Consider the following 57671-nt stretch of genomic DNA (forward strand, 5'->3'; position numbering starts at 1 on the left):
AACCACTTTGTTGAAAGATTATACGATGGAAGAAAAGGGCGCCTACCTGGCAGCGCTTGCTTCCGTTGCTTCCGCAGATGGACACGCCTCTGAAGAAGAACTGGAATTTTTGAGGGTGCTGAGTGAGGCAGCCGATATACCGGAAAACGTGGAGGAAGAGGTGATCTCAATTGCTAAAAATCCTTCACAGATCAGCGTGCAGCGGGTGCTCGATGTGCTCAAAAAGAGTGAACTGCGCTTCTCTTTCATCACTGATATCATCAGCTTTGCCAAAGCTGATGGCGAATATACCCAGGAGGAGCAGAAGCGGATACAGGAGATGGCCGATTACCTGGGCGTAGACCAAAAGCAGTACAGTGTGCTGGAGCAATTTGTGAACAAGGCCGATGAGGCCCAGCAGCACGGGGAGGATCCGAGTTCTCAGGCGTTTATGAACAAGAACGGTTTTGGAGACATGTTTAAGAATGTTGGCATCTCCCCACAAATGGTACAAGGTATACTAGGCATAGCAGCGCCGCTTGTACTGGCCCGTATGATGGGCGGCGGCAGACGCCGCGGCGGTATGATGGGTGGCATGGGCGGCGGTCTGCTGGGAGGACTGCTTGGTGGTATGATGATGGGACGTGGCGGGCTGATGGGGGGCGGTCGACGCTCGAACAGCGGCTTAGGTTCCATGGCCTCTGTGTTGGGTGGCCTTAATGGGCGCAACCGCTACGGCAGCATGGGGTCCGGCGGACTGGGCAGCTTGTTGGGTGGATTGCTCGGTGGCAACAAACGGGGCGGCGGCACGAACTGGTAGGTATAGCGGTGTATTTTCATCATCTACAAAACAGTTGTATTTGATAGGAAGGGAGCTGGTGGTAATTTTTGCCATCAGCTCCTTTCTATTTGGGCATGTCTCAATCTGCTATGATATATTTTGTAGCTTTAGGAAGCAAATCTGAACCGCATCAGTTACTATGATAAAAAGTAAATTCCTATACCTGGCATTGGCCCTGAGCATGGGTTTTTCTGCCTGTCAGCAGCCACCGGAGCAACCTACTGCAACTGCTCAAACACAAACCACCGAAGCGAAGGTATACTACCCGGGCAAAGGAGAGAACTGGGAAACAAAAAAGCCGGAAGAAGTAGGTATGGACGCTACGTTGTTGCAACAGGCTGTAGAGTGGGCCAAACAGCAAGAGACTACCCAAATGCCCAAGGATTTTTCTACCCAGGAAGAGATCTTCGGCAAGATGCTCGGCCCTGTACCTAACGACAGAGCCAGCACCAACGGCATCATCCTTAAGAACGGTTACATTGTGGCGGAATGGGGCGAGACGGAGCGGGTAGACCCAACTTACAGTGTAGCCAAAAGCGTGCTGTCTACTATACTGGGTATAACCATAGACCGTGGCCTGATCAAAGACATAAAAGACCCGGTAGCGAACTACGTGCAGGATGGCGGCTATGACTCGGAGCAGAACCGCAAGGTAACCTGGGAGCACCACGTGCGGCAGACCAGCGAATGGGAAGGCGAACTCTGGGGTAAGAAACACGACTTTGTGGGCAAGGAAGAATACGGCCGTGGTGAACGTAAACCACGTGAGCTGCAGGAGCCAGGTACCTACTACGAGTACAACGACGTGCGCATCAATCGCTTTGCTTTGTCGATGCTCCGCCTCTGGAAAAAGCCGCTGCCGGAAGTGTTCAAAGACGAAGTGATGGATCCGATTGATGCTTCTAATACCTGGAAGTACGTGCCTTACCATAATTCCTATGTAGAGATAGACGGCAAGCGCATGCCCTCGGTGAGCGGCGGTACCCGCTGGGGCGGCCTCTGGATCAGCGCCCGCGACGAAGCCCGATTCGGCTACCTGTTCCTGCGCAACGGCCGCTGGAAGGACAAGCAGATCGTGTCGGAGGAGTGGGTGAAAGAAGCTACTACTCAACGCGGACCGGTAGGTCCTGACTACGGCTACCTGTGGTGGCTCAATACCGAAGGCAAAGCCTGGCCCAGTGCGCCTACCACCAGCTATGCTGCTTTAGGTGCCGGACAGAATACGATTTGGGTAGATCCGGAGCATGATATCGTGATCGTGTGGCGATGGCACCACGGCAACCCGGATGAGTTGATTAAAAGGGTGCTGGCAGCGGTGAAGGAATAAAACAAAACGAGCCGACTCACATGAGTCGGCTCGTTCTTTATCAGGTTATACCTTTAGGTCTTAGTGACGGCAAGTGCAGTGCTCGCCGGCTATACCTTCGGTGCGGGTATCAGTACCTTCGTGCCAATCGAAAGAAGCTGCATACTTGTTGTTTTCCCACCAGAATTTGCCCGGCTTGCGGTCGTAGTTGCCTACCTCGTTTAGCGTAGCGGCATCAAACAGTCGGCCATTAACCATAGTGTAGCGCACGTGCTCGGAGTTCTGGATATTCTCGAGTGGGTTCTGGTCCAGCACGATCAGGTCGGCCAGTTTACCTGTCTCCAGTGAGCCGAGTTCTTTGCCCATACCCAGGTACTCGGCACCGTTCATCGTGGCGGCACGCAGGGCTTCCATGTTGGTCATACCGCCTTGCTGCAGCATCCAAAGCTCCCAGTGTGCGCCGAGGCCTTGCAGCTGTCCGTGTGCACCGAGGTTCACTTTTACGCCGGCATCCGTCAGGGCCTTGCAGGCTTCAGAAGTCTTGAAATAACCGTTGCGGTACTCTTCGTCCGGTACCTGCATCACAAAGCGTGAGCGACCATCGATTACCGAACGAGGTGTGAATTTCAGGAGTCTTTCCTTCTCCCATACCTTGGTGTTCTGGTACCAGTAGTACTCGCCGCTGGTCGCGCCGTAGTTTACGATCAGGGTAGGGGTATAGCCGGTGTTTGAGGCTTTCCATACCTCTACCACATCTTTGTAGAGTGGTGCGATCGGGATGTTATGCTCTATACCGGAGTGACCGTCGAGGATCATGCTCATGTTGTGGAAGAAGGTTGAGCCACCTTCCGGCACCACGGTCATGTCTAGTTCGCGAGCCGCCTGAATGATCTGCTGGCGCTGCTCACGGCGTGGCTGGTTGTAGCTCTTCACCGAGAAACCACCGGCAGCTTGAATGCGTTTCAAATGCGATCGGGCGTCGTCGAGGCTGTTCACCACAGCTTTAAAGTTGCCATCAGCACCGTACAGAATCGTTCCAGTTGAGTAGATGCGCGGACCCACCATATGCCCTGCTTTCACGGCTTCGGACTGGCTGAATACCATCTCGGTAGTAGAAGATGGGTCGTGCGTCGTCGTTACACCGTAAGCCAGGTTAGCCAGGTACGACCACTGTTGTTTCGGGCTCATGCCGTTACGGAAGGTGCCCAGGTGTGCGTGTACGTCCACTATACCTGGCATAATCGTCTTACCACTGGCGTCAATCACTTTCGCGTCTTTCGGCACAGCTATACCTTTGCCCACCGACACAATGCGGTTGCCGTCCACGACGATCGTACCGCCTTCAATTACCTCATCGCCTTTCATCGTGATGATACGGGCGTTGGTAAAGGCTACTTTGCCCTGCGGCTTATCTGTTTTAAACTCCAAACCGATCTTTATACCTGTGGTATCGATGGCGGGCAGTTTCTCAGGAGCACCCTCCAGGAAAGCAAAGCGGTCTTTCAGGTCGTTCGAGAAATACTCGTCACCCAGCACCCAGTTCACTTTCTTGCTGTCGCCTGACCAGTGCACGCTCGTGCCGGCGTCTTTGGTGAAGCGAGCTACAGGTACAGCTTTGGTTTCAGCGCTCAGGTCCATACCGGCACCGTTGGCCGAGAACGGCACCACGTAGCCGTTGAACAGCTCCACAAACGCCAGCCACTTGTTATCGGGACTAGGGTAGAACTGGTCGGTGTAGGTAGAGGTATAGTGCGTGCGCTCCTCTTTGCCGTTCAGGTCCACGCTCTTGAAGGTATACTTACCGCCACCGCCAGCTGTGAAGAAAATACGGTCAGACGAAGCGTTGAACAGTGGATTGAAGCCGCTCTTCTGTACGAAGGTCGGGTTCTTGCCTTCTGCCGTCATGTAATAGATGCCACGCTCGTTGCCGTGGGCATAGCCCATGTGGTTGTTGCCACCGTCTTTGCTGTACACGATCAGCTTGCCGTTTGGCGAGAAAGAAGCGTTGGTATAGAAGCCTTTCTCAGATGTGAGTTTAGACGGCTTCGCGTTTTTCTTGCGGATGTCCACTTTCACCAATGCGCCGAGGTTTTCATCGTCCCAGGTAGAGAACACGAGCGTTTTGCCATCAGGCGAGAAAGCCGGGTAGAACTCAAAGTCCTTGCCGTTGGTGATGCGCTCCGGCTTGCCGTTTGGCAGTTCTTTTTTGTAGATATGACCCGCAGCATTGAACACCAGTAGCTTGCCATCAGGCGAAGTCACGGCATGGCGGATGGCCTTAGCCGCGAACTGGTCTGGCGATACACCTTCCTTGCTGAAATCGTGACGCACGGCTTCGGCGATGTGGTGCGTGGCAGTGGCTTCAAAAGGTATGTTGCTTACTTTCTGGCTGGCTACGTCGATCTTGTTGATTTTGCCATTGGCCCAGAACACCAGGCTTTTATTGTCAGGCGTCCAGGCGAAGTTCGGGTATACCCCGAAAATGGCCCATGCTTCCTGCTGGTCGTTGCTCAGCTGGTCATAGATCGGCCACTGCTCACCTGTTTTCAGGTCGTGGATGAAGAGCACGGACTTGGTGCGCACGCGGCGCACGAAAGCAATATGTTTTCCATCTCTAGAGATCACCGGGCGAACAGAGCCACCGTTTCCTGTGATCACGTTCTCGATCTCTCCTGTGTTACGGTCCACGCGGCGGATCACATAAATCTGGCTGTTCGGGTCTTTGTTGTACTCAAAGGTAGAGCCACCGCTCATGTCTTCTGAGAAGTACACGTACTTGCCGTCCGGCGAGGCCATCGGCTCACCTGCGTCTTGCTGGTCGTTTTTGCGCTTGGTCAGCTGCACGCCGCTGCCACCCGACTTATGATACATCCACATCTCGCCAGCACCCAATGAGCGGGAGGCCGTAAAGTGCTTGCGGGCGATCAGATATTCCCCATCAGGCGTCCAAACAGCGTTGTTGAGCAAACGGAAGTTCTCTTTGGTGATCTGCTTGGCGTCGGAGCCATCGCGCTTCATTACCCAGATGTTGTCGCCGCCACCTGCATCAGAAGTAAAGGAGATGAACTTGCCATCAGGGCTAAAACGCGGCTGCACCTCGTAGGCGCGGCCACTGCGGAGCAACTTCGCTTTGCCGCCCGAAATCGGCATGATATAGATATCGCCGAGCATGTCGAAGACGATCTCCTTGCCGTCCGGACTCACGTCCAGGCTCATCCAGGTGCCTTCGTCGGTTGTTACGGTAATTTCTTTTTGCGGTCCGCGGGCTTCCTCCACGTTCCACTTGTTGTCTTTTTTGTCCTGCGCCGTGGCTGTGCCCAAAGGTAAGGCAAGTGCCGCCGCCAGGAACATACTCAGATAGGTATGCTTCTTCATGACAGGGTGTATTCGATTAGATTAATTTAGATTCTCAAATTTAACGATTTGAGGGGAGAAATCAGAAAAGGTTTAATTTAGGTGGGCGGGGTAGAGATTTGGACGTGTATTGGATAATGTTCTTGGAAGAACAGGTTGCTCCTCAATACCGTCAACTTAAGTAAACGCTCTTTCGAAATTATCAATCCGAAACTGATTTGACAGCAACTAATAGAATATTAGGATAGTCATCTTACCCTTGTCGTCGATATGCACTTGAAAATGGACTTGCGAATTTACGGCCTTCCCCATAAAACGGGCTGGCTCCCATTGTCCGGTAGAGGCTTTAAGCGCTTGCAAAAGGTCGTGTTGTAAAAAGCTAAACTCTTTCAGTGGTGCCCATACGATAGCCTGCACATCATATACTTGATAATATGTAGGTTTCACTCGCCGATTAGGTATAGATAGTTCCGTGATGTTTCCCATTGAATCTATACTTGCTATAAAATTCTCATAATTGAATTGACCGGTCAGTCCATATTTCTTACTTTCAATGTGGAGTAATAGATTCGCTAACTGAATATTAGGAGAAGGGCCTACATAATCGATTGCGGAGGGATTCGTAAATACAGTTCTATCGAAAAGGATGTTTCTGTAATCAATCGTATACCCCAATTGCAAGATGTTAGCCTCCTGCACAGGTATAGCTTCCAGCGAATCTAAGGGCTTCGAGTTAGAACCGTAGTAGCTGAAAGTTAGGATACCCTTTCGCTCGTAAGTATAGAGCAGCCACCTTTGACCCAGCGTAACATCAAAATCGCAGGAGCTATACCTACCAGTAATTTCTCCAGCTGTCGGTAAAGTAAATGTGAGTGTTTCAGGTAAGGAAATTCCCTTCTTGAAGTGCTTTTCTACACTGAACTTAACAGTGTATGTTAGGGAGTCTTTAGCGAATACCTTAGATATAGCCTGCCCGAAAAGAACATGTTTCGCTTTTAGGAATTCTAAAGCAATCGGTGGAGGATCTGCGTCGCAGGCAAATGCTGCAAATGGCCCTAAAGAAAAGATGAACAGTAGAAGCCTTATCATGCTGTTGTGTTAAATCAAGGTATGGGTGATTTTGTTACTCTACCACAAACTCTCTAGCCAAATCAAAACTCAATGGCTTGTTGCGGCTGTGGATCTGTTCCAGGAAGCTGTCGAGTTCGTCTTTGTATTCGAGGTGATAGTCTTCGTGCAGGTTCTTGCGTATCAGCTGCATGGTGCGCTGCAGGAGGCGTGCCGTAGCGGTATAGAAGGCTTTATAGTAGCTATCGAACTGGCCGGTGAAGTTGTCGAAGATCAGGCGTAACAGGTATAAGTGCAGGTCGATCTCCAACTTGGCGTCTTTGGTCACCCGCTTGAAACGGGCAATCTCCTTGGCTGATTTGCGGAGCGATTTGGTAAGGGCGCGGCCCAGGTAACGACCGGTAGTGCCGATCATCAATTCATGGATTGTCTCAACAGTCTGGTCGTAGAGTTCTTCGGGTGTAAGCTCGCCCAACTCAATGGATAGCATGTCGTACAGCTCCGCGTCGCGGCGAGCGGCTTTGAGAATGATGGTTTCCTTTTCTTTGTCGCTCAGCTGCTTGACAGCTTTTTTGAAACCAGTAGAGACGGTAGGCATAAGGTATAGGCTAAGGTATAAAGCGGCAAACGCTCGCTGAAGCTGTTGGTTGCGTACGTGCCGGCTATACCTGTAAAGCTAGGAAAAATTGGTGTGCAGTTCAATGTATGAAGGCTTGGGAATAAGTCAAGGCTATACCTGTTAGAGGGGGTAGGTGTTGCTTTATTGCCCTCGCTCGCGTCCCGCGAGTGTGAGGTATTTGGTGGCGTCCCGCCACCTGTGCCGGCAGGTACAAAAACAAGCGGCCAGAGTCCGCCGGATAGCTCACACTCGCGGGACGCGAGCGAGGGCAGTGGATTACAATAGAATCCTGTCAATCCTTGGGGGTAGGGGGCCCTCTTTAAATCCTTTAATCCTGATTCTGACAGAATAATATCCGCCTTCCCCGGAATTAACCCCGGTTCCGGATTGTTTTAACCTATACCTTTTTTGGAAGAGCCGGAGCCGGTCGTGGACTGCTGTTTTATAGTGCTTTCCGCTTCCGTAGCTCCGTAAAAATTCGTAATTTTGCACTATGAATATTGAGACAGAAATTTTACATCAGGACGAGGTAGCCTTGCTCGAAGAGAGCACCGACCTGCATAACCTGATTGTGTATAACGACGACGTGAACACATTTGACCACGTAATCGCAACCCTTATCAAGGTATGCGGCCACTCGGCGGAACAGGCGGAGCAATGCACGCTGCTGATCCACTACAAAGGCAAGTGTACTGTGAAGGTAGGGTCTTACGAAGAGCTGGCTGGTATGTGCACCGCCTTGCACGACAAAGACCTGTCGGCCAACATCGAGTAGCGGGAGGTTGAATGGAATTTCCGTCTAAACTGATTGAAAACGCCGTTGAGGAGCTGGCAAAGCTCCCGGGCGTAGGGCGCAAGACTGCCTTGCGATTGGCGCTGCATATGCTCAAAGAGGAGTCTGAGGAGACTTTTTTGTTGGCTGAGGCGCTCGTAAAAATGCGTACCGAGGTAAAACACTGCAAGCAGTGCCACAACATCTCTGACACAGAGGTATGCGGCATCTGTCTCAACCCGCTGCGTGATCGCAGTCTGTTGTGCGTGGTAAGCGACATCCGGGACGTGATTGCGATCGAGAACACGTCGCAGTTCAAAGGCCTGTACCATGTGCTGGGCGGTGTGATTTCACCTATCGAAGGCGTAGGCCCGTCGGACCTGCACATCGATTCGCTGCTGGAGCGTCTGCCGAACTCTGAAGTAAAAGAGATCCTTCTGGCTATCAGCCCGACCATGGAAGGCGACACGACCGCTTTTTACCTGACCCGCAAACTCCGCGACCACAACGTGCGCATCACTACGATTGCTCGTGGTGTGCCGGTAGGAGGCGAGTTAGAGTATACTGATGAAATTACCCTGGGACGCAGCATCGTAGAGCGCACGTCTTACGGCAAGAACTAAAACTCGCGGCTTGTAATAGCTGAGAAGGACATGCAAAAGCATGTCCTTTATTGTTTAGGGAGATAGGTATAGGTAGTTAGTTGTAACTGGGCCAGAGGCCCCACGATAGCAAGTCACGAGCGTAGACGCTCGCGCCATATTCCCTCTCCACTTCACTGGTTTTCTCTTGCATTATATTAACTTTGGAGCTTAATTCAGAATAAGCATGCAGAACACAGCATCACACATACTTTCAGACAGAATCATGGCGCTTTCGGAGTCGCAGACCATCGCGATGGCCAAAAAAGGCCGTGAACTCGCCGCACAGGGACATGATATTATCAACCTGAGCTTCGGGGAGCCAGACTTCCAGACGCCACAGTACATCAAGGACGCCGCGAAAGAAGCGATTGATGAAGGCTTTACCTTCTATACCCCGGTACCGGGCTTTCCGGCACTGCGTCAGGCCATTGCCGATAAGTTCAAGCGTGACAACAACCTGGACTATGGTCCGGAGAACATTGTGGTGTCAACGGGTGCCAAGCAGTCCATTGCCAATGCCGTGATGTGCCTGGTGAATCCGGGGGACGAGGTGATCATTTTTTCCCCGTACTGGGTGTCCTATGAAGAGATCGTGAAGTTGGCGGAAGGTACACCGGTGCCGCTGCAGGGTCGTCTGGAGAATGACTTTAAAGTAACGCCGGAGCAACTCGAGAATGCCATCACGTCCAATACCAAGGTGGTCATGTACTCTTCGCCTTGCAACCCGACCGGTTCGGTGTTCGACGAGGAGGAGCTGCTGGCGATTGCCAAAGTGCTGGAGAAACATCCGCAGGTATACATCATTGCCGACGAGATCTACGAGTACATCAACTTCGGGGGCAAGCACGCCAGCATGGCTAGCTTCGACTTCATCAAAGACCGAGTGATCACCGTGAACGGCTTCTCGAAAGGCTATGCCATGACCGGCTGGCGTGTGGGCTACATTGCGGCGCACAAAGACATTGCGACGGCCTGCGAAAAAATGCAGAGCCAGATCACCTCCGGTACCTGCTCCATCGCCCAGAAAGCGGCCCATGCGGCGTTGTTGGGTGGAAACGAATCTGCCCTGGAAATGCGCGATGCCTACCGCCGCCGCCGTGACCTGGTGCTGGAGATCATGCAGGATATACCGGGCTTCAAAACCAACGTGCCGACCGGCGCTTTCTATATTTTCCCGGATGTGAGCTACTACTTCGGAAAGAGCTGCAATGGCAACATCATCAGCAGTGCCCTCGACCTGAGTCTATACCTGCTGACAGACGCGCATGTGGCGCTGGTGAGTGGCGAGGCCTTCGGTGCACCGCAGTGTATCCGTTTCTCTTACGCCACATCCGACGATAAACTAATCGAGGCGCTCCGCCGCATCAAGGAGAGTCTCGCCAAATTGCAGTAATGAATCAGCATACCAATTTAGAAGATATTTTCAGCGCCTTCGACCGGCTGACCGTGCTTATCGTGGGCGATGTGATGATCGACTCCTACCTGTGGGGCAAGTCGACGCGCATTTCGCCGGAGGCACCCGTGCCGATCGTGAACGTGGTAAAGCGCGAAAAGCGACTCGGCGGTGCCGCCAACGTGGCCCTGAACGTGCAGGCCATGGGTGCAACGCCACTGCTTTGCTCCGTGATCGGCGACGACCCGGACGGAGGTGACTTTTTGCGCCTGATGGAAGAGCGAGACCTGTCTACAGAAGGTATCGTGCAGAGCCCGGAGCGGGTAACCACTATCAAGCACCGTATCATTGCCGGTGGTCAGCAACTGCTACGCGTGGACGCTGAGATTGAGCATAACCTGGCCGACTACGAAGAACGCCACCTGGAGGAGCACTACCTGAAGCTACTTGATCAGGCTGATGTGGTCGTGTTTGAAGACTATGACAAAGGCGTGTTTTCAGAGCGGAATATTGCCCGTTTCATCCAACTGGCTAACGAGCGTGGCATACCGAGTGTGGTGGACCCAAAGAAGAAAAACTTCCTGAGCTACAAAGGCTGCACACTTTTCAAACCAAACCTGAAAGAGCTCAAAGAAGGCCTGAAAGTAGACTTCCCCGACGAAAACCTGCATGCTTTTGAAGAGGCGGTTGCACAACTACAGGAACGGCTGACCACGAAGCAAGTGCTCGTAACACTTTCGGAACGGGGTGTATTTGTAGCCAACGGTGAGGAGAAAACCTATATACCTGCGCACCGCCGTTCTATTTCGGATGTGTCGGGGGCCGGCGATACGGTGATCAGTATTGCGGCGCTGTGTATGGCGCTGCGCACTTCGCTGCCATTTATGGCCGGCCTGAGCAACCTGGGCGGCGGACTGGTATGCGAACAGGTAGGGGTAGTGCCTGTCGACAGAAACCGCTTGTTCGAAGAAGCAAAAGAGAACAGGCTGTACGAAACCCATGAACACCGAACAGCTTAACAGGCTACTATACGGCAGCAAACTGCGGGCATACATGCTGATGCGCCGCACTACCTATACGCTCACCATCGTAGCGATAGGCTTGCTGCTGTATGCCCACGGTGTAGTTACCGATCCGGATACCGTTCAACTGATTTTTTACGCCATCGACGCCATACTAGGCGTCTTTGTCGTGATATACCTGCTGCGTATCCTCTATGGTTTTGAGCGGGTCAAGTTTCTGCGGCGAACATGGTTTGAGGGTGCCCTGATGGCCATCATTCTGGTCAACCATGTGGGTACTTACCTGTTCGATTTTCCTGTTATCTACAATATTTTTGAAGGTATAGGCATGCCACTCTCGGTGGAGATCTACCGTGTGCTGGTCTCGCTTTACATGCTCTTGCTACTGGTGATTGAGTTACTCGAAACAAGAGTACACCTCAAAACCCTGCAGGTGAAGCCGGCTGTGACCTTCCTGATGAGCTTTCTGACGCTCATTTCATTGGGCACAGCTATGTTCATGCTGCCTAAAATGACCAATGACCCGGACGGTATGCGCTTTGTTGACGCGCTCTTTATGGCGACGAGCGCTTCCTGTATCACCGGCCTGACGGTAGTGGATCCGGGTACTTACTTCACATTTTCGGGGCAGGTTATTCTGCTATTGCTGGTGCAGCTGGGTGGTTTGGGTGTGATGACATTTGCTACCTTCTTTGCCACGCTCATGCGCCAGGGGATAGGTATAAAACAGCACGTGGCCATGTTTGAGATCATGGAAAGTGAGTCTATCTCTTTCACAAAGGGCTTGCTCCGCAAACTGATCATCATGACGCTGTCCATCGAGGCCATCGGAGCTGTGATTGTTTTTGCAACGTGGAGTAATGAAGTTGAATTTGTAGGCCTTGGCAGTAAGATATTCTTCTCCATATTTCATGCCGTGTCTGGTTTTTGTAATGCTGGCTTTTCTTTGTTTCCGGAGGGCCTGTACAGTAATCCGCTGCAGGGCGCCTATGTACTTCATCTAACCATCGCTGCTCTGGTTATATTAGGCGGTATAGGTTTTCCCACTATCATTGATGTACTATCGCCAAGAGCCATGCGTGCCCGTATGGATATGCCATGGCGTAACTGGAAAATGATGACACGTGTAACCGTGTATTCTTCGGCCGCCCTGCTGGCCTTCGGTACAATCACTTTTTTCCTGCTGGAGTACTTCAATACACTCTCGCACCTGAACTTTGCGGAGGCGCTTATCACGTCTTTTTTTCAATCGGCAACCACCCGTTCTTCCGGATTTAACACCGTGGATACCTCCGCCATTTCCGTGCCGGCTTTGCTGATCATGATGATGCTGATGTTTATCGGTGCCTCGCCGGGCTCGATGGGGGGTGGTATAAAAACGACTACTTTTACAGTGATCATCCTGTCGGTTTGGACGACCATCGTGGGCAAGCGAAATATTGAAATCGGAAAACGCACCATTCCGCACTCGGTGTCTTACAAGGCTTTTGCTGTGTTTACCTTTGCGGTTGGCTTCAATATTTTGTTCCTGATCATTCTGTCTATATCTGATGCCCAGTTCGACATACTGCGACTGGCATTCGAGCAGGTGTCTGCCTTTGCCACCGTGGGGCTGAGTACAGGTATAACGGCCGGTCTTTCGGATGTAGGAAAAACAGTGATCATCCTGTCAATGTACATCGGGAGAGTGGGAACGCTTACGCTGGCGCTAGCTATCAGCACACGGGCTACTTCTACCGCGTACAAGTACCCGGATACACATTTGGCGATTGGTTAAGCTTGTGTTAGCTTTGAGACTTCAACTTCACTAAATGCGCACAGAAGAGCTAAACAGGTTGCTTTATGGGAGTAAGCTCAGAGCTTACGCCCTGATGCGGCGAACCACCTACCTGCTTACCCTTATTTCGGTTGGCCTGCTAATTTATGCGCATGGCATTGCACAGAAACCAGCGACGATACAGCTGCTCTTTAATGCGATTGATGCCATCCTGTCAATATTCGTAATCATATACCTGCTGCGCATCCTCTATACCTTCGAGCGGAAGAAGTTCCTGAGGCGCACCTGGTTCGAAGGCCTGCTGATGGCAATCATCCTGATTAACGAGGTGAGCACCTACGGACTGCAGGAATCAGCGATCTATACCTTCTTCGAAAGCATCGACATACCACTTTCCGTAGAGGTATACCGGGTGGTCGTGTCGCTGTTTATGCTGCTGCTGCTGATTATTGAGCTGCTGGAGACACGCGTGCACCTCAAAACGCTTCAGTTTAAGCCCACGATCTCTTTCCTGTTCAGTTTCCTGTTCCTGATCCTGATAGGTGCAGGGCTGCTCATGATGCCCAACATGATTACCACACCGGGCAGTATGCGCTTCATCGACGCCCTCTTCATGGCAGCCAGTGCTTCCTGTGTGACAGGTCTAGCGGTAGTGGATCCGGGAACTTATTTCACTTTTTCGGGGCAGGTAGTGCTGCTTATGCTTGTGCAGTTGGGTGGTTTGGGCATTCTGACATTTGCCACCTTCTTTGCTACGCTGATGCGGCAGGGCGTAGGTATAAAACAGCACGTAGCCATGTATGAGATCATGGAAAGCGAATCGCTGTTCTCCACTAAAAACCTGTTGCGCAAACTGGTCGTGATGACCTTTTCTATAGAAGCCATTGGAGCTGTGATCATCTTTCTGACGTGGGGACAGGAAGTACAGTTCGAGAGCTTAGGCAGTAAGATTTTCTTCTCGGTGTTTCATGCGGTGTCGGCTTTCTGTAATGCCGGTTTATCGCTTTTCCCGGAGGGCTTGTATACCGAGGCAGTAAGGTTTTCTTATGTGATGCACCTGACTGTGGCACTCCTGATCATTTTTGGAGGCATCGGTTTTCCGACCATTCTCGACGTGCTGTCTCCACAATCGATGCGGGCACGAATGGAAAGGCCCTGGAGAAATTGGCGCCTGCTCTCCCGTATCACTATTTTCACATCAGCTGCCCTTATTACGATGGGCACGATAGGCTTTTTTATGCTGGAGTATTACAATACCTTGGCGCAACTGAGTTTTGTGGAAGCTGTGATCGCGTCTTTTTTTCAGGCTGTAACGACCCGTACAGCGGGCTTCAACACACTCGATATTTCAGCGCTGAACGTGCCTACCTTGCTGATGTTTATTTTCCTGATGTTCATCGGAGCATCTCCGGGTTCTACGGGAGGCGGTATCAAGACAACCACTTTTGCGATTATTCTACTGTCGGTATGGGCAACTATACGTGGCAAGCGAAACGTGGAAATTGGCAACCGCACCATACCGCATTTGGTGTCTTACAAAGCCTTCTCGGTGTTTACGTTTGCTGCCATGATCAACATTCTGTTTTTGTTCATCCTAACCATCACAGATTCACAGTTCGATATTTTCAGGCTGGCCTTTGAGCAGGTATCGGCATTTGCAACGGTGGGTCTTAGCACAGGTATAACCGCCGGCCTTTCGGATGCCGGGAAGGGTGTCATCATCGTGTCGATGTTTATGGGCAGGGTCGGTACGCTAACCCTCGCCCTGGCCCTGAGCACCCGCGCTACCACCACTGCCTACAAATATCCGGAGACCCACGTACCAGTCGGATAATCGGAGTTTGAGAGTACTGGCATTAAGTCGCTACCTGCCCGAATCCTGCATCCAGCCATTCACCAATTCATCTGCTCAGGCGAAGGGCGATGGATGAGAGTAATGTGAAGTTACTGTCAGTTGAACCTGTTTCTATCTCAAAGATATTATGCTGCCCTTTCAACCATCTGCCTTCTAGTCGGCAAAGTATGTTTGGGGCCGGACTATAATCTACATTGGCTGATAGACCAGTAGCTCTAAAACTGCTTTCTCCAGCAGGCGCCGATATAATCACTTCATTCTGGTCTGAGTAATGCTCGGCGCGGGCGGCTACTGCCCACATGTCATGGATCTTGTAGCGTGTAATCAACGCCGGACTGTACCAGGTGTGGTAGCGGCGACTACCTTTGTGCTGTTGCTGTATCCCAATATCAAATCCAGCGATCAGGGTGGTTCTTTTCCCTAAGCCAAACTGCCCATAAACATTGTTGAAGTAGCGCATTCTGCGGGTAGCATCCGGATCGTCGGTACCAATGAAGGTACTCCAGTTCAGAGTCAGGTTGTCGTGCGGCGCATAGTTAACCTGCGTGCCAAAGGAGGGCAGGGAGTTTCCGGGTAGTCTTCTAATGCGCTGCCAGCCGTTTACGACCAAGGCGGCCAGTGTCCAGGTAGGAGTGGGGTTAAAAGTCAGTTTGGCTCCGGAGAGGAAGTAGGGTGAGTTCTCAGCCAGAAGGGAACGACTTAAAGTGAGGTTGTCAGTTGAGATAGCGCTTTCAAAGCCAATGTGCGACCCCATGATTCCGGCATCCAGCCATATCTTTGCTTGTTTATCAAGCGCTATACCTGCGTTAGCCTCAAACACGTGGCGCATCACTTCGTCTTCGGCAGCATAATTATCGGAAGCATAAGTGCCAACTTGCAGCGCCAAAGCACCTCTATACCTGCCATGTTCCACAGTAGCCCGGAGAAGACCTAAGTTCAGATTAAACTCGTTATGGCGGTTGTGGTTATAAAGGAATGGCTGCCGGTAGCCTGCTGTAGGCTTACTGAAATCATAGGCATAAAAAATGTCGGCAAACCCTTCGAAGCGAACTTCAGGGCTTGCCGACATGGTAGTATCTGTTTGAGCAGACGCAGAGAGGGCACTAAAGAGCAAAATGGCTAATATGGTTGCTCTCACCACGGCTTTTCTCTAAATTCTCTAATGCTTTATGGCGCTGCTGTATTCCTTCACTGTCTGGATGAAGCATTTCACTTTCTCCGGGTCAGTATCAGGGTATACGCCGTGACCGAGGTTGGCTATGTGGCGCTGCGGCCCGAACTCCTTCAGCATTTTAATAGTCTCGTGCTGGATGGTATCGAACGAGCTGTAAAGTAGGCACGGGTCCATGTTGCCTTGCAGGGTCTTATTCGGGCCAACCTGTGCTCTGGACGTCTTGATGTCCATGTTCCAGTCAAGGCCGATGGTTTCGCAGTTCAGTCTGCTGAAATCTTCCAGGGCAAAGAAAGCGCCTTTGGCGAATACCGTTACCGGCACGTCGTTGATGGCGTTGCAAATCTCGCTGATATATGGCAGGGAGAACTCGCGGTAATGCGCCGGGGTAAGTATACCCGCCCACGAGTCGAACACCTGGATCAGGTTAGCACCCGCTTCTACCTGTGCTTTCAAGTAGGCGATGGTGGTATCCGTGATCATGCGCAGCATCTGGTGTGCCAGTTTCGGGTTGGTGTACAGTAAACCGCGTGCATGCGAGAATGTCTTGGAGCCGCTACCCTCTACCATGTAGGCTAGAATAGTCCACGGCGCACCCGCAAAACCGATAAGAGGCACACGTCCGTTCAAGGCTCTTTTAGTCACCTTGATGGCTTCCAGCACATAACCCAAGTGCTCATGCGGGTCGGCTACACGGAGTCTTGCCAGATCAGCTTCAGTACGGATTGTCTTAGGGAACCATGGTCCGCGCTTCTCTACCATTTCGTAGGTACAGCCCATCGCCTCTGGCACCACCAGGATGTCAGAGAAGATGATGGCGGCATCCACGTCCAGGATATCAACAGGCTGAATGGTTACTTCGGCGGCCAGGTCCGGTGTTTCCACCAGTTCCTTAAATCCGCTCAGGCTTTCGCGTACGGCTCTGTATTCAGGTAGGATGCGGCCAGCCTGGCGCATCAGCCACACCGGAGTACGTTCTACGGTTTCTCCTTTGGCGGCTCTTATAAGCAGGTCATTCTTCAATTGCATGGCACAAAGATACGTTAAAAATGCTGACTGTCGGAAGATGATTGTTATCATCATGCTGCAGGGCAAATGTCATATAAAGTTGGTGTACTCTGTGCGAGGTAATGGGGTTGGGGATTTTTAGCAGGTATAGCGCAAATAGTAATTTGGTTATACCTATGCAATGAACAAAGCCTTTATACCTGTCACAATAAAATTTACTCCAATCGACAGCACCAGGAAGCCCATAATACGCGACAGTGCGGACAGGCCTGCCTTGCCCATGAACTGGAGTAATTGATGGGAGAAAATCAGAATCAGGTATGCCACTACGGCCAAGGCGACAATAGCTGTTACGACCAAGCCAAGGTCTGTCATGTGAAGTGCATCGGAGTATAGGCTGATGCTCACGGCAATGGCTCCCGGGCCCGACAGCATCGGCATGGCCAGAGGGGCGAAGGAAATATCTTCTTTCCGCATGCTCTCTTTCAGCACGCCTTTCGACACCTTTTTGCCACGGTGCGCTTTGCTGGAGAGTAGCTCGAAGCCCGCTTTCATGATCATAAGTCCGCCGGCAATACGGATGTCGTGGAGTCGGATGCCGAAGAAGTTGAGCACATACTGCCCGGCCAGAAAAAACACCCCCAGTATAAGCGCCATGTAAATGCAGGCCCGCAGCGCCTGTTGGTTGCGGTTGGAGGGGGTGTCGTCTTGGGTTAGGGTCAGGAAAACGGGCATGGCCCCGAAGGGGTTTACCACACTAAATAAGGCCGAAAAAGTGGCCAGCATCATTTCCATAGCTTGGTCAGGTTGTTTTCTGATGCAAAGCTATAGCCCGGAAATTACGCCTGCGTTACCGCCGTATTGTATGATTGTTAAGTGTGAAGAACGATTTTTCTTGTGGGATAATGAATGAAGTTCAATTGAGGATGACGCCGTAGCTTCGAAAATCCTGTCAATCCTTCAATCCTGGTCTACGACAAAAACAGCGCATAAATGGCCGATACGATGAAATTCACGCCAATTGACAGCACAATAAAGCCCATGATGCGAGAGAGCGCAGATAGACCTGCCTTGCCCATGAAGCGGGTAAGTTGCGTTGAGAAGCGCAGAATGACATAAGAGATCACTGCCAGCAAAATGATGCCAACCAGAATCAGGGTCATATCCCAGAAGGAAAGCGAAGTCGTGAACAGGCCGATACTCACCGCAATGGCACCCGGACCGGAAAGCATGGGCATGGCCAGCGGTGTGAAGGAAATGTCTTCTTTGTGCTGCGCCTCTTCCACCACATCCGGCGACACTTTCTTATTACTGCCTCCCGGTGTGAGCAGTTCAAAACCGGCCCGCATGATCATCAAGCCTCCCGCAATGCGCAGATCGTGAATACGGATACCGAAGAAGTTGAGCACGTACTGCCCTGCCAGGAAAAACACGGCCAGTATACCTACCATGTACAGACAAGCTTTGAGCGCCTGTTGGTTACGCTGAGCAGGGGTGTCATTTTGAGTAAGTGTCAGGAAGACAGGCATGGCTCCGAACGGGTTCACAACGGAGAAGAGAGCAGAAAGCGTGGCAAGAATAATTTCCATGGGAGCGATAAACGTAGAACCTCCAATATAGTTTTTAATCAATATAAAACCAAAGAACAAGGTTTTCCAGGTATAGAAATGCAATAGAAGGCAAGGCGATTAAAACATAATCCTTAATTTTGGGTAGTCAACACCCTAAGCAACGATACTATGAAAGGAGAAGTAAAGCTCGGGATACTGGGCGGCGGACAGCTGGGCCGTATGCTCATTCAGGCCGGACTCGATTTTAATCTCTATACCTTGGTGCTCGACCCGGACGAAAACGCCCCTTGCAAAGATGTATGCCACGAGTTCTACGTGGGCAGCTTTCGCGATTTCGACACGGTGTACGAGTTTGGTAGGAACTGTGACATTCTCACTATTGAGATCGAACACGTGAATGCCGATGCACTGGAGAAGCTGGAGCAGGAAGGCGTGAAAGTATACCCGGATGCGAAGACCGTCCGCACGATTCAGGATAAGGGACTTCAGAAAGAGTTCTATAGCAAACACGCTATACCTACCGCCGATTTCAGAATCCTGAAAGACGCTGAAGAACTGAAATCCAACACCGATTTCTTGCCGGCTTTCCAAAAGCTACGCCGTGAAGGTTATGATGGCCGTGGTGTGACAAGGCTGCAAAGCGAAGCTGATTTGGGCAAGGGCTTTACAGAGCCGTCGGTGCTGGAGAAATTGGTAGACTTCGAGAAAGAAATCTCCGTTATCGTGGCCCGCAACGCCAGCGGACAGGTAACGGCTTTCCCGGTGGTCGAGCTGAGCTTCCATCCGGAGCACAACCTGGTAGACTCGCTCTTTGCGCCGGCCAACGTGCCGTACAAACTGCAGCGCCTGGCTATCGAGATTGCTACCCGTGTGATTGAGTCGTTTGACATGGTCGGTATACTGGCCGTGGAGATGTTCCTGACCAAAGACGGACAGATACTGGTGAACGAAGTGGCGCCTCGTCCGCATAACAGCGGGCACCATACCATCAAAGCCAACTATACCTCCCAATACGAACAGCACCTGCGTGCCATCCTCAATCTGCCGCTCGGCAGTACCGATATACAGAGTGCCGCTGTGATGCTGAACTTGTTGGGTGAACCCGGCTATGACGGCGAGGCCAAATACGAAGGGCTGCAGGAAGCGCTGGCTGTACCGGGCGTTTACATTCACTTGTATGGCAAGAAATACACCCGTCCTGCCCGCAAGATGGGACACATCACCGTGCTGGGCACCGACCTGCAGGAAGCGCAGCAGCGGGCTGAATCAATCCGCAACATCATCAAAGTAATCGCATAATATGGCTAATGAAACAAATACGCAGCCGCTGGTAGGCATTATCATGGGCAGCCAGTCTGACATGAAAGTAATGGAAGCAGCAGCTGAGATCCTGGAAAACCTGGGGGTACCTTTTGAGATCACGATCGTGTCGGCGCACCGCACGCCGCACCGTATGTTTGAGTACGCAGAGCAAGCCCGTAAAAAAGGCCTGAAGGTAATTATTGCCGGTGCCGGTGGCGCAGCCCACCTGCCAGGTATGGTCGCTTCTATCACGACACTGCCTGTTATCGGGGTGCCGGTGAAGTCGAGCAACTCTATTGACGGCTGGGATTCTGTGCTGTCTATTCTCCAAATGCCGGGTGGTGTACCAGTGGCGACGGTAGCGCTTGATGGCGCTCTGAACGCAGGTATACTGGCTGCGCAAATCATTGGTACTTCCAATGCCGCAGTAGCTGACAAACTGGAAAAATATAAGGTGAGCCTGAAAGACAAGGTGATGCGATCAGTGGAGGAACTCCGCCGCGGCGACCGTGATCTGGATTAATGCGAGTATAGGTCTAACCTAAACAAGAAAGGCCCGCAGTTTCATAACTGCGGGCCTTTGTGTTTATTCCAAAGTATAACTGCCAGTTAAAGCAGCGTCTCTTCTGATAGTCCTGAATTCAGAATTTATAGCCTGCCATCAGACTGAAGGTTTTAATACTGCTGGGCAGGCTTAGCAGCATGGAAATACCCTCGGTCGTCTCATAGCGTGTTTCTAGAAACAAGGTCTTGGTTCTAATCGGATACACTATGCCTACTCCGGCCACTGCACCGAACATATGGCTCTTAAATTCGCTCCCCGGCAGCGCTTCTTTCTCCTCGGAGTAACTGGTGGAGTGAAACGAGCTATACCTGCTTTCTACCCTCTTCGAATGAACTGCATAAGAGTAAGACGGCCCGATGTTGGCAAATGGCCTCACTTTTCCTTTAGGGAAGGTATAGCGAAGTTGCAAAGGGAGTTTAAGGTAGTTCAGGTCAAAAAGCAGATCATAGGAAGTAGTGCGGCCTGTATTGTATGTACCCTCCACTTTGCCTTCGAAGCGATAAGGTGCATAGAGCAATTCCACTATCAGAGAGAGCTTTTCACTCATGGATGGATTGGCTACCTGCATGGCAATGCCTCCCCCTAATCCTAGTCCCGTGCTGCGGAAATCCCCTCTCGCATAATAATGGCTCCCTGACACATGCAGCGATGGGAAAGAAAGTGCAACTACTGGCACGAGCGTTATCGAGGCTTTTTTAGGTTCAGGTGTGAACTGTGTGCTGCCGACGCACCGGTTATACTCTATGCCCACCTTAGCAAGCGAACTGTGCCTGAGCATAACGTTCTCCAGGCGTTTCTCTGTAAAGGCCGGGCAGTCTGAAAAAGCTGATGCTATGACGCCGAGGTATGGTCTGTCCACTACGCGGTATTTCTTGCCGGATTTTGGGTCAGTACGGGTATAAACCTGCTCTACCAATTCTACCAGGTTGGCACCTTCTTTTGAAAGATAGAAGTGGTCGCGGTCGTTCCCATCCCGGTAGGTATAAATGCTGATTCTGCCTTTCACAAGGGCTTGCAAAAACAGAAGCTGCTCAGCCTGAGCTTCTGTGGCAGGTACTCTTTTCGACTCGTAGATCTTCTGCTCTCTGTAAAAGCCGTAGCCTTCCAGTTGGTCAGGGGAGAAGGCCTGCTCCTTGGCGTCAGGCGCTGGTCTATATGTAGTCATTTTGGAACTGCGTACCGCTCCCCGGTAATCGACGTAACCCCGAAGCGTGTCGCCATGCTGAACTATGTAACCAGGACGGAAATCTGTTTGGGCAAAGGCCTGGCCAAAAAATAAACAAGTGATAAGGGTCAGATAAAAGTGCTTCATTCTAAGCTGTTTTAAGTTTGATAAACTCGCAAAACCAGGCTGCCGGTTAGAAGGTAAACCCGGTCATCACGCTCAGGCTGTGAATAGGTAAGCGTAACTCCCGGAGGTGAGAGAAACCTTCGGCTGTTTCATAACGCGTCTCTACAAACAGGGCCTTATGCTCACTGACATGATAGGATACGCCTACTCCTCCAAGCAAGCCAAAGTTACCTTTTCTGAAAATGCCGACCAGTGCTTCCCGTTCCTGAACAGAGCTGGAGGAGTGAAAAGTGCTGTGCGATTTTTCTACGCGCTTAGAGCGTATAACCTGCGAATAAGATACTCCCAGGTTCACGAAGGGGCGTATTTTGCCATTAGGCAAGGTATAGCGTAGCTGGGCCGGTAACTTCAGATAGTCCAGATCAAACGTCAGGTCATAGTCAGTGGTTCTTCCAAAGTAGCTCACATTATCGATCTCGCCCTTGAAGCGGTAAGGCGCATACAGGAGTTCTAACTGCAGCGAAAGCTTCTCACTGAGCGCCGGGTTTCTGACATTGAAGGCCAGGCCACCACCTATACCCAGACCGGTGCTCTCGTAAGTGCCATCTACATAAAGATGATAGCCCGTAGGTTTCAGAGAGGACACGCTATAGCTGATCACCGGCATCATCGTCACCTGAATTTTAGACGGAGGCTGTATATGGTGAATGTCAGCACCTATGCAATCGTTATATTCCTCTGTGATTTTGAGAAGCGAGTTGGCCTTAAGCTGTACCGAGGACAGTCGCTTCTCAGTCATAGTGGGGCACTCCATAAAGGCAGAACCCAGTACGCCCTGAAAAGCCTGGTCAAGTACTTTGTACCGTTTACCGCTGGTTGGGTCTTTGCGCGTGTAAGAGGTTTGTCCGAGTTCTACCAGTTCGCCATTGTTTTTGGAGAAGTAGAAACGGTCGCGGTCTCTTTCGTCCCGCATGGTGTAGATGCTGGCTTTGCCTTTAATGAGGGTGTGTAAAAAGAAACGCTCAAAACCTGTGCGCTCCGGAGTAGGCACCAGCCAGGATTCGTATGCCTTTTTTTCATTGATAAAGCCATAGGCCTGAATCTCGTCCGGACTGTAAGTATATACGTTGGCATCAGGACTGGTTTTGAAACTTGCTATTTTTGAGCTACGGATAGCGCCCCGGTAGTCAACATAGCCCTGCAGGGTATCGCCACTACGGACAATATAGCCGGGTCTGAAATCTTGCTGGGCGAAGGCACTGCTGGCTACCAGTATCAGCAGTAATAGGAGGCTTGTTGTTTTCATGGCTCGAAGATGTACCATGAAATATAGATATAAATAAATATTTTTTTGGGAATCAGTTAGAAAAATATTTCAGGTTTATACCTGTCAGCTTTCTGATCTTCAACGAGCTATAAACAAAAAATCCCCTGCCGAGAAACTCGACAGGGGATTCTAGTATCTTAAGTTAATTCTTACTTCTTACCGTCTACTTCTTCGTAGTCTACGTCGGTTACACCACCGTCGTCAGTAGCAGCGCCCTGCGGACCGCCCGCCTGCTGACCGTTTCCGGCAGCACCAGCTGCGCCTTCCTGTCCGGCACCGGCTGCGTACATCTCCTGCGAGGCCGCCTGCCATGCATTATTCAGACTTTCGATCGCTGCGTCAATTCCAGCGATATCTTTGGCACCGTGCGCTGTCTTTAGCTGACCCAGTGCATTTTCGATGTTCGACTTGTTACCTTCAGACAGCTTGTCGCCATACTCTTTCAGCTGCTTTTCGGTCTGGAAGATCATCGAGTCAGCTGCGTTCAGCTTTTCGATTTCTTCTTTCGCCTTCTTATCAGCTTCTGCGTTGGCCTCTGCTTCCTGACGCATTTTCTCGATTTCCTGCTCGCTCAGACCAGAAGAAGCCTCAATGCGGATCTTCTGCTCTTTGCCAGTGGCTTTATCCTTGGCCGTTACATGCAGGATACCGTTGGCGTCGATGTCGAAAATTACTTCGATCTGCGGAACGCCGCGTGGTGCTGGTGGAATGCCGTCCAGGTGGAAGCGACCAATCGTGCGGTTGTCTTTCGCCATTGGGCGCTCACCCTGCAGTACGTGGATCTCAACAGATGGCTGGTTGTCCGATGCCGTGGAGAAGGTCTCTGACTTCTTCGTAGGTATAGTCGTGTTAGACTCGATCAATTTCGTCATCACACCACCCATCGTCTCGATACCCAGTGAAAGCGGCGTTACGTCCAGCAGAAGCACGTCTTTTACTTCACCTGTCAGTACACCACCCTGAATCGCGGCACCAATGGCCACTACTTCATCCGGGTTCACACCTTTAGAAGGCTTCTTGCCGAAGAACTTCTCTACTTCTTCCTGCACTTTCGGGATACGGGTTGAACCACCTACCAGGATTACTTCGTCAATGTCAGAAGTTGACAGGCCAGCATCCTGCAGAGCCTTCTTACAAGGCTCCATCGAGCGACGGATCAGATCATCAGACAGCTGCTCGAACTTCGCTCTTGTCAGCTTGCGTACCAAGTGCTTTGGCACACCATCTACTGGCATGATGTATGGCAGGTTGATCTCTGTTTCGTTAGAAGAAGAAAGCTCGATCTTCGCTTTCTCAGCGGCTTCTTTCAGACGCTGCAAGGCCATTGGGTCTTTGCGCAGGTCCAGGCCTTCGTCGTTCTTGAACTCGTCGGCCAGCCAGTTGATGATCACCTGGTCAAAGTCATCACCACCCAGGTGTGTGTCACCGTTGGTAGAAAGTACTTCGAACACACCGTCACCCAGCTCCAGGATTGAGATATCGAAGGTACCGCCACCTAAGTCGAATACCGCGATCTTCTGGTCTTTGTGTTTTTTATCGAGGCCGTAAGCCAGCGCCGCCGCTGTAGGCTCGTTGATGATACGCTTCACTTCAAGGCCTGCGATCTGTCCAGCTTCTTTCGTAGCCTGACGTTGCGCATCGTTGAAGTAAGCCGGTACGGTAATAACCGCTTCTGTCACTGTAGTACCCAGGTAGTCTTCTGCCGTAGCCTTCATTTTCTGAAGCACCATCGCCGAGATTTCCTGTGGTGTGTACTGGCGGTCGCCGATCTCTACACGCACGGTGTTGTTGCCACCCTGCACCACTTTGTAAGACACCTGCTTGGCTTCTTCGCTTACTTCATTGTAGCTGTGGCCCATGAAGCGCTTGATTGAAGCGATCGTGTTTTGTGGGTTTGTGATTGCCTGACGTTTGGCAGGGTCACCTACCTTACGCTCGCCTTTACCGCCGTCCAGAAACGCGACGATAGACGGAGTAGTTCTGCGGCCTTCGCTGTTAGGAATAACCACCGGCTCGTTACCTTCCATTACGGCAACGCAGGAGTTGGTTGTACCTAAGTCAATACCAATTATCTTTCCCATTCTATAGTTTTATAATGATTCGATTACAATTTCTTTTCACTGTTGCTAGCACTATTACAAGGTATGTGCCAAGGCTCAAATCAGTGCTTTTGCCTGTCATTCTGTCACAGGATGAGGTATGCTATACCTTGTTTGTCTGACCATGCAACAGGTGCCCCGCTCGTGTGCGACATAATTACTGCAGTATTGGTACTGCGTTGCTTTGCTGTAGGTTCTAAAATTAAGCACTCGTCTGATGCTAATCATGTGATGTTGCTTTTGTGCCACCGAACCCTGGGGGTATCAACTGTCATCCTGAAAGAAACGAGAGATCTGAAACATGGCTGTGCCTGAACAGGATGCCGGATCTCTCTTAGGAATTGGAAAAACAGCATCAGGTTTAAGGTGAGGGTATTGGGAGAGGGAGCAGGTTGCCTCAGCGAGTCGGTTTGCTTTTTTAGCTAAACTTTTATAAATCAGAAGTTCAAACAAACTGATCCAAAACCTTTTCGCTCACCTTTACATGAAAAGCACCTTTCTTAGAACTGGTACAACGGCTTGTCTGCTGCTGGCACTGACCATGTCGCCGCCGGAAGCGGTGGCCCAGAAACAGAAGCCACGCACAAGCAAACAAAAAGAAGCAGCTGCCCCTTACGAAGCCAAACTATACAATGGCATGGCGTGGCGCTCCATCGGCCCTTTCCGAGGCGGACGTTCCGCCACCGTTACAGGCGTACCCGGTAAACCAAACCTCTACTACATGGGCACCGTGGGTGGCGGCGTATGGCGCACGACTGACGGCGGCTCTACCTGGGAAAACATTTCCGACGGCTTCTACGGTGGCTCCATTGGGGCAGTAGCGGTGAGTGAGGCTGACCCCAATGTAATCTATGTGGGCGAAGGGGAGAAGACGGTGCGTGGCAACGTGTCATCGGGCCATGGCATGTGGCGCTCACTCGATGCCGGCAAGACCTGGGAACAAATCGGCCTGAAAGATTCGAAGCACATCGGTCGTATCCGTATTCATCCTCAAAACCCGGATATTGTATATGTAGCCGTGATGGGCGACCTGTACAAGTCGCACGAAGAACGGGGCGTGTTCAAAAGCACCGACGGCGGCAAGACCTGGAAGAAGACACTCTTTGCCAACAAAGACGCTGGTGCCGTGGATCTGATCATAGACCCGAACAACCCGCGTCACCTTTACGCCACCACCTGGAACGTGCGCCGCACCCCGTATAGCCTGTCTTCGGGAGGACCGGGTTCCGGCATCTGGAAAAGCACTGACGGGGGTGACACCTGGAAAGATATCTCAAAAAATGAAGGCCTTCCGAAAGGTACGCTCGGCATCATTGGCGTGACAGTGTCACCTGTAAACTCAAACCGGGTATTCGCTATGGTGGAAGCCGATGAAGGCGGCCTGTTCCGCTCCGATGACAGCGGCCTGACCTGGAAGAAGATGAACGACGACCGCAACCTGCGACAGCGTGCCTGGTACTACACCCGTGTGTATGCCGACCCGAAAGACGAGGATGTGGTATACGTGCTGAACGTAGCTTACCACCGTAGCAAGGACGGTGGCAAAACCTTTACATCCGCCTATGCCGGTCACGCTGACCACCACGACCTGTGGATCGCTCCGGAAAACCCATCGCGCATGGTGATCGCCGATGACGGCGGCGCCCAGGTAACATCAGACGGTGGCATGAACTGGAGCACCATGAACAACCAGCCGACGGGCCAGTTTTACCGCGTTGTAACCGACAACCATTTCCCATACCGCATTTACGGTGCGCAGCAGGACAACTCCACGGTGCGTATCAGTCACCGCTCCACAGGCTGGAGCATCTCTGAAGATGACTGGGAAGAGACAGCCGGATCGGAGAGTGCCCACCTGGCCGTGAACCCGGAGAACCCGGAGATTGTATATGGCGGTAACTATGGCGGCTTTTTGTCGCGCGTGGATCATAGCAACGGGCAGGAGCGCGTGATCAACGTGTGGCCGGACAACCCGATGGGCCACGGGGCCGAAGGGATGAAGTACCGCTTCCAGTGGAACTTCCCGATCATGTTCTCGCCCAACGACCCGAAGAAACTCTACACCACGTCCAACCACGTGCACGTGACCTACAATGAAGGGCAGTCCTGGGAAACGATCAGCCCGGACCTGACGCACAACGACTCAACCAAACTCGGACCATCTGGCGGACCGATCACCAAGGACAACACCAGCGTGGAATACTACGGCACCATCTTCGCGATCAACGAGTCGCCGGTAGAGCCGGGCGTGATCTGGACAGGGTCGGATGACGGCCTGATCCACGTGACGCGCGACAATGGCAAGAACTGGACAAAGGTGCAGCCGAAAGGTATACCAGAGTGGATACAGATCAACAGCATTGAGGCGCACCCGACTCAAAAGGGTGCCGCTTATGTGGCCGCTACCATGTATAAGTCAGGCGACTTCAGCCCCTACCTGTACAAGACCACCGACTATGGCAAGAGCTGGACGAAGATCACCACAGGTATACCGGGCCACCACTTTACCCGTGTGGTGCGTGCCGATCCGAAACGTGACGGTTTGTTGTATGCCGGTACCGAGTATGGCATGTATGTGTCGTTCAACGACGGGCAGAGCTGGCAGCCCTTCCAGCTGAATTTACCGATTGTGCCGATCACGGACCTCACGATCAAAAACGATAACCTGATCGCTGCCACACAGGGCCGCAGTTTCTGGATCATAGACGACCTGACGCCGCTGCACCAGCTGAACGAAGGTATAGTGAAGAGCAAGTTTCATCTGTACAAGCCATTGGATACTTACAAAATGGACGGCGGCAGTAGAGGCCTTTCCAAGACAGCCGGTGAGAACCACCCTGGCGGCGTGATGGTGCATTACTACCTGCCAACTAAGCCAGACTCAGCTACTGTGGTACAGCTGGAGATCATGGACCAGAACGGTAAACTGATCCGCAGCTATACTAGCAATGCCAAAGAGAAAAAAGACAAGCTGGAGGTGAAAGAGGGTATGAACCGCTTCGTGTGGGACATGCGCTATCCGGAGGCAAGTAAGTTCGATGGCATCATCCTGTGGGGCGGTGGCCTGCAAGGACCTAAGGCTATACCTGGAAACTACAAAGCCAAGCTGACGGTGAACAAGGAGAGCCAGGAGACTGCCTTTACCATTTTGCCTGACCCACGCACCAAGGCTACACCAGAAGACAGAGCCGCCCAGTTCGCCTTCCTGACCGAGGTACGCGATAAACTGACCGAAACGCATGACGCGATCAAAGACATCCGTACCATGCGGGCACAGCTCAGCACGCTCAAAGGAAACCTGAAAGGGCAGGAGAACTACAAAGATGTAGTGGAGTCTGCCACCGCAATCGACAAGAAGATTACGGCCATTGAAGAGGCGCTGCACCAGACGAAGAACCGCAGCGGCCAGGACCCGCTCAACTTCCCGATCCGCCTGAACAACAAACTGGCGAACCTGGTGGGGCAGGTGAGCACCGGCGACTTCCGTCCAACCGATCAGGCCTATGCCTTCAAGAAGGAAATCACGGCTCAGATTGACGAGCAGCTGAATCTATTTAAGCAGGTACAAACACAGGATGTGCCGGCGCTCAACAGGCTGGTGAAGGAGAAAGGAGTGGACGCTATTTCAGTTAAAAAAGCTGAGGCGGCCCCAGCAACCGGATCTTTGTAAGGTATAGCCTATACCTGTTAATTATGAAAGCCCTGCCATTCCTGGCAGGGCTTTCTGTTTTGTTGGTGTTGCAAACTGGTGTTGTTAAAAAGCAGGAAGCACTATTCTCAAATAGTAGGTACAGGCTACGGAGCCTGGTATAAATTAAGGCCTTATAGCTTCTCCACCACCAGCTGGGCCTTTTGCACTTCGCCTTCGTGTGCCTGGCCAGGGTATGGCCTCACGCCTTTCAGAGTGAATTTGTAACTGACATCGCCAACTGCAGCTTCTACGGTATGGGTTTCTCTGGCTGCATCCGTACCGCAGTCTCCAATACAGAGTGTGATGTTTTCATTCACGCCATGGCTGTTGGAGGCTCTTAGCAAAACACTTGCATTGCCTGCTGTCACGCAATTAACATCAGTCGGACAGCGGGAATCTTCTATGCTTTTCAGGGATACGATCAGGCGACGCGGTACCTCCTCGCCGTATAGCGTAATTTGCCCGTACTGCTGCAGGAGCGCCTCCTGACCGAACTTCAGGTCGTCGGTATCTTTTTTGAACTCCGTGGTTTCATAGGATTCGTCCTGTTGGCATTGCGTAAAGAGCGCCAGAGCCAGGAGTGGATAGAAAAGTTTAATCATAGTAGTATAGTTTTTCAACCGTAAGAGTCTCTAAAACGGGGAATGGTTGCAATTAGTATCCAAACTTTAAAGACTGGTGTCGCCACATTGTTTATCTGCCGCAATTGTTGGATATTGGGCTTTCATACCTATTCTGATCTATCTACGTGAGTACCAGTACTGCCACCCTTGTAAAACAGAAAGTAAAAACGCTAGCCGAACGGCTGCGTAATTTCCGGGTATATCACCGCTACCTGGGACTGATTCTGGGGCTGTTTATCCTGGTAAGCAGTGTGACAGGTATACTGCTGGGCTGGAAAAAAGATATAGATCTGCTGCAGCCACCCACCCAAAAAGGAGTTACCGCAGACCTGCAGCAATGGCTGCCGTTGGCTGAACTGTCAGCACGTTCGCTTGCCGGCCTGGACTCGGCAGCGGCTATCACCAACAATCCCATCGACCGCATCGAAGCCCGTCTGGACAAAGGGATCGTGAAAACCATTTTTAAGGAGGGAAGCTGGGAGGTGCAGCTCGACGCCAGCACCGGCAAAGTGCTTTCCGTGGCCCGCCGCCATTCTGACTGGATCGAGAAAGTGCACGACGGCTCCATCATCAGCGATCTCTTTAAGTTGGTGTCGATGAACGTGCTGGGCTTCGGATTGTTAGTCCTTTCCAGCACGGGTTTCTTCCTGTGGTTTTATCCGAAAAAGATCAGAAAGATCAAGAGCGAATAAGCAGCATGAAGAATCTTCTGCACTTGATGGGGTGGCTGTGCTTACTCAGCACGTCCACGTTCGGGCAGGTCCTGACCGTGAAAGACCAGGTCACGCAGCAGCCTCTGGAGATGGTGCAGCTTTACAGCAAACATTCCGGGCAGATCAGCTTTACTGACAGCAGAGGTCGGGTGGATGTCAGTCCCTTCAAAGGTTTCGATAGCCTGGTGATTCGCCTGATAGGTTATGATCAGAAAACCTTGTCTTACGGGCAACTGGAGCGGCAGGGCTTTCAGTTATACCTGCGCGAAAACAACATCTCACTGCGCACCGTGGTGGTTTCGGCAGCCCGATGGCAACAGGCCGCAAAAGAAGTGCCGCAGCGGGTCAGTACTATCCGGCCGAAAGATGTGCTGCTGCAGCAACCTCAGACTGCCGCAGACATGCTGGGGCAGGCAGGGGAGGTGTTTATCCAGAAAAGTCAGGGTGGAGGCGGCAGCCCTATGATCCGCGGATTTGCTACCAACCGGGTATTGCTTGCCGTGGACGGTGTGCGCATGAACACAGCCATTTTCAGGAGCGGCAACCTGCAGAATGTTATTTCCCTTGATCCTTTCGCCATAGAAAAAACAGAAGTGATGTTCGGACCGGGCTCGGTCATGTATGGCAGCGATGCGATAGGCGGCGTAATGAACTTCTATACCTTGTCGCCGAAGTTTTCGGCGGACGCATCACCGTTGATCAAAGGCAACGCTGCCATTCGATGGTCTTCGGCCAACCACGAGAAGACCGCACACCTCGATCTGAGTTACGGGCTGAAAAAATGGGCCTTTCTGACCAGCGCAACTTTCAGCGATTACGGTGACCTGACAATGGGGGCAAATGGGCCGGATGATTACCTCCGAAAAGAGTATGTGCGCAGCCAAAACGGACAGGACGAGGTGATTACCAATCCTGATCCGATGCGACAGGTATACACGGGCTACGACCAGCTGAACCTGATGCAGAAGATCAGGTATAGGCCCAGCGAAAACTGGGAATTACAGTACGGTTTCCATTACTCTACCACCTCCGATGTGCCCCGCTACGACCGCCTGACCCTGTACCGAAATGGCAAGCTGCGCTCAGCGGAGTGGTATTATGGTCCGCAGGTATGGGCGATGCAGCACCTGCAGGCAAGCCACCGGACGGACAACAAATTCTTTGATCAGCTGAACATCGGTTTAGCGCACCAGCTGTTTGAGGAGAGCCGTCACAATCGGGACCTGGGTAAAGCGACCAGGTATAACCGCTACGAAAAAGTCAACGCCTACTCTGTCAACCTGGATTTTGAGAAAGCGTTGGACGGGCGCCATCATCTCTTTTATGGTCTGGAAGTTATTTATAACCATGTGCGCTCGACAGGCACCGATGAGAATACCAGCACTGGCGCGACTATACCTGGGCCTGCCCGTTATCCGGATGGTTCGGACTGGGGTTCCTATGCCGCTTTCCTGACTTACCGATTCAAAGTGGGGGAGGAGCTCACAGTACTGACAGGGGCCAGGTATAACCACATCCTGCTCAATGCAGCTTTCGACAAGAGCTTCTATGATCTTCCTTTCGCTTCCGCTGACATCAACACAGGGGCTGTGACCGGAAGTGCAGGGCTGGTGTATAGTCCGAAACCCGACTGGCAGCTGAGCACGAATTTATCCACAGGTTTCCGCTCTCCGAACGTGGACGATATCGGCAAGATTTTCGATTCTGCTCCGGGCCTGGTCGTGGTGCCCAATCCATACCTGAAACCGGAGTACGCCTACAATGCGGATCTGGGATTTGCTAAAGTGTTCGGGGAGGTACTCAAACTAGATGCGACAGCTTTCTATACCTATCTGCAGGATGCGATGGTGCGGCGAGACTATACCTTAAACGGTAACAGCTTTATCGGATACGAGGGAGAAAGTAGCCAGGTGCAGGCTATCCAGAATGGCGCCTATGCCAGGGTTTGGGGTGTGCAGGCAGGTATAGAACTGAAGTTACCGGCCGGTTTTGGTATCACCTCTAGGTATAGCCTGCAGCGTGGGCGTGAAGAACTAGATAATGGCACGGAGGCACCTTTGCGACATGCCGCACCAGCTTTTGGTACAACCCGCCTGACTTATACCCGCAATCGGTTCAAGGCAGACTTATATGCCGTGTATAATGGAGCATTCAGGTATAGCCAGCTGGCGCCCGAAGAGCAGGACAAAGCTTACCTATATGCGACAGACGAAGACGGGAATCCATACAGTCCCGACTGGACCACACTCAACCTGAAGGCACTCTACCAACTGAACCGGCACCTGTCGCTGAGCGCAGGTATAGAGAACATCACAGACCAGCGTTACCGACCTTACTCTTCAGGTATAGCAGCTCCGGGCAGGAATTTTGTGATGTCGGTCCGGGCTGTTATTTAAGAATGTGTTGAGCCGGGGTTACCATCTCGCATTTTTCAAGGTCAGGCCAACAGCTGCCAGTCGCTGCCCAGTATGGAAACTTTGCACGGAGCCTCTCAATCCGAAAGTGAGGTGCTGTTTAGCTTTCACATCCAGGTTAAGCGCCAGCACATAGCCTGCCTGCAATTCATTTCTTGAGCGCATCTCAGGCTCGAAGTCTGTGATACCACCCTGCCCGTTGTACTGAATGGAAAGTCCGTACAACTCCCGTTCGCTGGCATACCTTAGCACCGGACCAACTGCCGGGTAGATCTGTACAGGCCCGGCATTGATGAAGAGGTTATAGGATCCTTCAAGCGCAACACCATTCGACTTCTGGAATGTCTCATATCCCTGCCCCCAGCGGCGGGTCTGCTCAATGTATGTGCCGGTGGCCAGTATCTCGAAGCCTGAGCGCTTGGAGATATGCGTTTGCATGCCACCTATAAACCAATGGCCGGGTATATCGCCATTACCTGAATACACGGTGCCGTAGCCGAGCTTTGGTATCCATTTATTCTGCGCCATGGCGCTAATTGAAGTGCAGAGAAGAAATGTGAGGAGTAGAAGTTTGATTTTCATAAGCTGGGTTTAGGTAAGCGTTAAATGATAGAAATTATAGGAATAGCTGTATCTAATATATGTAATATTCTATAACAATATGTGTGCCAATATCTTCTTTTCTTTATAAGGAATAGGTATAAAACAACAAAGGCAGCCCCATCGGGACTGCCTTTGCAATGGGTATAGCAATTTCCAGAATTAACTTCTTGCTCTTCTTTCCTGCGCTTTCAAAGTAAACTCAGAAGTAGCCTTGCCACCATCGGCTGTTTCTACTTCTACTATATACTTACCTGGCTGGAGGTAGATCACCTTGTTATCGGCCGCCTCTACTTTCAGGGCTTCCTCGCCATCCTTCTTGCTGCTGTTCAGGGCCGTTTCGTAGGCTTTGGCGTTGGCTTCGTCTACTGAGAAGTTGTAGCTCACGTAGTTCAGACCGCGCTCGTTCTCGTCCTTCATCTCTTTCAACAACTGGCCTTTATCCGTTTTGATGCGGATGGTCGCAGTGCCTGCTTGAGTTGTGTAGAATGGAATCTCCAGCGAAGTCTCCATTGGCTCACCCCAGGCACCCCACGACTGTCCCCAGCGCGGGTTATAGTTAGTTGGCTGGAAAGCGAACAGGTGCAGCTTCTGATTCTGGATCTCCGGTGTAAGCTGCTGCAGGTGGTCCACGTTGGCGATATAGATCGAGCGGCCGTGCGTTCCCACAATCAAATCGTTGTCACGTGGGTGTACAACCACGTCGTGTACTGAAACAGCTGGCATGCCATTGCGCATCTGCATGAAGGTCTTGCCACGGTCCAGCGAGATATACAAGCCATGGTCGGTGCCTACATAAAGCAGGTCCGGGTTCTTCGGATCTTCCTTTATCACGTTAATGGCCTCAGCTGGCAGGTTAGTGCCCAGGCGCTCCCACTTCTTGCCATTGTCTTCCGACACGTACAGGTATGGCGTGAAGTCATCCCAGCGGTAACCGTTAAGTGAAGTATAGACACGGTTTTCGCTGTGGTTGGAGGCCACTACAGTTGATACCCACATGTTCTGCGGCAGCTTCTTTGAGATGTTCTCCCAGTTATAACCGCCATCTTTGGATACGTGGATTGCGCCATCGTCAGAGCCGGTATAGAGTAAGCCGAACTTGAGCGGAGACTCATCGATGCTGGTCAGCGTACCAAAACCTACGTCACCTTTCAGACCACCGTTTGTCAGGTCGCCCGAGAGGGTTTGCATGTCCTCGCCCTTCTTCATGGAGCGATGGAATTTGTTGGAGCCAAAGTACAGGATGTCCTGGTTGTGGCGGCTCAGGTGTATCGGGCTTTCCCAGTTAAAGCGCAATGGTGTTTCGCCAAGTTCATGCGTTGGCTTCACAGACACACGCTGACCGGTGCGCTTGTCTACACGGGCGTAGTTGCCGTACTGCGAGCCCAGATATACCGTGTTGTTGTCACGGAAGTCCACCTGCACCATCATGCCGTCGCCACCACCTAGACGCTGGTAAGGATAGCGGCCGTTTTGGGTCCAGGCCGAACTGGCCTTGTAGTTGCTCGGACCATACCAGGTGCCATTGTCCTGCAAACCCCCATAGATGTTGTAAGGCTTCTCCATATCAACAGCCACGGCGTAGAACTGCCCTACCGAAGGAGAGTTGGCAATCGCCCAGGTTTTGCCATCGTCGTAGGTGATGTTCAGGCCACCATCGTTGCCATTGATCACATAGCCCGGTTTGTCAGGGCTCACCCACAGGGCCTGATGATCGGAGTGCACGTTGTCGCCCTCAATGTTGCGGAAGGTTTTGCCTCCGTCGTCTGAGGTCAAAAGCGGCACACCGAGCAGGTATACCTTGTCTGGGTTGTGCGGCGCTACACGTACCACACCGAAGTAGTAACCGTAGCTCGAGTACATGTCGTCGATTGGCTTCTCGTGGGTCTTCTTCCAGGTCTTGCCAGCATCATCAGAGCGGTATAGTTCAGCACCTTTTACCGGAGCCTCGGTGGTTACCGCCAATGGGTCCTCCAGGTATGCGGCTAAAGCAGCAGGCTTTATCTTACCGCTTTTCACATCGGCCTTCACCGTTTTGGCGGTATATTTAGAAGGGAAGCGGTTGTTGTCCAAGAAGCTGTTCAGGTCTTTGTCGTTCAGGGCCAGAAAAGCCTCTGTCGTCATCCCTTTGAACTGATCCTTCTGCAGTTCACCCGCCTTTGGCTCCTTCTTCTCCACCTGACGCAGCTCCTGGTTGTCCAGGAAAGCGTAGATGATGTTCGGGTTGCCAGGGTGAATGTCCAGACCGATACGGCCTACGCCAGCAGAAGTCGGGAATCCGCTGCCTTCGGTGCTCACACGAGTCCAGGTGTTGCCTCCGTCGGTTGACTTATGGATGCCGGATGTCTTGCCGCCTTCCACAAAATCCCAGGCGCGTCGCTCGCGGTGCCACATGGCTGTATACAAGTTGTTCGGGTTCTTCGGGTCGATCACCAGGTCAATCGCGCCTGTGTTATCGTCGATGTAGAGGGTCTTCTTCCAGGTCTTGCCGCCATCGGTCGTTTTATAGACACCCCGGTCTTTGTTCGGTGAGTACAGGTGCCCAACCGCCGCTACCCATACCGTGTTCGGGTCAGATGGGTGCAGGATAATGCGACCGATGTGGTGGGTATCGTCCAGGCCCATGTGCTGCCAGGTTTTGCCGCCGTCGGTGCTCTTGTACACACCCACACCGGAGTATGACGAGCGGCTGGAGTTACTCTCGCCGGTACCGATCCAGATGGTTTCGTTGTTGTTCCAGTCCACGGCAATGTCGCCAATGGTCATCACCGCTTCGTTGTCGAAGAGCGGCTCAAAGGAAATGCCGTTGTTGATGGTTCTCCAGAGACCGCCCGAGGCATAGGCTGCGTAGAAATTGGTCGGGTCTTTCGGGTTCACATCCAGGTCAGTGATGCGGCCGCTTTGTACGGTAGGGCCCACGTTGCGGAAGGCCAGGTTTTTAACAAGGGAGTTCTGTTCCAGCTGCTGTCGCTTCTCGAACCCCTGCAGCCTTTCTTTGGCGGGTGTTGAGGCCGGCTGCTTTGGTGCTTTCTTCTGAGCCTGCACAGCGCCCCCGCTTAGGGCCACCAGCAGCGCTACAGAAAGTATACGCTTTTGCATTGTGTAGAATTAGGTATGGTTAGAGTAGTTTAGATTGCGTGTCTAAAGCTAAGGAATTGTACCCAATTATTGATGAAAGAAGGGGGTTGTAAAACATTTGTTATACTGAACCCTGAATATATCTAATATCAGGTATAGAGGCCTCCAACTTACGCCTTCTACCTGCTCAAAACACTCAGCATGAAATCTTATTATTCAGGTACGCTTGCTGGTTTTTCTGCCGACGACAGCGATAAGATATTTGGACTGCTGTGTAAAAATCTACTTACCTGGTCACATACTAACACAGACTCCCTATGTTCCCGTAGCACGCCATAGGTATAGCTTGCGCACCCAGCATTGGCTTCATCCCGAAGTCTGACAATATGTATTACCCTGAAAGCGACTTGCTAATCTGAGTCATCGAGTGAGAAAATAGACTCGACGGGTTTTTCAAACACACGGGCGATTTTAAGAGCCAGTACTGTCGAAGGCACATATTTGTTGGCTTCCATGGCGTTGATGGTTTGCCTGCTCACCCCGATTTTTTTGGCTAGCTCTTCTTGGGTCAGGTCGTGGATAGCCCGCTCCACTTTTAATGTATTTTTCATGCGATGGAGCGGGAGGTTTTGTAGAGGACATAGTTGAAGCGTATCAAGAAGATAAAGAGCACGGTGAACATGTTAAACAGCATCACCTGGTAAAAGCCAAGCCCATAGACGAAGAGCACCGAGAACAGCAGAAAGCCATAATTGATATAAGTTGCCCATAGTAGCGACTCTAGCCTGATTTTGGCGATGTATTCGTCCTCATCTTTTTCCTCCGAAAAAGCCGCCAGCACTCCACCGATGATAGCCACTATGGCGACAAGCTCATCCACTATGTTGTTTTCAATCAAAACAAAAGCTTTGGCTGGGTCAAAAAGCCCGCCATCATAAATAGCGAACACGGTTGCGTCCAAATCAAATACAGGGTTATCTAACAGCACGATAAGCAACCCTAGGAGGGTAGAGGGAATTAATAAAATCCATCCAATTATCTTAAATCGGTTGGGGAAAAGGAACTGTGTTTTCATTGGGTTGTTCTTTTTTAGAATAGATACGATAAATGTAAAGAAAACATTACATTTAGCAAGTATTTTTTACATAGTGTAAGGAATTTATTACATGAATGGCTTCTTTTGGAGGGCGAACATGTTTGAAAAGGGAGTGATCGATTGACTAAGTCAGCACATCTTGAACAGGTATGTCTGTGCTGTACTGCTGAACACTCCGTATATTCGTTCTGTTAACTGGCTATACCTGTAGCAGCAACTCACTCCTGCAGGTAGGCTATACCTGAACAACACCATTTTGGAAAATACTTTCGATATCATAATAGTAGGGGGCGGTCCCATTGGTTTGGCCTGTGGACTGGAAGCTAAGAAAGCCGGACTTTCTTTCCAGATCATCGAGAAAGGCACCATCACCAATTCGCTTTTCAATTACCCGCTCAACATGACCTTCTTCTCCACCGCCGACCGGCTGGAAATAGGAGGCTTCCCTTTCCCTTCGATTCACCCCAAACCCAACCGCAGCGAAGCCCTGGAGTACTACAGGCGGGTGGCTGACATCGGAGAGTTGAACATCCGCTTGTTTGAAGAAGTGTCAGGTATACGCCGCGAAGGGGAGCTATACCTGACGAGCACCAGCAAGGGCAGCTACCAGTCACGGTATGTGATCCTGGCGACCGGCTTTTATGACATCCCCAACATGCTCGGTATACCTGGCGAGGATTTGCAAAAAGTAAAACACTACTATTACGACCCGCACTATTATTACAAGCAGAAGGTCGTAGTGGTGGGCGCCAATAACTCATCTGCCGACGTGGCCCTGGAGACCTGGCGCAAAGGAGCTGACGTGACCATGGTGGTGCGGGAAGGCGAACTGGGACGGATCAAGTACTGGATCAAGCCTGACCTGGAAAACCGGATCGCTGAGGGCAGCATCAAAGCCTATTTCAACTCCAGCCTGACCGAGATCAGAGAACAGGAAGTGGATATACAGACGCAGGAGGGTAAAGTGACGATCCCCAACGATTTTGTGATGGCCATGACTGGCTACCAGCCCAACTTCGCTTTTCTGGAGAAGATCGGGGTGAAGCTGTCAGATGATTTCTATCGGCACCCTTACCACAATCCCGAAACCATGGAGACCAACCTGCCCGGGCTATACCTGGCGGGCGTGGTGTGCGGCGGCATGGAGACCCATGTGTGGTTCATCGAGAACTCCTGCGAGCATGCTGTGAAGATAGTGCAGCATATTGCAGGGAAGCAAACTAAAACATAAAGCCCAGCTGCACTGACAGGCGCTTGAAGGTGATCTTTTGCTCTGTGAAACTGTGTCCCCAGGAGCTGACAGTTTCTGCCTTTTGTGTTTTGTAACCGGCCGCAAAGGTATAGGCGGTGCTATTGCCACTCCTGACCCGGAATCCCAGTGCAGGGTTAAACATCCAGCCACCCTCCTTTTTTTCATTGTCAGATTCATGGCTCAGAAACGAAGAACCATACCCTGCGTCAATGCTATAAATTGGGCTGATGCGTGTGTTCAACATCTCACCACGAATACCCAGTGCAAAAGGCGTGATCAGGAGGTTGTTATAAAAATCAAATCCGGTAGTGGCACCTATGGCCAGTAGCCTGTGCAGCCGGATGCCATTGAAAAGCGTCACTGTAGGTGCAGCTACAAAGTTATCGACATCATGCTGTTTGTTGTTTCCATAAAGGTAGCCGAGCTCGACCGTGCCCATGTAACGTTTAACAGGCTGTTCATCCGACTGTGCCTGAGCCAGTCCGGAGGAAAAAAATAACAGGGTGAGCAGGTATAGGTATCTCATATAGTGGCGGTAGGAGGATTAGCGGGATACGGGCAGTTTGCTGAGCAGCTTGATGTCTTTCAGATTGCTGTAGTCATACTGGTACAGGCCGTCCTGGCCTATCAGCAGCAGGTTGCTTCCCATCGGAATGACATCAAAGGCATCGTGCTCTTTGAAATGGGAAATCAGGTTTTCGCTCACTTTTAGGTGATCCTTCGCATCAAAAATCTTCAAGCCATACTTGCCTTCACAGAGGAAGAGCGTGGAGCGGTCTATACCTAAGCCGTGGGGATTTTGCATAGGGTAGGTCTTGACCAGCTGCGGGCTACGCGGGTTGCTGATGTTGATCACTTCAAGTTGATTGGTGAAGCCGGCACATGCATTGCCGGAGCGCAGCGTCACCCAAGCCAGGTCGCCTTCCACCACCACCGGGTCGCAGCTATTGACGTGTGCATATGTGGACAGGTGTACCGGACTAGTCGGGTTGCTGTTGTCGTAGATGTGCATACCTGTGGTAGAACCAATAAACAATTTGTTGTCATAAGGGAAGATCGTTTCGATGCCCCAGCCCAGCCTGATCTTTTCGCCCTTTTTTGGATTGGACGTGTTGCTGATATCGAGTACCTGCAAGTCTGAATTGCTGACGGTATACAGGTGGTCGCCCGAAATAGTAAACCTCGCCATCGAGCCGCCTTTGCCGGATGAGTTGCCAGGCTGCGCCACCGAAGTAGAGGCAAAGGATCTGCCATCAAAAGTCATCCAGCCATTGCGCCAGCCAGGACCAGCGCTACTGCAGTCAGTACCGGCCGGCTGTTTCAGTTGTGTCTCCACAAATTCAGAAATGAACACGGCTGCGGTGTCATTTACCACCATCCCAAAATAAGTAGGGAAGATGTTTTCGACACGGCTGACCAGCCTGACATCCAGTGGATTGCTGATATCAAAAGCCACCAGGTCGATGTAGTTATCGGCATACAGGATATTGCCCTTCACCGCCATATCCAGATTGCCCGGAATGTCGATAAAGCTGAGGAAACGTGGTAAACTTGGATTAGAGTTATCCACGATGTGGACACCTTTGTTTACTTCATTGATGAAAAGGTAGTGGCCTTTTGTATAGATCTTGCCCGGCTCTTTGAGTGTTTGTGCAGGCGTTACTTTCACCGCATTTTTCAGTTCTGTCCGCAGCATGTACACCGGTTCATATACGATGAAGGTGGTGGTTGATTCACATTCGTCGGAGCAGGAGCTTAGGAGCATGGCCGGCAGGAAAAGCAACAAGGCGATCGCCTGTTGTAAAACGGGTAGAGGTCCTTTTCTCATGAGAGTCCTTTTTAATGTGAAACCAAATTAGCGGCCTTTGTAATGTACTATTACATGCCCCTTACTTACAGGACCCCGAAATGATAGGAATGGTTGTAAGGTGTTAAAAATATCTGTCTAAAATCTTTTCTTCCGGCTGGAGTTGTTGCGGCTGTCGTAATGGCGGCCACCATTGCTCTTAGGAGTGCTACCCGGTTTTTTTGGAGTGCTGCCTGGTCTTTTAGGTCTGCTGCCAGACCCGTAACTGCTGCCAGCGGTCAGGCTCTTCAGTTTGGCAACTTCCTCCGTTGTCAGTTCGCGGTACTCGCCGGGTTGCAGCTCGCCAATGTTCAACGGACCAATTGCAGGCCGGATCAGGCGCAGCGTCGGGAAGCCCACAGCAGCTGTCATACGACGCACCTGCCGGTTCATGCCCTGCGAAATTTTGATCTCCACCCAGCTGGTCGGAATGTCTTTTCGGAAGCGGATCGGTTTAGAGCGCTCCCATACCTGCGGCTCCTCTTCCAGTAGACTAGCTATGGCAGGAGCAGTCTTCGTGCTTTTAATCATCACGCCGCGTCGCAGTTCCTCCAGCGCCTCTTCTGTAGGTACACCATCCACCTGTACCCAGTATGTTTTCTCAATCTTGAACTTCGGGTCAGACAAACGGTGCTGCAAAGTTTTGTCGTCGGTCAGCAGTACTAAACCCTCGCTGTCGTAGTCCAGGCGACCAACAGGGTAAATGTCCGGTATAGCCACAAAATCTTTGAGCGTAGCACGGCCTCCCTCGTCTGTAAACTGGGTGAGTACTTCGTAAGGCTTGTTGAGGATGATGTATTTCAAGAGAGTTTAGGAGTTTAAGAGTTGAGGAGTTTGAGAGTGTTTTGAGTTAAAAAAGTAAATAGTTTGGAAGGTAGAAAGTTAAAGTGTAGCGATTTTACACCGTAACGTTGCGGGTCTATGTAGCCTTACCGTTTCCCTGTCGCGACCTGTCCGAAACGTGCACCGGAATCCCCTCTGGGAGTAGGGGCCCTCGACAAAGGGAGGAGCAGGTTAATCATGCATTAACAACCATCAGCAATTTAACCATTCAACCATTCAGTTATTTACACCTTCTCCGGCTGATGAATTTTGTACTGCAGGTCCCACAGAGACTTGAGCCGGTCAAAGTCGGGGCGGATGATGGAGTAGAGTACCGAATCTTCGTTGATGCCATCTACCACATAATGCTCCCGGATCACGCCTTCCAGCTGCATACCAAACCGCTTGAGCAGTTTGATGGATGGTGTGTTATAATCCGCTGCAAGCGCTTCGATGCGGCGCAGGCCCATCTCCTCGAACCCATAGGCGATAACGGGGCCCAGTGCTTCGGTCATGTAGCCTTTTTGCTTGTAGCTGTCGTCGAACAGCACATAGCCTACCTCAGCCCGGCGGTGACTCATAATCCAGGTATGATAGCCGCATCGGCCTAGCACGGTAGCGGTCAGCTTATCAATAATTCTGAAGTTCCTGAAGCTATGGAAATAGGTGGTAAGCCCTTTGCTGAACTTGTCTTTTTCTTCTGCCAGCTCAGCAGCATTCTTCAAGCCAAGGTATGCGGTGATCTCCTCATCGCTGCTGACTGTAAAGAGGTGCTGGTAGATGGCAGGCGTCAGTGAGCTCAGGTATAGGCGTTCTGTCTCTATAACAACGGGATGTGGGAAGTCTGAATTGGTCATAGTACGTTATCAAAAACTAGTAACTCCCATTGTACTTTCGCACAAACCACTCCCCGCATACCAAAGCCAGGATCACAAAGAACAGCCACTTCAGGTCTACCAAGTCGTTGAGCGACTCAGAGCTGTAGATCAGGTCTTTGTGCTCGGCCTTCAGGATGTCCTGTTCCAGTTGCTGCAACTGTGCCGGGTAATACAACTTGGAGCCGGTATTGGTACCCAACTGGTAAAGTAAGTTATGGTCAGCCACGGCATGTAGCGCCTCCAGCTGCTGCTCCTCTACTATAAACTCGCCCTTATCCTGCTGCAGCGACCCGTTAATGCGGGCTGAGGCTGTGTAGGTATAGCGACCGCCTGGCAAAGTGCCTATGTTCACCCCCGACTGGTTCTCTCCATTGGCAAACTCAAAGGACTTCTCGGCACCTTCAGCATCCTGTATCTTAAGCGTAATATTTTGTCCGTAGATTGGCTCCAGCGCTTCGTTGTAGGCCTCTGCTGCAAACCGGATTTCGTCGGAACTGCTGTACTCGTTCAGTTGTGGGTATACGTTAAGGCGCTTCTTGTTACGAGGAGCTGTCAGGAGCTGCACCAGGTTCGTGATCAGTTTGTCGTACACTGCGGCGTTTTCATGGTTCGCCGTTTCGGTGAGTCGCCATTGCCAGGTGCCGGAAGCAAGCAGAGCAGCATTGCGTTTGTCGCCCACGGTCTGCACGGTGAGCAGCGGCTTGTTCGTACGCACGCGGCCCACCTGCTGGTAGAGAACGGTTTCCGTGTTTGGCATGAGCTGATAGTCGCCATAAGGCACCGTGGCAGGAGGGTATTGTTGCAGACGCTCGGTGGCCTCTTCGGCTACTTTGAAGGTGCTGAAGCTCGGATTGATCACGCTGGTCACTTCGTCGGACTGCCCTGGTGTATTGATGCGGATGCCCACATTAAGGCGGTTGAAGTTGCCAATGTCGCTCTGCGGACCGAGGATATAAAGGGCCGGCAAGTTCTTCTGGCGTACCAGGTTAAGGGCCGCCTCACCACCGGCTGTGCGGCCCGGCAACTGGTGCAGCACCGCCACATCATAGTCCTGCTGCTTGAGCGTCGTCAGGCCAGGTATAAACAGTTCCGTTTCATAGTTCTCGTTCGACTCAATGGCAGCACGTAATGCCTTGATATCCGGGTGAGGAGATGCGGCTGCTACCAGCACTTTGATCTTGCCTTTCACCACATCAATGTATGCGCTTCGGGAATTGTTCAGCTCCGTAAACTCGCCTTGCTGCGGTAGCACTTCTACTTCGTATTGACGCTTGCCCAACCCGCTGGCCATCACCTGGAAAGGTACCTGCTGCAATGGCTGTCCGGCCTTCAGAGTAACTGTTTTACGGTCGATGACCTTCTTGTTTTCCTTTAGCTGCACTGTCACAGTAGCACCGTCGAAGCCCTGCTGCTGCAGCTCAGCCTCCAGCGGGAAACGGTTGCCGCTGTAATTTACCTTGTTGTAGCGCAGCGATGCCATCACGATATCTTTCTTAGGCACCGTGTCGCCTACGGCTACAGGGTATATGGTATAGTTATAGTTGGCGTAGGTAGGAGAAGTGCCTTGGTTCACGATACCATCCGATAGCAACACGACGCCGGCCAGGTTCTGCTGCTCAAAATCACGCTGTACATCGCGCAGCAGCTGACTCAGGTTAGTCGTTTCAGCCTCGTACTGCATCTCACCCAGGTTCTGCGGTGCCTCGGATTCACCCAGCACACGCACCTCGGTCTGTATACCTTGTTCCTGCAGTCTGTCGCGCAATGCCTGCAAACCCTGCTGTGCCTGACGCAGCTGCACCGAGTCCGAGAACAGCGCCACTGACTGCGAGTTGTCCACTGCGAACACGATAGTAGGCGCCTGGGTGCTGTTGCTGACATAGCGTACCAACGGGCCGAGCAGCAAAAAGCACAGAAAACTCACCACTACAAAGCGCACCGCCGCCAGGGTATAGTTTATACCTGCGGACCAGGGCGTACGCTTGCTATACAGCAGCCAGGCGTAAAGCGCACCAACAGCCAGACAGGCCAGGATCAGCCAGGGTGAATAGGTCGTTATGAGGCGGAAGGAATCCAAAGAGTTTGAGAATTTGGGAGTTTAGGAGTTTGAGAAGTACTTCTTCTAAAGAATCAAATAATTTCAGGATTAAAGATAAAAGAAAAAGACCAATGCTACTAACGTAAACGCTACAGCATTGGTCTAATATTATAATTGAAAGTCTGGGCGAGTGAGTTTTTGACTCTCAAACTCCTAAACTCTCTAACTCTCAAACTTAGGTCAGCATACCGCCGTCTACCTGCAGCACCTGGCCTGAGATGTAAGACGACTGGTCAGATGCCAGGAAGGCTACGGCGTTGGCCACGTCCTCTGGCGAGCCACCACGCTTCAGAGGAATTGCCTTGCGCCACTCGTCTACCACTTTCTGGTCGAGCTCGCCAGTCATTTCTGTTTCGATGAAACCAGGGGCTACTGCGTTGCAGCGAATGTTGCGGGAGCCAAGCTCCAGCGCCACAGACTTCGTGAAGCCGATGATGCCCGCTTTAGAAGCAGAGTAGTTGGCCTGTCCGGCGTTTCCTTTTATACCTACCACTGAGGTGATGTTGATTATCGAGCCGCTCTTGGCGCGCATCATGTGCTTGGTGGCGCCTTTTGTTAATGCAAACACAGATTTCAGGTTGGTATTGATCACCGCATCCCACTGCTCTTCGGTCATGCGCATCAGCAGGCCGTCGCGCGTGATGCCGGCATTGTTTACCAGGATGTCGATCTTGCCAAACTCGGCTACCACATCTTCGATCAACTTCTCAGCCTGCGCCATGTCAGAGGCGTCAGAACGGAAACCTTTAGCTTTGCCGCCGTTCGCAGTCAGTTCCTGCTCCAGAGCCTGGCCTTTTTCAACGCTTGAGAGGTAGGTGAATGCTACCTGTGCGCCCATCTCTACCAGTTTCTCGGCAATGGCGCGACCTATACCTTTTGATGCCCCGGTTACGAGGGCTACTTTTCCTTCTAGTGCTTTCATAGGGGTCAAAGTTATAAAAGATTTTTTTATTCAGAAGAGCCGCCGCATTCTCCAGTTTTAATTAGTCTCAATTTTCTGATTTTAAGTCGGTTAAGCTGCAACTGGCAGGTTAATGTGCAATTGGGTTTAGGGTTGGTGATAGCCTGTGGTGCTATATTGTGTATCTGAAATAGGATTGCAACATATTTATAATCTGAATATTGTATTGTAAATGATTTTTATTTCTATCGGTTAAACCATATTTTCGTGCCATTCTTCCAACCAAAGGTACCTTGTAATGTTCAAACGTAGTGTCGGACTAGCCATCCTGATCGCGGTGTCGTTGTTCGTGTTTATCACGGCAGCGCAAACAATCAGCTTTAAAAATTTCAATTTTTCGTCAGAAGAAAAATTAGACGAACCTGAGCCCGAACCGGAAGTCACAGTCAAAAAACCTGCCCCGGTCATCTTCGGCATCCCCACCGACACACTCGAAATACTGGAAGGAACTGTAGAAAGAGGAGAGAACCTGTCGCAAATCCTGGCCAGCTTCAATATCTCGCCTGTCACGATTGACCAACTGGCCCGCAAATCAAAAGAAGTATTTGATGTGCGCCGCATCAATGCCAAGCGCAACTACATCATCCTACACGCTCAGGACTCCGCCCAGACGGCCCGCTACTTTATCTATGAACCAAACGAGGTAGAGTATGTGATCTACGACCTGAACGGTGAGCTGGACGTTCGCCTTGAGAAGCGTGAAGTTGAAATTGTAGAGCGTGCTATTGCCGGTTTTATTGAGCGCTCCCTGTTCGAGTCCATTCTGGCTGCCGGCGGATCACCGCAGCTGGTAAACCACTTTGCCGATATCTACGCCTGGCGTCTCAACCTGAGTCGTTTGCAGCCTGGTGACCACTTCAAGCTGATCTATGATGAAAAGCAGGTAAATGGCAACGTGATCGGTTTCGGCAAGATAAAGGCTGCTTATTTTGAGCACGAAGGCAAGCCACTTTATGCGATCGCCTTCGATCAGGAAGGAAAAAAGGGAGGCTACTATGACCAGGACGGCAAGAGTTTGAAGAAGGCTTTTCTGAGAGAGCCGCTGGAGTACAGCCGCATCAGTTCCCGCTTTACCATGAACCGCTTTCACCCGGTACAGAAGCGTTACAAGCCGCACCTGGGCACCGACTTCGCAGCCCCTCGCGGAACGCCTATCCGTACAGTAGGCGATGGCGTTGTACTGGAAGCCTCCTATACCCGAGGCAATGGCTACTATGTAAAGATCAAGCACAACAAGACCTATACCACTCAGTATCTGCACATGTCCAAGTTCGCCAAAGGCATCAAGCGTGGAAGCCGCGTAAGTCAGGGCCAGACCATCGGCTATGTAGGCAGCACCGGTCTGGCAACTGGTCCGCACCTGTGCTACCGTTTCTGGAAAAACGGCAGGCAGGTAGATGCCCTGAAAGTGCAGCTCCCATCTGCCCATCCAATCGAGAAGAAGAATAAGGATGCTTTTGAACAGGTAAAGTCTGAGCTGGAAGGCAAGCTGATGGCGATCGAGCTCAAAGGTCTGCAGCAGGACCTTTTGGCAGCCGATCAGTCACGCAAAAAACTGGACGAAGACGAGGTGTAACGTTTACTTATATATGAAACGAAAAAGGGGCGCTGGCAAGCGTCCCTTTTTCGTATGTTCATCTTTTGTCATCTCGAACGCTAGTGAGAGATCTGGAGGATTGTAAAACATTACCCATGATCCAGATTTCTCCCGATGGTCGAAATGACATCAAATGCTTCAGGTAAATTGAACGCTGATCCGGGTTTCTTAATCCGAATCAGCTGTTATCCTTTCAGGATCTTGGTGGCTCGTAACGGGGGATTGGGAAATCCGAAAGGGTAATCCAGGAGTGATTCGGGCAATGTGTTGTAGGAATAAGGCAGCTTACCAGTTAAACTAAACTTCATTTAACCGAAGCCGCTAAAGTCCTCGAAAAGTCTCTTTACTTCGTTGATTTCGTGGCAGCCGTAGAGTTCTGCTCACAATAATCTCTCAGATACTGTGCAGCTTCTTTCAGGCCTAGTTGCTCGGCCTTTACCCAGTCTTCGCAGGCGCCGCTTTTGTCTCCGCTGGTATATCGGGGGGCTCCCCGGTTGTAATAAGCTTCGGCGTAGTCGGGTTGCAGGGTGATGGCGCGGCCATAGTCGATGATGGCGCTGCGGTAGTCTTTAAGGGCGTAGCGTACCAGACCACGGTTGTTGTAGGTGCGGGCCTGCAACTGATCAATCGAAACAGCTGTGTTGAAATCAACCAGCGCGCCTTTGTAGTCCTGCAGATTATATTTCGAGAGGCCACGGCTTACCCAGGCTTCTACGTGTGTAGGATCCAGCGCCAGGGCTTTGTCAAAGTCAGCAATGGCACCGCGGTAGTCCAGTATGCGGTCGCGGGCGATGCCGCGGTTCGTCATCGTGACGATGTGCTCGGGCTCCTGCTTCAGCACTTCGCTGTATTCCTTAATGGCTTCGGTATACTTGCCTGACTTAAATTTTTGGTTACCTGCGTTAAAGTGCTGCAGCGCCGTCTTCTGCGGGGCAGGCTGTGTGGCGGCCTTCTGCGAAAAAGCCGGTAAAGCGAAAAGTACAGGTATAATGAGCAGTAAAATTGTTTTCATGCAGTAGGGGTTACCTCATGTTATGATGCGCAAAATACAATAGTTCAGCCCAATAAGGAACAGGTAGGCTGTTTTTTGTAATGATTCTTAGTATTGTGCGAGCGTAGCCTTTGCATAGTACTAATTAACAGACACATGGCACTGTTACAGAAGTGGTTTTGTGAAGTTGGGATTATCGTTTAATTTTGCTCAGCATTTAAAAAAGAGAAACTATGGCATCAAAATACGATTTGGTAGTGCTGGGTAGTGGCCCAGGTGGATATGTGGCGGCCATCCGAGCGTCGCAACTGGGTTTGAAAGTAGGTGTGATCGAGCGCGAGTCGCTGGGCGGCATCTGCTTGAACTGGGGCTGTATCCCGACAAAAGCACTGCTCAAGAGCGCGAACGTATTCGAATACATCAACCATGCGTCTGACTACGGTATTACCATCGGTGAGGCGTCTGTAGATTTCAACGCCGTGATCAAGCGTAGCCGCGGTGTAGCCGACGGCATGAGCAAGGGCATCCAGTTCCTGTTCCGCAAAAACAAGATCGACGCCATCATGGGTAACGGTAAAGTAGTAGCCAAAGGCAAGGTAGAAGTGACCGATGCCGACGGCAATACAAATACCGTAGAGGCCGATCACATCATCCTGGCAACAGGTGCCCGCTCACGCGAGCTGCCTAACCTGCCAATCGACGGCAAGAAGATCATCGGCTACCGTCAGGCGATGGCCCTTGATAAGCAGCCTGAGAGCATGGTAGTGGTAGGTTCCGGCGCCATCGGCGTGGAGTTCGCTTACTTCTACAATGCCATGGGCACGAAAGTGACCATCGTGGAGTACATGCCGAACATTGTGCCGGTAGAAGACGAAGAGGTATCGCGTCAGCTTTCCAAGTCTTTCCGCAAGTCAGGCATCGACATCATGACAGAGTCTTCTGTAGAAGCTGTTGACACGAGCGGAGACCTGTGCAAAGTGACTGTGAAGACGGCTAAAGGCGAGCAGACACTGGAAGCTGAGGTTGTGCTTTCGGCGGTAGGTATACAGACCAACCTCGAAAACATCGGTATCGAAGAGCTAGGCATAAAAGTAGACAAGGGCCGTGTGGTGGTAGACGAGTACTACAAAACAAACGTGGATGGCATCTACGCGATCGGTGACATCGTGCCGGGCCCTGCGCTGGCGCACGTAGCGTCTGCCGAAGGTATCATTTGCGTGGAGGCTATCACAGGTCACGACCCGGAGCCACTGAACTACGGTAACATCCCGGGCTGTACGTACTGCTCTCCTGAGATCGCTTCGGTGGGTCTGACAGAGAAAGCTGCCCGCGAGCAAGGATTAGAGGTGAAAGTGGGTAAGTTCCCATTCTCAGCTTCTGGTAAGGCAAGCGCCGCCGGTGCGAAAGACGGTTTCGTGAAGGTGATCTTCGACGCGAAATATGGCGAGTTCCTGGGTGCCCACATGATCGGTGCCAATGTAACCGAGATGATTGCTGAGGTAGTGGTAGCCCGTAAACTGGAGACAACCGGCCATGAGATCATCAAGTCGGTGCACCCGCACCCAACCATGAGCGAAGCCGTGATGGAAGCTGCCGCAGCTGCTTACGACGAAGTAATTCACCTCTAAGCATCATCTGCTACAGGTATAGGAAAGGCCTGGCCGCATTTTCGGCCAGGCCTTTCTGTTTTTGATAGAATTAAGTCGCAAACCCAGCGTCTTTGAGCGAAGTATATTTTTTGTTATATATCGAAAGAAGACAATTTTCCAGTACTTTTTATCTAAATTGCAAGCTTAGCAGGGGGTGTACGGCAGGTGCATTGCCGTCTTCGGCCATATAATACGTGTTTATACATGATTAAGTATAAATACTTAAATAGTCGTTGGCTGTCTGAACTTATAACCTCATGATTACATTTTAATAAGTATCGCGATTCACTCTCTGTGCCTTTTGCCCCTACGTGTGAGTTCTAATTTTTCACACATCATCCTAAAACTATGAAGCTGCAAAGCAAAGTCAAGTTTGTCAACAAAGACAAAAGTCTATTCTTTCCTACCCTCCGGAAACGTGTAGACGCCTATTTTACAGAGAACAACATTCCAAAAACTGCCAATACCGCCATGATTGTGAAGAGTGTGGTGCTGTTGCTAATTTACTTGCTCCCTTTCGTGTTGCTGCTGGCAATTCAGCCTGCTTTTCCGCTTAGTCTGCTACTGTGGTTTATGATGGGCCTAGGAGTGGCAGGTATAGGTATGAGCGTGATGCACGATGCTAACCACGGGGCCTTCTCCAACAGCAAGCGGGTTAACGATCTGATGGGCCATACCCTGAACCTGGTGGGTGGTTCGGCTTTTAACTGGAAACTGCAGCACAACATCCTGCACCATACCTACACCAACGTGGTGGAGATGGACGAGGACATTCAGGACAGGCTGGTGCTACGCTTCAACCCTCACTCCAAGGTAAAGTTTTTCCATAAGCTGCAATGGGTATACGCCTTTGTGTTTTATGGTCTGCTCACGCTCTATTGGGTGGTGGCAAAAGACTTCGTGCAATATGCCCTCTTCAAGAAGAATGGTGTGAATAACAATACAGCAGCCGAGAACAGAAACTGGTTTATGAAACTGGTAGCTATGAAAGCTACTTACTTTTTCATCGTACTCGCTGTGCCGACGCTTTTCTTTGGAATTCCGTTTTTGCAGGTGCTGCTTGGGTTTTTAGTGATGCACTTTGTTGCAGGTATCGTGCTGACGGTCGTGTTCCAGTTGGCGCATACGGTGGAGGGTACGAGTCACCCGAGGCCAGACGAGCATGGTGTAATCGAAAATGACTGGGCGATACACCAGATGAACACCACTGTTAACTTCTCGCGTCATAATAAGATCCTTTCCTGGTATGTGGGCGGCCTGAACTTCCAGATCGAGCACCACCTGTTTCCGCGCGTTTGCCATGTGCACTACCCGGCTATTGCAGACATCGTGAAAGAAACGGCAGCTGAGTTTGGTGTTCCTTACCTGGAGAATGAAACGTTTGGGCAAGCCGTCCGTTCGCACATCGCCACGTTGCACCGCTTCGGGAGATTGCCAAATATGAATGAGGCCATCGGTTAAAAAATCAAATAAGCAGCAAGCGCTTATAGTATCCTGTTTCACCTCTATATTTGCAGCCTCTTTGTGTAGCGATGCACTTTGGGTTTGATTTGAAAGCTTTCCCATTCGGATTTATGAGTGGATGCAACTAACATTTAACTAAGGGTGTGTAAAACACATAACCTGCTAAACCGTTAAATAGCTTTCAGAGTGTGAGTAGTTTATAAGAATATCAAGTAGATTAAATGAAGCTTAAAGGCAAAGTAAAATTCGTTAACAAAGACAAAAATTTGTTTTTCCCGACGCTCCGCAAACGTGTGGACGCGTATTTCTCAGAAAATAACCTACCCAAATCAGGTAATTCCCGCTTACTTATCAAAAGCATCATCCTGATGCTGCTCTATGTAGTGCCCTTTGCGGTTCTGCTTACTTTCACACCGCATGTGGCTATCAGCTTAGTGCTATGGCTGGTGATGGGTGTAGGTGTGGCTGGTGTGGCCATGAGTGTGATGCACGATGCCAACCATGGCGCTTTTTCCAAGAACAAGACCATGAACTACCTGATGGCGCACTCCGTGAACCTGCTCGGTGCCTCGGCTTTTAACTGGAAGCTGCAGCACAACATCCTGCACCATACTTACACCAATGTGGTAGAGATGGACGAGGATATCGACGATATGGTGTTCATGCGTTTCTCGCCTCACACCAAAGTGCGCTTTTACCACAAACTGCAGTGGGTATACGCCTTCTTTTTCTATGGTCTGCTCACGCTTTACTGGGTTATCATAAAGGATTTCGTACAGTTCTTCAAGTACATCAAAAGCGGTGTGAACGCTAATTCCAAATCAGACAACACGGTTGCTTTTTCTAAGATTATAGCTTTTAAACTGTTTTATTTCTTCTCGATTTTGGTGGCACCGACACTTATTTTCGGTATACCTTTATGGGAAGTGTTGCTCGGATTTTTCCTGATGCACTTTGTGGCGGGCATGATTCTTTCCACTGTGTTCCAATTGGCGCATACGGTGGAGGGTACCCACCATCCGCTGCCAAGTGAGACTGGTGTGATCGAAAACGACTGGGCCATTCATCAGCTGAGCACCACCGCTAATTTCGCACGCAAAAGCAAGTGGCTCTCGTGGTATGTGGGCGGCCTGAATTTCCAGATCGAGCACCATCTGTTTCCGCGTATCAGCCATGTGCATTACCCGGCCATCGCGGAAATCGTGAAGCAAACTGCATCCGAGTTTAACCTCACTTATATCGAGAGCAAAACCTTTTTGCAGGCTGTTCGCTCGCACCTGAACACCCTTCATCGATTCGGACGGCTGCGTCTGCCAAACCTGAACGAGGTGATGGCGTAGCTTTTGACAAAAGACCTTTTGAAATAATGATTTAAGAGCGGCGGGAAGCGATTTTCGCCGTTTTTTGTTGCTTACAGGTATAGCGGCTTGCGCTCGTTCAGTATACCTTTGCAGGAGATAAGTGGCGGGACAAAACGAACTTACCGTGCATGGGACTTTAGCCGTTATTTAGAATACGGCAGGGCATCACGCTAAAATTTTGAGTCCTTCGTCAAGAAAACCATTGCCGCTATGACATTCAAAGACCTAAACCTGATCAACCCCATCCTGCAGGCGCTGGAAGAGGAAGGCTACACCCAGCCAACACCTATACAGACGCAGGCTATGCCGGAAGTGCTGCAGGGCCGCGACCTATTGGCTACGGCCCAGACAGGCACAGGTAAGACGGCGGCCTTCGCCCTGCCTGTTCTGCAGCTCCTGCACGGGCAGGCTATACCTGAGCCACGGGTTATACGCGCGGTGGTGCTTACGCCTACCCGCGAGTTGGCCAGTCAAGTAGGCGACAGTTTTGCAGCTTATGGCAGGTATACAGGACTGAAGCATCTGGTGGTATATGGTGGCGTGCCCTACAAGGTGCAGACGGAGGCGCTGCAAGCAGTTATAGATATCCTCGTTGCCACGCCTGGTCGTTTGCTCGACCTGCTGGAGCAGGGTTTCATTGACTTGCAACAGGTACGGCTATTGGTGCTCGACGAGGCCGATCGCATGCTGGACATGGGCTTTCTGCAGGATATCCGACGTGTGCTGCAGGCTATACCTGAGCAGCGGCAGACACTGTTCTTTTCCGCAACCATGGCGCCTGAAGTAAGTAAGCTTGCCAAAAAAATATTGACGGAGCCGGTGAGCGTAGAGGTAAGTCCAATTTCCTCCTCGGCAGTTACGATCCGGCAGGAGTTGTACTATGTAAGGAAAGTCAACAAAACACCTTTGCTGCTGCACCTCTTACAGCATGCAGGGATAGACCGCACGCTGGTGTTTATGCGCACCAAAGAGGGGGCCGACAAACTGGCCAAGGAACTCAGTGCCGCAGGTATAGCCGCTGAAGCTATCCATGCAGACCGTGCCCAGCGCGACCGGGAGCGTGTGCTGGAAAGCTTTAAAAAATACGAAACAAAAGTACTGGTCGCAACCGACGTGGCTGCTCGGGGCATCGATGTGGAGGAACTCTCGCACGTCATCAACTACGAGCTGCCCTTTGAGCCTGAAACCTACGTGCACCGCATTGGCCGCACCGGCAGGGCAGGGGCTGCAGGTATAGCCATCACCTTCTGCGGCGCCAGCGAAACGCCTCTGCTGATCGCCATCCAGAACCTCACCGGCAAGGCTATACCTGTGGTGGACCAGCACCCATACCCGCTCACAGCGCAGGATTTTATGGAAGCAGCGGCATCTTCGTCAGCCAAAAATGACAAGCGCAAAGGTTCAGGCAAAGGAGGCAAAGGAAAACGGGGGAGGAGGTAAGCTTAGAACTCACAGTGTCTTCCAGACCTGTGAGTGTCAGAAGAGCTGCTGCAGAAACTCACGTGCTATAACACGAGTGGGCAAAAGCCAGGTGAGAACGCAAGATAAGTGTTGTTAGAGGGTAGGTGGAGCTATAAACCTGAACACAAAACGGCTATCGGTATATCCGATAGCCGTTTTATCCTTTAAGACAGGTATGCTATACCCTACCGCTGCAACTGCTCCCGGTTTTCGCGGTTATCCCGATTTCGTTTACGTTCCTTCTTTTTATCTTTCTTACGGCCAATGGCACCACCGGCCACTGTGCCGGCCGCACCGCCAATTACGGCACCTGATGTGCCACCTACCGCAGCGCCTGTAGCTGCACCAGCCGTGCCGCCTATCACGGCGCCTTTCTTTTTACTGCTCCAGTTATCGGAACCAGCACAACCACCTAGTAGAAATGCTGATAATATGGCAAATGAAAATATTCTTATGTGTTTCATAACTAGTTGAATTTAAGCGAGTATTATACGCTTTTTATTGAGTCATTGTTTGTGGTGTGCACAAAATCAGTGCAATTTCAGATTGTCATAGCGGTGCAATTGTGCTAAGATGGAAAGAGGAGTGATGGTATTTGAAAGAAATTTCAGCGATTAGTCTGCACAAAAGCGGCGTCTGTGCAGTATATTGGTCTGAGCAATTTCTATCTCTGATTTTCCATGACCGACATAGCCATTACGCCCTGTACACTTGCCGACCTGACCGAATTGCGGGACATAGCCGTAGAAGCTTACAACGACCACTATACTTACCTCTGGCACGACGGAGGCGCCTGGTATGTGGAGCGCTGCTTTACAGAGGAGGCCCTGCGCGATGACATGGCCGATCCCAATGCCGCCTATTTCCTTATCCAATACAAGGACGAACCGGTTGGGTTTATGAAGTTCAACAAAGACAAGGCACTGGAAGGCTACACGGATGCCGAATGCCTTGAGCTCGAACGGCTATACCTGGTAGATCGTGCCTCCGGTATAGGCATAGGTAAGTGGGCGGTGGATTTTGCAGTGCAGTATGCGCTGGAAAGCAATAAGAGCGTAATCTGGCTCAAAGCCATGGACAGCAGTCGCTCCGTTGACTTCTATGAACAGAACGGTTTTGTGAGATGGAGCACCGACGAGCTCGACTTTGAGCAGATGAAGGAAATATACCGCGGCATGGTCGTGATGAAAAGAGATATTGCCTGAAGTGATTCTCTTTATACCTTTGAGTTCGACAAAGCCGCTCCACCACATGAAGCTTCGCCTCTTATTTGCCTTCTGCTTATTCACACTCGTAGCCTGCAACCAAAAAGAGGAAGAGCAGTACGAGCGGATCGATCAGGAAGTCGCAGTATCTGACCCAAACAGCTGGGTGAAAGCCGACCTGCAGTGCGAGGAGATCCAAAGCGCTGACGAGGACAACCCACTAGCGGTGGTATACCTGAGCCAGGTGGAGATGCAGTACGTGCTTGACACGGTGTATACCTGCTCCGTCATCGCTCCGCAGATGTATACCTCATTCGGGGTGCCGCGCCAGGCGCTGTCAGCCTGTGGCGGCTGGTGGGCCGGACGAGGCAACTTCTACTATACCCTGCATGAAGGTGACAGCATCACGGTCATGCATGCCCAACCCGTGCAAAGCGACACCGTGGACTTCCAGTACAGCTTGCTGCGCCGCTTGCCTGTTTCACACACTACTGCCGACCTAGTCGAAGATACTTACATGCCTTAAGCAGCTTGCTGCACGGCATGTTGCTTCGTTCGGCTCACCAGATACACCCCGGCAAAGATCAGGAGCGCGTAGAATGCCTTTTCCAGCGTGAATACGTCTTTCCCCACCGCAACCGCGATTAAGATAGCCATGACCGGCTGCAGGTAAATGTAGGCGCCTACGAGCGAGGGGTTGGCGTAGCGTAGCGCCCAGGTATTGAGCAGGTAAGCGATGATGGTAACGGCAAACACCATGAACAGAATAGCCAGCCAGATCGACATTGGAAAAGCGCTGTAGTCAGGACTAAGCAACTGCTGCCAGCCGAACGGAATCACCAGCACGGCTCCCACGGTGAAAATGCGGCTCACAATCGTGATGGCCTGGTACCGCTGCATGAGTGGCTTCACCAGCACCAGGTATAGGCCAAAGGAAGTAGCGTTCAGAATGATAAGCAGGTCACCCCACATGTTGCCTGTAGCCTGCTCTCCACGGGAGGTATAGATGAGCAGAAAAGCACCCGCACAGGCCAGGGCTATACCTGAAACCTTGCGCCTCCCGATACGCTCCCGCAGCAGCAGGGCCGAAAACACAAGCACCACCACCGGCACGATCACCATCAGAAGCGCCGCATTGATAGGAGCGGTAAGGTTCAAACCTGCGAAGAAGCACAGCTGGTTCACGGCCACACCTGTCACGCCACAGAGGATCACGCGGATATTATCGGCACGTCCCACAATTTTCTCTTTCACCACCAGCCGGGCAAATATGCCAAAGAACAGCGCCGCCGAAACCACCCGGATCAGAATCAGACCGAAAGGGCCGACATATTCCGGCATCACCTCTTTGGCGATGCTGTAATTACTACCATAGATCAGTGCCACCAGAAAAAGCGAGGCATGCACCTGTACCTGTTTATTCATGCTGCAAAATTACGTGCTTATTCGGTTTGTACCGTATAAGGAGAGGCAATTAAAACCAGTACGCTCAAACCACATTTTTGCATGAATCAAATGCCGCTTACGGTCCGCAGGGCCATCGAGGTAATGGGCCTCTTTTTTCTGGGCTGGATCATTGTGCTGGGCCGCGACCTGCTCGCCCCACTGCTGGTCGCTTTCTTTATCAGCATCATGTTGCTGCCCATTTATCGCTTCTTTAAACAGCGAAACTTCCCCGATGCCGTGGCCATCGGTATCAGTCTGCTCACGCTGATCGTTGTGCTGGGGGGCATCATCTGGTTCTTTTCTTCCCAGATGCGGGTGCTGATAGAGGACTTCCCGATGATCCAGAAAAACGTGATGAAACACCTGACCGCCCTGAGTGAGTGGATCGGCAGCAAAACGCCTTTTTCGACAGCAGAGCAGACCAGTTTCATAAAAGAGCAGAGCAACAACCTGCTCACCTATGCGGGTAACCTGCTGGGCGGTGTGGCTGGTGGCGTGACAGGTACGGTGGTGTTCATTGGTCTGCTGCCCATCTACATCTTCCTGCTGCTGTTCTACAAAAACCTGTTGTTGCGCTTCGTGTTCCTCTGGTTCCCGCGTGAGCGGCACGAGAAGGTGGAGGAAACGCTGAGCGAAATGCAGGTCATCATCAAAAGCTACCTGTTCGGACTACTCATACAGATCACCTACATGACCGTGCTGCTAGGTGGTCTCCTCATGATCATCGGGATCAAACACGCCCTGCTGATCGGGGTGATCTTCGCCTTTCTGAACCTGATACCTTACGTGGGAGCACTGCTGGGCAACATCATTGGGGTGCTGCTCACACTGGCATCATCAGAGGAACTGTGGCCGGTGCTGGCTGTGCTGGGAACGATTGCGGCGGTACAGTTTCTGGACAACAACATCCTGATGCCCCGCATTGTGGGCTCCAAGGTAAAGATCAATGCATTGGCCACCATTGTGGGTGTGATCGTGGGTGGGGAGATCGCAGGTATAACCGGTATGTTTCTGTCGCTGCCCATTATTGCCATGCTCAAAGTGGTGTTCGATCGTACCGACCAGTTTAAGCAGTGGGGTGTGCTCTTCGGGGACGAGCGGCCGGGCTTGAGTCCCATGGCTATACCTGTGCTGCGTTGGGACACCAAAGCCGTCCGGCGTAAACTGGAGGAGGAAAACGACATAGAGCCGCCGCACGAAGGGGAAGAGGAGAAGCGAAAAGACTAAGGTATAGCCCATGTAGCGGTAAAATGGTGGATCGACAGGCGGCCACAGGTATAGCGCATATTTTATACCTTCCTGCTTTGCCTTCTAATTCGTAACTTTGTTTAGACCGAATCCTGAGAAAGATAAGAGCAGATGAATCACCCGAACATACCTTTGGCCGAGCGCCTGCGGCCGCACAACCTCGATCAATATTACGGACAAAAGCACCTGGTAGGGCCAGACGGCATCCTGCGG

General features: G+C 51.4%; 47 protein-coding genes (2 of these 47 only partly in view). 23 read left to right on the forward strand and 24 right to left on the reverse strand.

What is annotated here, in order from left to right; translation table 11 throughout:
• Window positions 1-799, forward strand: the 3' portion of a protein-coding gene (locus BW972_RS11585) for a TerB family tellurite resistance protein (protein WP_076422259.1). 14 nt of this gene lie to the left of the window's left edge; 799 of the gene's 813 nt are visible here — the last part of the coding sequence; its start codon lies beyond the left edge, outside the window; the stop codon is at window positions 797-799.
• 160 nt (window positions 800-959) lie between these two features.
• On the forward strand, window positions 960-2147 hold the full coding sequence (locus BW972_RS11590) for a serine hydrolase domain-containing protein (RefSeq protein WP_076422260.1): 1188 nt from the start codon (window positions 960-962) through the stop codon (window positions 2145-2147).
• A gap of 60 nt (window positions 2148-2207) precedes the next feature.
• Here BW972_RS11590 and BW972_RS11595 read toward each other — a convergent pair whose 3' ends face one another.
• The 3 genes from BW972_RS11595 to BW972_RS11605 all read right to left on the reverse strand — a co-directional run bounded on the left by BW972_RS11595 (window position 2208) and on the right by BW972_RS11605 (window position 7146).
• The gene (locus tag BW972_RS11595) at window positions 2208-5501 is read right to left on the reverse strand and encodes an amidohydrolase family protein (protein ID WP_234986364.1); all 3294 of its coding nucleotides are present in this window, start codon (window positions 5499-5501) and stop codon (window positions 2208-2210) included.
• A gap of 207 nt (window positions 5502-5708) precedes the next feature.
• Window positions 5709-6569, reverse strand: a complete 861-nt coding sequence (locus BW972_RS11600; RefSeq protein WP_076422261.1) for a hypothetical protein — start codon at window positions 6567-6569, stop codon at window positions 5709-5711.
• 34 nt (window positions 6570-6603) lie between these two features.
• A complete protein-coding gene (locus tag BW972_RS11605; protein WP_076422262.1) occupies window positions 6604-7146 on the reverse strand; it encodes a hypothetical protein in 543 nt (180 codons plus the stop codon).
• A gap of 514 nt (window positions 7147-7660) precedes the next feature.
• On the opposite strand from BW972_RS11605, the gene BW972_RS11610 reads away from it, so the two are divergent.
• The 6 genes from BW972_RS11610 to BW972_RS11635 all read left to right on the forward strand — a co-directional run bounded on the left by BW972_RS11610 (window position 7661) and on the right by BW972_RS11635 (window position 14609).
• The gene (locus BW972_RS11610) at window positions 7661-7942 is read left to right on the forward strand and encodes an ATP-dependent Clp protease adaptor ClpS (protein ID WP_076422263.1); all 282 of its coding nucleotides are present in this window, start codon (window positions 7661-7663) and stop codon (window positions 7940-7942) included.
• 11 nt (window positions 7943-7953) lie between these two features.
• Window positions 7954-8562, forward strand: coding sequence for a recombination mediator RecR (gene recR / locus BW972_RS11615; protein ID WP_007660826.1), 609 nt, complete (start codon window positions 7954-7956; stop codon window positions 8560-8562).
• A gap of 205 nt (window positions 8563-8767) precedes the next feature.
• Window positions 8768-9976 (forward strand): pyridoxal phosphate-dependent aminotransferase, encoded by a 1209-nt coding sequence (locus BW972_RS11620; RefSeq protein WP_076422264.1) that lies wholly within the window; start codon window positions 8768-8770, stop codon window positions 9974-9976.
• Window positions 9976-10995 carry a bifunctional heptose 7-phosphate kinase/heptose 1-phosphate adenyltransferase gene (locus BW972_RS11625; RefSeq protein WP_076422265.1) on the forward strand — a complete coding sequence of 340 codons (1020 nt, stop codon included), beginning with the start codon at window positions 9976-9978 and terminating at the stop codon, window positions 10993-10995. Before BW972_RS11620 ends, BW972_RS11625 begins: the two co-directional genes overlap by 1 nt.
• Window positions 10976-12775 carry a TrkH family potassium uptake protein gene (locus BW972_RS11630; RefSeq protein WP_007660828.1) on the forward strand — a complete coding sequence of 600 codons (1800 nt, stop codon included), beginning with the start codon at window positions 10976-10978 and terminating at the stop codon, window positions 12773-12775. The genes BW972_RS11625 and BW972_RS11630 overlap by 20 nt, the downstream gene beginning before the upstream one ends.
• Window positions 12776-12809: 34 nt before the next feature.
• The gene (locus BW972_RS11635) at window positions 12810-14609 is read left to right on the forward strand and encodes a TrkH family potassium uptake protein (protein WP_076422266.1); all 1800 of its coding nucleotides are present in this window, start codon (window positions 12810-12812) and stop codon (window positions 14607-14609) included.
• A 67-nt stretch (window positions 14610-14676) separates the two neighbouring features.
• On the opposite strand, the gene BW972_RS11640 is transcribed toward BW972_RS11635, so the two are convergent.
• From BW972_RS11640 to BW972_RS11655, 4 genes are all read right to left on the reverse strand, one after another.
• A complete protein-coding gene (locus BW972_RS11640; protein WP_083674156.1) occupies window positions 14677-15699 on the reverse strand; it encodes a porin in 1023 nt (340 codons plus the stop codon).
• Window positions 15700-15789: 90 nt separating this feature from the next.
• On the reverse strand, window positions 15790-16830 hold the full coding sequence (gene hemE / locus BW972_RS11645; RefSeq protein ID WP_076422267.1) for a uroporphyrinogen decarboxylase: 1041 nt from the start codon (window positions 16828-16830) through the stop codon (window positions 15790-15792).
• A gap of 153 nt (window positions 16831-16983) precedes the next feature.
• The gene (locus BW972_RS11650) at window positions 16984-17604 is read right to left on the reverse strand and encodes a MarC family NAAT transporter (protein ID WP_007660835.1); all 621 of its coding nucleotides are present in this window, start codon (window positions 17602-17604) and stop codon (window positions 16984-16986) included.
• Between the two features lie 176 nt (window positions 17605-17780).
• On the reverse strand, window positions 17781-18398 hold the full coding sequence (locus BW972_RS11655; RefSeq protein ID WP_040575002.1) for a MarC family NAAT transporter: 618 nt from the start codon (window positions 18396-18398) through the stop codon (window positions 17781-17783).
• Between the two features lie 150 nt (window positions 18399-18548).
• On the opposite strand from BW972_RS11655, the gene BW972_RS11660 reads away from it, so the two are divergent.
• Both BW972_RS11660 and purE read left to right on the forward strand, forming a co-directional pair.
• Window positions 18549-19679, forward strand: coding sequence for a 5-(carboxyamino)imidazole ribonucleotide synthase (locus BW972_RS11660; protein WP_076422268.1), 1131 nt, complete (start codon window positions 18549-18551; stop codon window positions 19677-19679).
• A gap of 1 nt (window position 19680) precedes the next feature.
• Window positions 19681-20205, forward strand: coding sequence for a 5-(carboxyamino)imidazole ribonucleotide mutase (gene purE / locus BW972_RS11665; protein ID WP_007660413.1), 525 nt, complete (start codon window positions 19681-19683; stop codon window positions 20203-20205).
• A gap of 118 nt (window positions 20206-20323) precedes the next feature.
• On the opposite strand, the gene BW972_RS11670 is transcribed toward purE, so the two are convergent.
• From BW972_RS11670 to dnaK, 3 genes are all read right to left on the reverse strand, one after another.
• Window positions 20324-21412: a porin family protein gene (locus BW972_RS11670; RefSeq protein ID WP_159439858.1), complete on the reverse strand. Its 1089-nt coding sequence runs from the start codon at window positions 21410-21412 to the stop codon at window positions 20324-20326.
• Window positions 21413-21605: 193 nt separating this feature from the next.
• Window positions 21606-22844 (reverse strand): outer membrane beta-barrel protein, encoded by a 1239-nt coding sequence (locus BW972_RS11675; RefSeq protein WP_076422270.1) that lies wholly within the window; start codon window positions 22842-22844, stop codon window positions 21606-21608.
• 170 nt (window positions 22845-23014) lie between these two features.
• On the reverse strand, window positions 23015-24946 hold the full coding sequence (gene dnaK, locus BW972_RS11680; RefSeq protein WP_076422271.1) for a molecular chaperone DnaK: 1932 nt from the start codon (window positions 24944-24946) through the stop codon (window positions 23015-23017).
• Window positions 24947-25448: 502 nt separating this feature from the next.
• Between dnaK and BW972_RS11685 the strand changes: the two genes are divergently transcribed.
• Window positions 25449-28634 (forward strand): WD40/YVTN/BNR-like repeat-containing protein, encoded by a 3186-nt coding sequence (locus tag BW972_RS11685; RefSeq protein WP_076422272.1) that lies wholly within the window; start codon window positions 25449-25451, stop codon window positions 28632-28634.
• A 152-nt stretch (window positions 28635-28786) separates the two neighbouring features.
• Here the strand turns inward: BW972_RS11685 and BW972_RS11690 are convergent, their stop codons facing one another.
• On the reverse strand, window positions 28787-29257 hold the full coding sequence (locus BW972_RS11690; RefSeq protein WP_076422273.1) for a hypothetical protein: 471 nt from the start codon (window positions 29255-29257) through the stop codon (window positions 28787-28789).
• A 146-nt stretch (window positions 29258-29403) separates the two neighbouring features.
• Between BW972_RS11690 and BW972_RS11695 the strand changes: the two genes are divergently transcribed.
• On the forward strand, window positions 29404-29970 hold the full coding sequence (locus BW972_RS11695; protein ID WP_076422274.1) for a PepSY domain-containing protein: 567 nt from the start codon (window positions 29404-29406) through the stop codon (window positions 29968-29970).
• Between the two features lie 5 nt (window positions 29971-29975).
• Window positions 29976-32387, forward strand: a complete 2412-nt coding sequence (locus BW972_RS11700; RefSeq protein WP_076422275.1) for a TonB-dependent receptor — start codon at window positions 29976-29978, stop codon at window positions 32385-32387.
• Window positions 32388-32405: 18 nt separating this feature from the next.
• Here the strand turns inward: BW972_RS11700 and BW972_RS11705 are convergent, their stop codons facing one another.
• From BW972_RS11705 to BW972_RS11720, 4 genes are all read right to left on the reverse strand, one after another.
• Window positions 32406-32987 (reverse strand): hypothetical protein, encoded by a 582-nt coding sequence (locus BW972_RS11705; RefSeq protein ID WP_234986365.1) that lies wholly within the window; start codon window positions 32985-32987, stop codon window positions 32406-32408.
• Window positions 32988-33167: 180 nt separating this feature from the next.
• Window positions 33168-36104, reverse strand: coding sequence for a WD40/YVTN/BNR-like repeat-containing protein (locus BW972_RS11710; RefSeq protein WP_076422277.1), 2937 nt, complete (start codon window positions 36102-36104; stop codon window positions 33168-33170).
• Between the two features lie 389 nt (window positions 36105-36493).
• Window positions 36494-36694: a helix-turn-helix transcriptional regulator gene (locus tag BW972_RS11715; protein WP_007652988.1), complete on the reverse strand. Its 201-nt coding sequence runs from the start codon at window positions 36692-36694 to the stop codon at window positions 36494-36496.
• Entirely contained in the window at window positions 36691-37071 is a 381-nt protein-coding gene (locus BW972_RS11720) for a hypothetical protein (RefSeq protein WP_234986366.1), read from the reverse strand. Before BW972_RS11720 ends, BW972_RS11715 begins: the two co-directional genes overlap by 4 nt.
• A gap of 364 nt (window positions 37072-37435) precedes the next feature.
• On the opposite strand from BW972_RS11720, the gene BW972_RS11725 reads away from it, so the two are divergent.
• Window positions 37436-38410: a YpdA family putative bacillithiol disulfide reductase gene (locus tag BW972_RS11725; protein WP_076422279.1), complete on the forward strand. Its 975-nt coding sequence runs from the start codon at window positions 37436-37438 to the stop codon at window positions 38408-38410.
• Here the strand turns inward: BW972_RS11725 and BW972_RS11730 are convergent.
• The 6 genes from BW972_RS11730 to fabG form a co-directional block, all read right to left on the reverse strand.
• Window positions 38400-38957, reverse strand: a complete 558-nt coding sequence (locus BW972_RS11730; RefSeq protein WP_007652986.1) for a hypothetical protein — start codon at window positions 38955-38957, stop codon at window positions 38400-38402. The two genes, BW972_RS11725 and BW972_RS11730, sit on opposite strands and share 11 nt — an antisense overlap.
• An 18-nt stretch (window positions 38958-38975) precedes the next feature.
• Window positions 38976-40259, reverse strand: coding sequence for an LVIVD repeat-containing protein (locus BW972_RS11735; protein ID WP_076422280.1), 1284 nt, complete (start codon window positions 40257-40259; stop codon window positions 38976-38978).
• A gap of 117 nt (window positions 40260-40376) precedes the next feature.
• Entirely contained in the window at window positions 40377-41081 is a 705-nt protein-coding gene (locus BW972_RS11740; protein ID WP_076422281.1) for a pseudouridine synthase, read from the reverse strand.
• 263 nt (window positions 41082-41344) lie between these two features.
• The gene (locus BW972_RS11745; RefSeq protein ID WP_076422282.1) at window positions 41345-41956 is read right to left on the reverse strand and encodes a GNAT family N-acetyltransferase; all 612 of its coding nucleotides are present in this window, start codon (window positions 41954-41956) and stop codon (window positions 41345-41347) included.
• A gap of 16 nt (window positions 41957-41972) precedes the next feature.
• The gene (locus BW972_RS11750) at window positions 41973-44054 is read right to left on the reverse strand and encodes a vWA domain-containing protein (RefSeq protein ID WP_076422283.1); all 2082 of its coding nucleotides are present in this window, start codon (window positions 44052-44054) and stop codon (window positions 41973-41975) included.
• Between the two features lie 196 nt (window positions 44055-44250).
• Window positions 44251-44997, reverse strand: a complete 747-nt coding sequence (gene fabG, locus BW972_RS11755; RefSeq protein WP_007652979.1) for a 3-oxoacyl-[acyl-carrier-protein] reductase — start codon at window positions 44995-44997, stop codon at window positions 44251-44253.
• A 277-nt stretch (window positions 44998-45274) separates the two neighbouring features.
• Between fabG and BW972_RS11760 the strand changes: the two genes are divergently transcribed.
• Complete coding sequence (locus tag BW972_RS11760) at window positions 45275-46612, forward strand: M23 family metallopeptidase (RefSeq protein ID WP_076422284.1); 1338 nt, start codon at window positions 45275-45277, stop codon at window positions 46610-46612.
• A 364-nt stretch (window positions 46613-46976) separates the two neighbouring features.
• On the opposite strand, the gene BW972_RS11765 is transcribed toward BW972_RS11760, so the two are convergent.
• Window positions 46977-47645: a tetratricopeptide repeat protein gene (locus BW972_RS11765; RefSeq protein ID WP_007652976.1), complete on the reverse strand. Its 669-nt coding sequence runs from the start codon at window positions 47643-47645 to the stop codon at window positions 46977-46979.
• 212 nt (window positions 47646-47857) lie between these two features.
• Between BW972_RS11765 and lpdA the strand changes: the two genes are divergently transcribed.
• From lpdA to BW972_RS11785, 4 genes are all read left to right on the forward strand, one after another.
• Window positions 47858-49252, forward strand: coding sequence for a dihydrolipoyl dehydrogenase (gene lpdA, locus BW972_RS11770; RefSeq protein ID WP_007652975.1), 1395 nt, complete (start codon window positions 47858-47860; stop codon window positions 49250-49252).
• 369 nt (window positions 49253-49621) lie between these two features.
• On the forward strand, window positions 49622-50734 hold the full coding sequence (locus BW972_RS11775) for a fatty acid desaturase family protein (protein ID WP_076422285.1): 1113 nt from the start codon (window positions 49622-49624) through the stop codon (window positions 50732-50734).
• 224 nt (window positions 50735-50958) lie between these two features.
• Entirely contained in the window at window positions 50959-52077 is a 1119-nt protein-coding gene (locus BW972_RS11780) for a fatty acid desaturase family protein (RefSeq protein WP_076422286.1), read from the forward strand.
• Window positions 52078-52308: 231 nt separating this feature from the next.
• On the forward strand, window positions 52309-53538 hold the full coding sequence (locus tag BW972_RS11785; protein ID WP_076422287.1) for a DEAD/DEAH box helicase: 1230 nt from the start codon (window positions 52309-52311) through the stop codon (window positions 53536-53538).
• 206 nt (window positions 53539-53744) lie between these two features.
• Here BW972_RS11785 and BW972_RS11790 read toward each other — a convergent pair whose 3' ends face one another.
• Entirely contained in the window at window positions 53745-54023 is a 279-nt protein-coding gene (locus BW972_RS11790) for a glycine zipper domain-containing protein (RefSeq protein WP_076422288.1), read from the reverse strand.
• 216 nt (window positions 54024-54239) lie between these two features.
• Between BW972_RS11790 and BW972_RS11795 the strand changes: the two genes are divergently transcribed.
• Both BW972_RS11795 and BW972_RS11800 read left to right on the forward strand, forming a co-directional pair.
• Window positions 54240-54764 (forward strand): GNAT family N-acetyltransferase, encoded by a 525-nt coding sequence (locus tag BW972_RS11795; protein WP_076422289.1) that lies wholly within the window; start codon window positions 54240-54242, stop codon window positions 54762-54764.
• Window positions 54765-54810: 46 nt separating this feature from the next.
• Window positions 54811-55290, forward strand: a complete 480-nt coding sequence (locus tag BW972_RS11800; RefSeq protein WP_076422290.1) for a hypothetical protein — start codon at window positions 54811-54813, stop codon at window positions 55288-55290.
• Here the strand turns inward: BW972_RS11800 and BW972_RS11805 are convergent.
• Window positions 55287-56189 (reverse strand): DMT family transporter, encoded by a 903-nt coding sequence (locus BW972_RS11805; protein WP_007654877.1) that lies wholly within the window; start codon window positions 56187-56189, stop codon window positions 55287-55289. The genes BW972_RS11800 and BW972_RS11805 overlap by 4 nt on opposite strands.
• 81 nt (window positions 56190-56270) lie before the next feature.
• Here BW972_RS11805 and BW972_RS11810 point away from each other — a divergent pair, with 81 nt between their 5' ends.
• The gene (locus tag BW972_RS11810) at window positions 56271-57437 is read left to right on the forward strand and encodes an AI-2E family transporter (protein WP_076422291.1); all 1167 of its coding nucleotides are present in this window, start codon (window positions 56271-56273) and stop codon (window positions 57435-57437) included.
• 132 nt (window positions 57438-57569) lie between these two features.
• Window positions 57570-57671, forward strand: the 5' portion of a protein-coding gene (locus BW972_RS11815; protein WP_007654882.1) for a replication-associated recombination protein A. Its footprint extends 1167 nt past the window's final position; only the first 102 of its 1269 coding nucleotides appear in the window; its start codon is at window positions 57570-57572; the stop codon falls past the right edge of the window.

The organism is Pontibacter lucknowensis (genome assembly GCF_900156415.1).
In the GTDB taxonomy this organism is placed as follows: Bacteria; Bacteroidota; Bacteroidia; order Cytophagales; family Hymenobacteraceae; genus Pontibacter; species Pontibacter lucknowensis.

Bases quoted from the DNA above. Each gene is read 5' to 3' on its own strand.
- BW972_RS11590 (WP_076422260.1), top strand. From the start codon at position 960: ATGATAAAAAGTAAATTCCTATACCTGGCATTGGCCCTGAGCATGGGT.
- BW972_RS11595 (WP_234986364.1), bottom strand. From the start codon at position 5,501: ATGAAGAAGCATACCTATCTGAGTATGTTCCTGGCGGCGGCACTTGCC.
- BW972_RS11600 (WP_076422261.1), bottom strand. From the start codon at position 6,569: ATGATAAGGCTTCTACTGTTCATCTTTTCTTTAGGGCCATTTGCAGCA.
- BW972_RS11605 (WP_076422262.1), bottom strand. From the start codon at position 7,146: ATGCCTACCGTCTCTACTGGTTTCAAAAAAGCTGTCAAGCAGCTGAGC.
- BW972_RS11610 (WP_076422263.1), top strand. From the start codon at position 7,661: ATGAATATTGAGACAGAAATTTTACATCAGGACGAGGTAGCCTTGCTC.
- recR (WP_007660826.1), top strand. From the start codon at position 7,954: ATGGAATTTCCGTCTAAACTGATTGAAAACGCCGTTGAGGAGCTGGCA.
- BW972_RS11620 (WP_076422264.1), top strand. From the start codon at position 8,768: ATGCAGAACACAGCATCACACATACTTTCAGACAGAATCATGGCGCTT.
- BW972_RS11625 (WP_076422265.1), top strand. From the start codon at position 9,976: ATGAATCAGCATACCAATTTAGAAGATATTTTCAGCGCCTTCGACCGG.
- BW972_RS11630 (WP_007660828.1), top strand. From the start codon at position 10,976: ATGAACACCGAACAGCTTAACAGGCTACTATACGGCAGCAAACTGCGG.
- BW972_RS11635 (WP_076422266.1), top strand. From the start codon at position 12,810: ATGCGCACAGAAGAGCTAAACAGGTTGCTTTATGGGAGTAAGCTCAGA.
- BW972_RS11640 (WP_083674156.1), bottom strand. From the start codon at position 15,699: ATGTCGGCAAGCCCTGAAGTTCGCTTCGAAGGGTTTGCCGACATTTTT.
- hemE (WP_076422267.1), bottom strand. From the start codon at position 16,830: ATGCAATTGAAGAATGACCTGCTTATAAGAGCCGCCAAAGGAGAAACC.
- BW972_RS11650 (WP_007660835.1), bottom strand. From the start codon at position 17,604: ATGGAAATGATGCTGGCCACTTTTTCGGCCTTATTTAGTGTGGTAAAC.
- BW972_RS11655 (WP_040575002.1), bottom strand. From the start codon at position 18,398: ATGGAAATTATTCTTGCCACGCTTTCTGCTCTCTTCTCCGTTGTGAAC.
- BW972_RS11660 (WP_076422268.1), top strand. From the start codon at position 18,549: ATGAAAGGAGAAGTAAAGCTCGGGATACTGGGCGGCGGACAGCTGGGC.
- purE (WP_007660413.1), top strand. From the start codon at position 19,681: ATGGCTAATGAAACAAATACGCAGCCGCTGGTAGGCATTATCATGGGC.
- BW972_RS11670 (WP_159439858.1), bottom strand. From the start codon at position 21,412: ATGACTACATATAGACCAGCGCCTGACGCCAAGGAGCAGGCCTTCTCC.
- BW972_RS11675 (WP_076422270.1), bottom strand. From the start codon at position 22,844: ATGAAAACAACAAGCCTCCTATTACTGCTGATACTGGTAGCCAGCAGT.
- dnaK (WP_076422271.1), bottom strand. From the start codon at position 24,946: ATGGGAAAGATAATTGGTATTGACTTAGGTACAACCAACTCCTGCGTT.
- BW972_RS11685 (WP_076422272.1), top strand. From the start codon at position 25,449: ATGAAAAGCACCTTTCTTAGAACTGGTACAACGGCTTGTCTGCTGCTG.
- BW972_RS11690 (WP_076422273.1), bottom strand. From the start codon at position 29,257: ATGATTAAACTTTTCTATCCACTCCTGGCTCTGGCGCTCTTTACGCAA.
- BW972_RS11700 (WP_076422275.1), top strand. From the start codon at position 29,976: ATGAAGAATCTTCTGCACTTGATGGGGTGGCTGTGCTTACTCAGCACG.
- BW972_RS11705 (WP_234986365.1), bottom strand. From the start codon at position 32,987: ATGAAAATCAAACTTCTACTCCTCACATTTCTTCTCTGCACTTCAATT.
- BW972_RS11710 (WP_076422277.1), bottom strand. From the start codon at position 36,104: ATGCAAAAGCGTATACTTTCTGTAGCGCTGCTGGTGGCCCTAAGCGGG.
- BW972_RS11715 (WP_007652988.1), bottom strand. From the start codon at position 36,694: ATGAAAAATACATTAAAAGTGGAGCGGGCTATCCACGACCTGACCCAA.
- BW972_RS11730 (WP_007652986.1), bottom strand. From the start codon at position 38,957: ATGAGATACCTATACCTGCTCACCCTGTTATTTTTTTCCTCCGGACTG.
- BW972_RS11735 (WP_076422280.1), bottom strand. From the start codon at position 40,259: ATGAGAAAAGGACCTCTACCCGTTTTACAACAGGCGATCGCCTTGTTG.
- BW972_RS11745 (WP_076422282.1), bottom strand. From the start codon at position 41,956: ATGACCAATTCAGACTTCCCACATCCCGTTGTTATAGAGACAGAACGC.
- fabG (WP_007652979.1), bottom strand. From the start codon at position 44,997: ATGAAAGCACTAGAAGGAAAAGTAGCCCTCGTAACCGGGGCATCAAAA.
- BW972_RS11760 (WP_076422284.1), top strand. From the start codon at position 45,275: ATGTTCAAACGTAGTGTCGGACTAGCCATCCTGATCGCGGTGTCGTTG.
- BW972_RS11765 (WP_007652976.1), bottom strand. From the start codon at position 47,645: ATGAAAACAATTTTACTGCTCATTATACCTGTACTTTTCGCTTTACCG.
- lpdA (WP_007652975.1), top strand. From the start codon at position 47,858: ATGGCATCAAAATACGATTTGGTAGTGCTGGGTAGTGGCCCAGGTGGA.
- BW972_RS11775 (WP_076422285.1), top strand. From the start codon at position 49,622: ATGAAGCTGCAAAGCAAAGTCAAGTTTGTCAACAAAGACAAAAGTCTA.
- BW972_RS11780 (WP_076422286.1), top strand. From the start codon at position 50,959: ATGAAGCTTAAAGGCAAAGTAAAATTCGTTAACAAAGACAAAAATTTG.
- BW972_RS11785 (WP_076422287.1), top strand. From the start codon at position 52,309: ATGACATTCAAAGACCTAAACCTGATCAACCCCATCCTGCAGGCGCTG.
- BW972_RS11790 (WP_076422288.1), bottom strand. From the start codon at position 54,023: ATGAAACACATAAGAATATTTTCATTTGCCATATTATCAGCATTTCTA.
- BW972_RS11795 (WP_076422289.1), top strand. From the start codon at position 54,240: ATGACCGACATAGCCATTACGCCCTGTACACTTGCCGACCTGACCGAA.
- BW972_RS11800 (WP_076422290.1), top strand. From the start codon at position 54,811: ATGAAGCTTCGCCTCTTATTTGCCTTCTGCTTATTCACACTCGTAGCC.
- BW972_RS11805 (WP_007654877.1), bottom strand. From the start codon at position 56,189: ATGAATAAACAGGTACAGGTGCATGCCTCGCTTTTTCTGGTGGCACTG.
- BW972_RS11810 (WP_076422291.1), top strand. From the start codon at position 56,271: ATGAATCAAATGCCGCTTACGGTCCGCAGGGCCATCGAGGTAATGGGC.